A 55440-nucleotide genomic window follows, 5' to 3' on the forward strand; every position below is an offset into this window, starting at 1 on the left:
TTATTGGTCAGGACAATTCGTATATTGCCAAAAATGCGAATATCAAACTAACAACATTGACACACCCTCAAGAACAAATGGGACACGATGCAGCTGATTGGGTCATCAAGAAATTGCAAGGAAAGAAAGACTTACCAAACGAAACCTACTATCAGCCTGTGTTAATTGAAGGTGAAACCGTAAAAGAGTTAGATGTACAATAATCTTGGTGTGATCAAGGAAAACCCAGTCCATGTGCACTAAAGGCGTGAACGCGGACTGGGTTGTTTTACTCTGTTATTAATTAAGCAGCAGAGAATTTTCATGTATTTGACGCTTACTCCAAAAAGAAAGCGAAAATCTCACCGATACGGGAACCTGTGTAAAGTTTATCTGGCATGCTCTTTTTCTGCAGCATTCTTCGTTGTCTTGCAGAATGGCTCTATTCTTGATAGGCATGTGGTGATATCCCTAGAATTGGGCGCAGGTCGATTTCACTCCCGTTCATGTTTGCTGATCCATACATCCGTTACTTCCCCTGCCTCATCTTCGTCGATGATGAAAGAACCGTTGCTGTACCGGTCATGAAGCTTGATATCTTTGACAAGCATCTCCTCTGTGATGCCTTTTTCGGTTTGAAGCGTGATTTGAGCATGATATGAGCATGCGAGCAGCCCGGTGATGCGGTGAGGTTTTTTCTTCAATTCCCTCAGCATGAGAACCCCTCGTTTCGCCCGTGACGTTTTTTCAAATTCGGTGCGGTTCATCCGCTTAATAGATCCGCGCTGGGTCACGAGCACAAGCACATCCGATTCTTCTAAAACCTGCCCGCTGGCGACAAAGTCGCCGTCTTTCAAATTGACGCCTTTGACACCGGCCGCCCTTGCGCCGACGACGCTGACCTCATCTTCTGAGAACCACAGACCGTAGCCGGAATGTGTCGCGATAAACAAATCTTTCGTTCCGTCCGTTACATGAACATCAACCACTTCATCGTCGCCTTTTAAGTTAAGAGCGACCAATGCTTTTGAATAGCGCTGTGCTTTATACTGCATCAGCTGAGTTCTTTTCGCCATTCCGTTTTTCGTAAAGAACAGCAGGTATTCAGATTCGGTAAACTCTCTGACAGGGATCGCCTTGACGATGGATTCATCGCTGTCGATCGATATGATATTCGTGATGTGCTGACCCAAGTCTTTCCATCTGATATCAGGAAGCTGGTGAACCGGACAATACACATAGCTTCCTTTATTTGTAAATAAGAGCAGTACGTCTGTCGTATTCATTTCCAGCTGACAGAGCAGACGGTCGGTATCTTTCATGCCGAAGTCCTGGCCGTTTGATGCAGCAAAAGACCGCTGGCTCGTTCGTTTAATATAACCGTCTTTCGTCACGGTCACATAAACGTCTTCAGAAGCCACCATCACTTCAAGATTGATTTTGATTTCTTCAATTTTCTCCTCGATGACAGAGCGCCTTTGACCGGCATAGGTTTTTTTCACCTTTTTCAAGCTGTCTTTGATCACTTTCAAGAGTTTCTTGTCATTGGAAAGGATCTCTTCCAGCTCTTTGATCTTCTGGTCGAGTTCTTTTGCTTCTTCCTGGAGAGCCGTAATATCTGTGTTTGTCAGCCTGTACAGCTGCAATGAAACGATCGCTTCAGCCTGCGGCTCTGTAAATGCGAACTTTTCGATCAGATTGTTTTTGGCATCGCGCTTGTCATTGGAGGAGCGGATCGTCGCAATGACTTCATCCAAAATGGACAGTGCTTTCATCAACCCTTCTACGATATGATGCCTTTCCTTCGCTTTTTTCAGCTCATACTGAGAACGGTTGGTGATGACTTCTTTTTGGTGGCCGATATAAGCGTCCAAAATTGATGTGAGATTCATCAACATCGGTCTTCTGTTATGAATAGCCACCATGTTAAAGTTGTACGGAATCTGCAAATCCGAGTTTTTGTACAAGAAATTTAAAATACCTTGTGCATCCGCTTCTTTTTTCAGCTCAATCACGATTCTGAGTCCTGTCCGGTCGGTCTCGTCACGGACTTCGGAAATCCCTTCGACCTTCCGTTCAATCCTAAATTCGTCCATTTTTTTCACTAAATTCGCTTTGTTGACTTCAAACGGAATTTCAGTAATGACAATTTGCTGGCGGCCGCCTCTGATGGTTTCGATCTCGGCTTTGCCCCTGATGATGATTTTACCTTTTCCGGTTTCATAGGCTTTTTTTATGCCTTCTTTACCCTGAATGATTCCTCCGGTCGGAAAGTCCGGTCCTTTTACGAGCTCCATGAGGTCATCCACACTGCAGTTCGGCGAGTCAATCCGCCTTATCACGGCATCGATCACTTCCCCGAGATGATGCGGCGGAATGTCAGTAGCATACCCGGCGGAAATCCCTGTCGATCCGTTGACAAGCAGGTTCGGAAACATCGCCGGAAGGACGACGGGCTCCTTGCTTGTATCATCAAAGTTTGGCACAAACTCGACCGTTTCTTTGTCAATATCTCGCAAAAGCTCTGAAGCGATCGCTGCGAGCCTTGCTTCTGTATAACGCATCGCAGCCGGCGGATCACCGTCGATGCTTCCGTTGTTACCGTGCATTTCAACCAGCACGTTGCGAACCTTCCAGTCCTGGCTCATCCGCACCATCGCTTCGTAGACCGAACTGTCTCCATGAGGATGATAGTTCCCGATTACATTACCGACCGTTTTTGCGGCCTTGCGGAAATTCTTATCGTGCGTGTTCCCTTCCGCATGCATGGCGTATAGGATTCTTCTTTGAACAGGCTTCAGGCCGTCCCTGGCGTCAGGGAGCGCCCGATCCTGAATAATGTATTTGCTGTATCGGCCGAAACGGTCGCCGATCACGTCTTCCAATGGTAAATCATGATAAATCTCTGGCTGTGCCATTTATTTAAACCTCCTCAGCGACCGATAAATTCTCGTTTTCTAAAATGTTGCTTTCTTCATCAAGTCCGAAAGCGACGTTTTTCTCAATCCATTTTCTTCTCGGCTCAACTTTGTCGCCCATCAATGTCGTCACGCGCCTTTCCACACGGGCTGCGTCATCGATTTTAACCCTGACAAGCGTTCTTGATTCGGGGTTCATTGTCGTTTCCCAAAGCTGGTCAGCGTTCATTTCGCCGAGACCTTTATAGCGCTGAATCGTATATCCTCTTCCGACTTTTTTGAGGACGTCGTCCATTTCTTCATCAGACCAAGCATATTCAATGATTTCTTTTTTGCCAGACCCTTTGCTGACTTTATAGAGCGGCGGCAGCGCGATAAACACTTTTCCGTGCTCGATCAGCGGCTTCATATAGCGGTAGAAAAAAGTCAGGAGCAGCACTTGGATATGAGCGCCGTCTGTATCCGCATCTGTCATGATGATGACTTTGTCGTAATTGATGTCCTCAATGTCAAAATCAGCGCCGACCCCTCCGCCGATCGCATGAATAATCGTATTGATCTCTTCATTTTTAAAAATATCGGCCAGCTTCGCTTTTTCCGTATTGATAACCTTTCCGCGGAGCGGCAAGACAGCCTGGAATTTCCGGTCTCTTCCCTGCTTTGCTGATCCTCCGGCTGAGTCACCCTCCACGAGGTACAATTCGTTTTTGGACGGATTCCTTGATTGTGCAGGCGTCAGCTTGCCGGAGAGCGTCGCTTCGGATTTCTTTCTTTTCTTTCCGCTTCTTGCCTCTTCTCTTGCTTTTCTCGCAGCTTCTCTTGCCTGAGAGGCTTTAATCGCTTTTTTGACGAGCAATGTTGCCGTTTCCCTGTTTTCTTCAAGGAAATATGCGAGCTGCTCGGAGACGATCGCATCAACGGCTGACCTTGCTTCACTCGTGCCGAGCTTTCCTTTTGTCTGTCCTTCAAATTGAAGAAGCTCTTCTGGAATCCGGACGGAAACGATGGCTGACAGGCCTTCCCGGATGTCCGTTCCTTCAAGGTTTTTGTCCTTTTCTTTTAAAAGGGCCACCTTTCTCGCATATTCGTTGAATGCTCTTGTCATCGCCGTTTTCGCACCGGACTCGTGGGTTCCTCCGTCCTTTGTTCTGACATTATTGACGAATGACAGGATGTTTTCGGAATAGCCGTCATTAAATTGAAACGCGAAGTCCACCTCGATGCCGTTGTGCTCCCCTTCAAATGAGACCACTTCAGAAAGCGCGTCTTTCTCCTCATTTAAATAAGCGACAAAAGCTTCGATTCCGTTTTCGTATAAAAACGTTTCTTTTGTTTGATCGCGTTCATCGATCAATTCGATTTTTAATCCTTTTAACAAAAAGGCTGATTCTCTCAGACGCTCTGAAAGCGTTTCAAAGTTAAAAGTCGTTGTGCTGAACATCGTAGGATCAGGCTTGAAATGAATCAGGGTGCCGGTCTTTTTGGTCGTTCCGATTTTATCAAGGGATGTCACCGGTTTGCCGCCGTTTTCAAAACGCTGCCTGTAAACATTTCCGTCCCGCTCAATTGTGACTGTCAGCCACTCGGACAGGGCGTTTACAACGGATGCACCGACGCCGTGCAGCCCCCCGCTCGTTTTATAGCCGCCTTGGCCGAACTTTCCTCCGGCATGCAGCACTGTCAAAATAATTTCGGGAGTCGGTTTGCCGAGCTTATGCATTCCTGTTGGCATTCCCCGGCCTCTGTCTTGCACCGATATGCTGTTATCTTTATGTATCTTTACTATAATGTGATTCCCATGACCCGCGAGGACTTCATCGACGGAATTATCGACGATTTCATATACGAGATGGTGCAGGCCCCGGCTGTCTGTCGAACCGATGTACATACCGGGGCGTTTTCTGACCGCTTCCAGGCCTTCGAGCACCTGTATGGAATCATCATTATAGTCAAATTGCTGTTTCTTAACCAAATGCATAAACCCCTTTCAAAAATCAAACATTGCTTATAAAGAATAATACACACTCTGTCATGTAAAGCAAAGTATTATCCGATTCTTTTCCAAGCGCTTCAAGCATTGTCGGGAACATGTTAAAATGAAAGCCGCTTTTTTGCACAGCCGTCATTTTACACGATTCGTCCCCTGGAGGACAAGGCTTTTCCTGCCGGAAATTGGAAAATCATTCTTTAAAAAACTGTCCAAGACTTATTGTAGCCGTTTTTCACAGCAATTCGCAAACATATTCTCGCATAAAAAAGACAAAAACCCTTGAAAAAACAAGGATTTTTGTCTTTTTTATGCCGATTTTGTTAACGCGTGCGCCACTTTTATACACAAATCCATAATCACCGTATAGCCTTTTTCGCTCAGAAGCCGATAAGCCTCTTCGTTGACAAGCCCCTGCTGCGCCCAAAACACATCTGCGTCTATCTCCAGGAATTCCTTTGCGACATCGGGCAGATGTTCGGATCTTCTGAACACATTGACGATATCAACATGTCCTTCAATGTCTTTTAATGATGCCACAGCCTTGACGCCCAGCGCTTCATCTATGGCCGGATTGACAGGGATGATGTCATATCCCGCGTCCTGCATCGCTTTTGATACCATGTGCGATGTTCTTTCAGGATTGTCGGACAGGCCGACTACCGCGATTCGTTTGCTGTTTTCAAGAATGCTTTTGATTTTCTGTTTAGAAGGGTTTTCCATGGCGATCACTCCTTTTACGTTCAGTTTACACGAAACCAAAGGCGATAATCAAAATTTTCATATGATTAGGGCGCATTATCTTGTATGATATATACGGTACTTCTAAAGAAAAGCCGTCATGAAAGGCGCCTCTCATGTTAAAATAAAGAGAAGGGATCATCTAAAAAGGAGAAATGAAATGTTAATTGCTTTATTATTTGTTTTAGCCTATCTACTCGGCAGCATTCCGTCCGGCTTAATTGTCGGAAAGGCTGCCAAAGGAATCGACATCAGGGAACACGGCAGCGGCAATCTTGGCGCCACCAATGCATTCCGGACACTTGGGGTGAAAGCCGGCTCCATCGTGGTGGCTGCGGATATTTTGAAAGGGACGCTCGCCGCCTTTCTGCCCGCCATCCTCCACATCGGCGTACACCCTTTGTTGGCCGGTGTAGCCGCAGTCATCGGGCATATGTTCCCTGTGTTCGCAAAATTTAAAGGCGGAAAAGCTGTCGCTACTTCCGGAGGCGTATTGCTTTGCTATCAGCCTTTTCTGTTTCTCACAATGATTGCGGTGTTCTTTCTGTTTTTGTATATCACAAAATATGTATCGCTTTCTTCCATTTTAACCGGCTTGTATACAACGGTTTACAGCCTGTTTACGAAAGATCTTTTATTGGTGGCAGTCGTCGCCTTTCTAACGGCGTTTGTCGTATACAGACACAGGACGAACATTAAACGCATTATTGATAAAACCGAGCCTAAAATCAAGTGGATGTCCGGCAAAAAATGAGCCTGTCCGAAAAACATTATATTTTCATGATCGGACAAAATCGTTATATACTATAAATAGATTCAGCATGCTTTGAAACAAATGATGAAGGAGTGCTTGCCCGTGAATTTGAAAATTAATGAAGAGGCGCTTAAATGGTATAAGGACGAGCTTGATTTAAAAGAAGGAGATCAGGTTCGCTTCTTTGTCCGCTACGGAGGCTGCAGCAATGTTCAAAAAGGCTTCTCCCTTGGGGTTTCAAAAGATGAGCCGCAGCAAATCGGTGTGAGCGCGGAAAAAGACGGCATTACGTTTTTCGTTGAAGAAAGCGATGTTTGGTATTTCGACGGCCATGATCTGCTTGTCACCTATAACGAATCTTCGGAAGAGCCTGTTTTTGAATATCAGTAAAAAAGAGCATTTTATAAAGCTTGCAGAGAAACTCTTGTTTTTCTGCAAGCTTTTTATTTTTCATCTGAATTAAAGTACCGAAAAAAGCCTTCCAACACATGGACCGGCTCGCCTGAGTGTGCGGCACATGCACACCGTGCGCTGCGTACACCTCCCGAACAAATGAGTAAGGTACAGATTCTGTATATCTAAAATGCAGTTCGTCTAAAATAATGCGGCAAGGACTTTCCCATTCTTCAAGATTTTTTCACACTCTTCTATTATACAGAGTCATTGACATCGAGGTGTTTGGACATGTTTTACGGTGTGATAACCTTTATTTTGCTAGCTGTTTTTCTGATCTTTTATTTAACGGACCGAAGAAGGATCATCAACGGTTTTTTATTCAATCTATTTTTTTGTTCATTTCTTGTTCTATCCTACTATCTGGCATACGTTGTCGGAATCGGATTTTTCAGACTGTTTGTCATTGTACCGCTGCTGATCTTTTTCTTTATCCTAACGTTTGGTCTATTTGCTTTAATGATCGGGTTATTTCTGAATGCGAGAATTCTTATCAAAAGAGAAGGACGACGATTGTCTAATTGTTTGACTTTAATTTCCGGGTTAGGCATTATCATATTTTTCCTATTGTCAGTGATTGACCCCGCTCGTTTTTTATCGCCAAATGTTCAGCCATTGTTTGCGGGATCATCGCTTATTACGGTCTATTTCTTTTTTCATTTAACAAATTTCTTAACAGCTTATTTTCTATATCAATTTAACAGACCGAAGCTTAATCAGGATTACATCATCGTTCTCGGGAGTGGATTAATTAACGATACAGTACCGCCGCTTTTAGCAAGCAGGATCAATAAGGCTGTCGATTTTTATTGGAAACAGACAGCTGTTGCTTCTCCGCCGAAAATCATCTTCTCCGGCGGGCAAGGACCTGATGAAAATCTTTCTGAAGCTGAAGCGATGCAAAGATATGCTTTAAAAAAAGGGATACCTGAAGAGCACACTTTGAAAGAAGACCGTTCTGTCAATACATATCAAAATATGCTTTTCTCCAAACAACTGATGGACTCATTAACAGACGGCAAATATAACAGCATCTTCACAACAAACAATTTCCATCTGTTCCGTGCCAGCCTATATGCAAAACGAGCAGGCTTGAAAAGCGATGGCATCGGTTCAAAGACCGCTTTTTATTATTGGCCGAACGCCATGATCCGTGAATATATCGCTGTGGTTGTGATGAATCGTAAACGGCATAGCATTGTCGTAGGAACGATATTGGGTTTTTCTATACTTTTGACCGCAATTCATTTTTTCATTGATTAAAACGTCAAACTTGCGTCTTGAGATGTTGGTTTGTCGGGATGGCACCAACAAGAATGCGATTGATGGAAGTCTCGATGGATTATAATGGGTATTTCCGACGGACATCTTCACCAGAAAGATGTCTTTTTGCTTGGAAAATATAATTTCACTACTCCGATGATTCAAATAGAATGGAAAACGATTTTCCCCTATTTCGCAAAAACCTCCCCTTCTTTAATCTGCAACAAGCCGCAACTGAAAAGTGATGGTCTCAAATGCTAAAGCCTCAATTGACCCTTATCAGATAGACCTTTTTTCTCAATGCTTCTCTCTGCTTCAAGTAGCTGTTTTTTTGGTGCGCTTGAACTTTAAATGCTTACAAAAGTGAAAGGAATATGTAAGATAAATCAATAGTTTCGTTTGGAGGTTTTATATATGATGGGTTCGAGGTGATAAATTATGAAATGGTTTTTAGGGATTTTAACGGCAGGACTGATAATTTTGGCCGGGGGCTACTTTTTATATTCCGGATATTATTCAACGGAAGATTATTACGTCAAAATTACAACAGATCCAAAAGTCGTGAAAGAAAAAGCAAGTGATGGATACACATATATAAATTATAACTATGATGTTACAGGTTATGATAAAGATGGAAAACCCAAAAACCTAAAACTCTCTTCTCAGGAAAAAATGCAGAAAGGTCAGTATTATATTATTCATTGGGAAGACAGAAGAGAAATCATATCCAGCAAAGAAAAAGCAAGCGAGAAGCAAATAGATCAGGACATCATGCACAAATTAAACAATCAAAGTCAATGAGACGCTTACTCTGCTCCCTAAAACTTCTTGTTTTAGGGACTTTTTCACGAAAAATAAAATGACTGCGGCCTTATCAAGGCATGAAAAACACTAAGGTACGACATCATTGAAACTAAAGATATCGTTCCGACTTTTTCTCCTTCAATGTTTGCTCATCAGGATGAAACAAGCAAGGACAATGCTTGCTTGTTTCAAGGGTGTCCGGGTATCTCTAAAACACCGGATTATTCGAGCCTGAAACGCTTGATATGGCTTGAGAGCTTTTCTTGTTTTAAAATCTCGATCTGCTTCTCTCCCAATAAATCAAAGTGAGGAAATTTGCTTCTTTTATGGATCCACTCTTTTTTCAGTCCGTACTGTTTGCCCCACTCTGCAAGCTTATCAATGTTGCCGCATCCGGCTTTTGTCACGGTATTGACATCCGGATACCTGTCATCGAGCCAGTAATGCGTGAGGAACGCAACTTCGCCGTTTAAAACGGCGCGCTTCCATTCGTTCAGCTCGTTTCTTTTAATACCGAATGCCATTACTTTTTGGCCTCTTCATAAGCTTCATGCCACTTTGGATAAAGCTTACGGAACTGAACCGGTTTGAAGCTGTCCCCGTCAACGCAAATATGGGACGATGTGGCCTTCACAGCGGTTTCACCAGCGGAATTGAAGATTTCATACCCATATACCGTTTTAAAGCCGTTATATTCTTCAATCCAGGTATGTACCGTCGCGGTTTCACCGTAGCGAAGAGGTTTGACGTAGCGGACATTGATATCCACGACAGGCGACAGGATCCCGTCTTTCTCCATTTCGGCGTAAGAGAAGCCGAGTTCTTTAATTAAAGCCGTCCGTCCAACCTCCATCCAAATCAAATAATTGGCGTGATAGACGACGCCCATTTGGTCTGTTTCGGCATAGCGGACTTCTATTTCTTTTTTTGAGACGTACAAATTCCTCTACTCCCTTTTCACAATATATATAATCCAATCTTAGCATATAGAATGGGCAAAAACACGACAGACGGCTTCATGCAAAAAAACCAGGTCGCCCTGGTTTATTGATGATATCCGTTTTCGCGGTCTTCCGCCTCGTCATGGATTTCATTGCGCATCGCCTCAATGCTCTCATTTCGGCGTTGATTTTTTTCGCGGATCTGCTCCTGTTCCGCCTGGTTGGCAAAAGACAGCTGCTCCTCAGACTCCTCGATATTTTCGATTGTGTTCTGCACCATGTCTTGAAGCTTCTCCACGTTGTCTGATCTGTCATCCGGATGATGTTTTTGGTGTGTCATGCGGGTCTCTGCCTCCTTTTCTTCTTTACTCGCCCTTTGTCTGCATAATGATCGGCGTTTCTCCTGATTTATCATGCATCTTTTTTCCTTTGTTGCGCTTATATTCTACCGGTTTTGTCCCAAGATGGCTCGGGGCAAATTTAGACTGTTTGTCATGTTCCCTCGGCATGTCTATCCCTCCTTTTCAGCATTAGGATTCTCAAAAAGGAGCGTAAACATGAATCGATTTTTAAAAAGTCACTTCAGCTTAAATTTCTCTTCAAGCTTATCTTCCAGCCGATCAAGAAACTCCTGGTTGGTCATGAGCTCCTTTTTGTTTTCCAAGACAAGTTCTTCAAATGTCCGCCTTTTCGTTTTTTTCATGTTGAATCACCTCCAGCTTGTTTTCATTTTCACCATTTTTTGGGCGATATAAGCAAAAAAGCCGGGATTTTTTATAATCCCAGCTTTTCTTCCATATTCTTTTTCGACATCGTCCCAAGGACGATATCTTGAATCATTCCGTTTTCATCAATAATAAATGTTGTCGGATACGAAAAAATCTCGTATTTCGCATTGATGCCCGTTCGATCTAAGACGATAGGGAAATGTAAACCGTGCCTTTCGGCAAACGTTTTGACCGACTCTTCGTTTTTCTCGGAAGAGGTAAAGTTGACGGCCAAAACGGCAATGTCCTGATTTTCGTTTTGGAGTTCTTCCATTGCAGGCATTTCTATTTCACACGGTTTACACCAGGTGGCCCAAAAATTTAACAGCACTTTTTTTCCTTTAAAGTCTGATAAAGATACATCGTTTCCATCCTTTAAAGACGGAAGCGTAAAATCAGGCGCCTTGTCTCCTTTCGCAATGCCGATTTCGGCTTCCTTTTGCCCTGTGAAGTTCCATACCGCAAGACCGGCCAAAACGAAAAGAAACGCGGCAGCCAGCAATTTTTTCATCATCGGCATCCTCCAATTCAGGATCACGCTGAAAAAAGAAGAGAAAGCTAAAGGCTTTCTCTCCTCATTCAATTACTGTTTCATTTTATTGCGGAGCACCATTTGCAGGATTCCGCCGTGACGGTAATAATCGATTTCTACTTCGCTGTCAAAGCGTACAACAGCTTCAAACGACTTGACTGTGCCGTCTTCGGCAATCGCTTTGACTTGAACGAGATCCCGCGGGCGAACCGTCTCACTCACGTCAACTTCAATCGTTTCTTTCCCGGTCAAACCTAGCGTTTCAGCGTTTTCTCCCTCTTTAAATTGAAGCGGAAGAACGCCCATCAGCACAAGGTTGCTTCTGTGAATTCTTTCAAAGCTTTCTGCAATGACGGTTTTGATGCCGAGCAGATTTGTTCCTTTTGCCGCCCAGTCGCGGGAAGAACCCATTCCGTAGTCTTTTCCGGCAATGACGACCAGACCTGTGCCGTCTTCTTTATACTTCATGCAGGCATCGTAGATGGACATTACTTCTCCGGTCGGCCAATACGTTGTATAACCGCCTTCTGTACCCGGAGCGATCTGGTTTTTGATTCTGATGTTGGCGAATGTTCCCCTCATCATGACTTCATGGTTTCCGCGTCTTGAACCATATGAGTTGAAGTCTCTAGGAGAAACGCCTTTTTCCTGCAGATATTTTCCGGCTGGCGTGTCTTTGCCGATCGCTCCCGCAGGAGAAATATGGTCTGTCGTGACAGAATCTCCGAATTTGCCGACAATGCGCAAGCCTTTAAGCGGTTCAACCGTACCAGGCTCAACTGACATGTTTTCAAAGAACGGCGGGTTTTGAATGTAAGTGGATTCTTCATCCCATTTATACAGGGCTTCATCCGTTGTTTCAATCGCATTCCAGCGTTCATTGTCATCAAACACGCGCTCATATTCTTTTCTGAACAACTCAGGAGTAACGGTTTGCTTCACGACGGAGTTGATTTCGTCCATCGTCGGCCAAATATCGTTGAAGTATACGTTTTGACCGTCTTTTCCGACGCCGATCGGTTCGTTTTTCAGGTCAATATCTACCGTGCCCGCCAATGCATAGGCTACGACAAGCGGCGGAGACGCCAGGTAGTTTCCTTTGACAAGCGGATGAATCCGGCCTTCAAAGTTACGGTTTCCGGAAAGGACAGACGTAATCAGCAGGTCATTTTCGGCAACCGCTTTTTCGATTTCAGGCGCAAGCGGTCCGGAGTTCCCGATACATGTCGTACAGCCGTATCCGACGATGTTAAATCCAAGCTCGCGCATATATGGAAGCAGGCCTGAATTGACTAAGTAGCCTGTTACGACTTTTGAACCCGGAGCCAGGGATGTTTTCACATAGTTCGGTACTTTCAATCCCAGTTCAACCGCTTTTTTAGCGACAAGGCCCGCACCGATTAAGACATAAGGGTTTGATGTATTTGTGCAGCTGGTGATCGCCGCAATCGCAATCGCACCCGTTTTCATGACGGCTTCTTCGCCGTTTTCAAGCTTAAATTTGATTTCTTTGTCAGCCTCACTCGCGTTTAAACCGAATCCCTGGTTCCCTGCAGGGCTTGCCAAATGCTTGTGGAATGTCTCTTTCATGTCAGTCAGCGGAATGAGATCCTGAGGACGCTTCGGACCTGAAAGATTCGCTTCAACTTTTGACAAGTCAATTTCAACGATATCGGTAAATACGGGATCTTCCTGATCAGGCGTGTAGAACAATCCGTTTTGACGGCAATATTCTTTCACCACATTGATATGTTCTTCATCACGGCCTGTTAAACGCATGTATTCCAATGCTTCCTCATCAACAGGGAAGAAACCGCAAGTCGCGCCGTATTCAGGAGCCATATTTGCGATTGTCGCACGGTCTGCAAGCGGAAGTTCTGCAACACCCGGTCCGAAGAATTCGACGAACTTTCCGACCACGCCTTTTTCACGCAGCACCTGTGTTACTTTAAGCGCCAAGTCCGTCGCCGTCGTGCCGTTCGGCAGCTTTCCGACAAGCTTCGCTCCGATTACTTCAGGTACAGGGAAATATGAAGGCTGGCCGAGCATGCCCGCTTCAGCTTCAATTCCGCCGACGCCCCAGCCGAGAACGCCGATTCCGTTGATCATCGTTGTATGGGAGTCAGTACCGACAAGCGTGTCAGGATAAGCGACAATCTCGCCGTCTTCTTCCACAGCATGGACAACGTTTGCCAAATACTCAAGGTTCACCTGGTGAACAATACCTGTAGCAGGGGGAACAGCCTGATAGTTATTAAACGCTTTCTTAGCCCAGCTTAAAAATTTGTAACGCTCTGCATTTCGTTGGAATTCAAGGTCCATATTAATTGTCAATGCATCTTCCGTACCCGCTTTGTCAACTTGTACGGAGTGGTCGATGACAAGGTCTACCGGTATTTCAGGATTGATTTTATCCGGATCTCCGCCGACTGAAGCCATCGCTTTTCTTAATGAAGCAAGGTCTACAACGGCTGGAACGCCGGTAAAGTCCTGCAAAATAACGCGGGATGGTTTGAAAGGAACGTCAATATCCTTTAATTCGGCAGTGCCCCATTTTGCCAAGTTTTCAACGTGTTCCTTTGTAATGACTCTCCCGTCTACTTGACGAAGAACGGATTCGAGCAAAACTTTAATGGAATAAGGCAGTTTTGATACGTTTCCGATTCCTTGATCCTCTAATGCTTTTAAAGAATAATAGCTGTACGTTTTGCCTTGTACTGTAAACGTTTTTCTTGATTGAAAAGCGTCTTTTTTTGCGACTTGTTGCTGATTCGCCATTTCTCCAAAATCCCCCTTTAAAGATCAAGATCATACGCCAGAAAAATCGGCATATTTCACCACAATTTTCTCACAATTTAATCTTAAAACAATTTTAAACATAAGTAAATATCAATGTTTTTATTAAATTCAATAAGAATGCCTTATATAAGGAAAAAAGTTTATTTTACTGGAAATACATTTTTTTATACAATACACCCGCTAAGGCTATACTACAGTCTGAGGTGATCGAAATTGGCCAAACGAAAAGCAAATCATGTCATCAATGGAATGAACAATGCTAAACGCCAAGGAAACGGCGCGGGATATATTGAAGATGACCAGCATATTCTCACTGAGGCGGAACGCCAAAACAACAAAAAACGGAAGACCAATCAATAAATCCTAAAAATCCTTCATGAATGGCTTAGGAGGTTAAGACATTGACAAATAAAAACGACGGCAAAGATATGCGCAAAAACGCACCGAAAGGAGCTCAGCCTGGTCAGCCAGAGCCTTTGAGCGGAAGCAAAAAAGTTAAAAACCGGAACCATACGAGACAAAAACATAATTCCAGTCACGATATGTAACATTTTCCGCGTCTTTCACGGCGCGGTTTTTTACTTTACCTCTCTGGCGATGCAACCCCCTTCGAATCGCCTCCTTCACATGAATTCACAGCTGTGGATAATCTAACGGTAAGGCTAGGTATGGAGGAATGATCAAATGACAAATACAAAACGTTTCGATTCCGCAGATTTTGATAAAGAATGGATGAAACAGTTTGTTGACGACCCTTTTCTCCTCTATGATGAGACTTTTCCGATCGACCTTTATGAAACGAGCACTGAATATATAATCGAAGCAGATTTAAGCCGCTTGAATGCCCGGCACCTTGACATGACGTTTTCCTGCTACGATTTCAAGCTTGCGGTTAAAACCGATGAACAGCATTACGAAAAATCGCTGATGCTTCCTTTCTTTTTGAATGACAAACAGATCGAAGCGGAATGCGAGAACAGTATTCTTGCAGTTAAAATCAATAAGGAAGCAAGCCAAGATGAAGTTTCGCTTTCATTTCATATTCCTTTTATATCATACATGCACAACAAGCAGAACCCGGACAGCGCGTAAAACACTTTGCCATCCGGGTTTTTTCCGTTCGTTCGTCAAATATCCGCTAGCAATTCTCTATGGCCGATTAGGGAATTGCTATACAATAGATTATGTTCTAGCACCTCTTTTGATCAGGCCGGTGTCCCATTTTATATTATTTTTTCTATGTTCTTCTAAAACGCCTTCATGTAAAATAGGTTATAGACAAAGGAGTGATGAGAGATGCTGGAAGGATGGTTTTTATGGCTGATGCTCGCTTGGATCGTCATCATGATCGTCCTCTTGTCAATCGGCGGTTTTTTCATGTTTCGCAAATTTTTAAAAAGGCTGCCTAAAGAAGATGGGAAATCTGAGCTGGACTGGCAGGATTATTATATTGAACAGACAAGGCATTTGTGGAATGAAGAAGAAAAAGAACTGCTTGAAGAATTAGTTTCTCCCGTACCCGAACTGTTTCGCGATGTAGCAAAAGCGAAAATCGCCGGAAAGATCGGAGAACTCGCATTAAAGGAAAAAGCAGGCGCAATCGACCGGGATTTAATCGTCAGAGGCTATATTATGGCCACACCGAAAAAAGACCATAAGTTCCTCGTAAAGCGTTTAAAAGAAAAGAACATTGATCACTCTTCCTATCAAGAGCTTTTTAAATAAACAAAACCTTTCCTGAAAGAAGGAAAGGTTTTGTTTTAATTGACCTGTATGTGATTTGACGCTTCAATCTGGCTTGAAAGCTTTCTGAACGATAAAAACATGGCAATCCGCCAAGGAACGATCATCCCGAAAGCCAGAATCCAAAACATTCCGCTCAGTGCGCCGTAATCGATCGTTGTGCTTAATATGCTCTTCATCGCGATCCGGATGACGAGCAGCGCAATTAAAATAAACACAAACGATTTGGAGCGTTTAATATAGATTTTATCATCGCGGATTTCAAATTTTGAGGTTTTAATTAAGAAAATAGAAAAGATCATGCCCACTGTGAGAGCTTCCAAAAATTCGGCACCGGTCACGTGGAACATCGGAAATAAAAACATGAGAGCACCGGTGCTCATAAAAATCGGAGGCAGTATAATTTTTTTGGCCGTAGCCGGTTTTTCAGATGACTTGATTCTGACAGCCATGACAATGACGGCCATCACGACGGCAAGTATAGATGAAACGACGATCATCATACATATCATCCCTTTTTCTAAAGCTAATTTCTCTACTTGTTACTATACTCCAAAACGAAGAAAAAAACCATGTTCAGGTTTTTCAGGTGCAAGGATTTCCCAGCACGTGGCGAATCGCTTCGACGACTTTCGTCTCCTCGAAAGGCTTGACGATAAAGTCCTTGGCTCCGGCTTCGATCGCTTCAACAACGATTCGCTTTTGCCGCATGGCCGTACACATGATCACTTTCACCTTCGGGTTCAGCTGGATCATGTCCTTTAAAGCTTCAATCCCGTTTTTCACAGGCATTGTAATATCCATGATAACCAAGTCCGGCTGCAGCTCTTGATAAAGCAAAACAGCTTCTTCCCCGTTCCCGGCTTCACCCGCGACTTGCAAGTCTTCTGTTTCAAGTATTTCTCTGATTTTATCTCTCATAAATTTTGCATCATCAACAATTAAAACCCTTGTCATACTCCCCTCCAACATCATTATTCAATTTTGCTGTGAATAAGTCCTATTATAACAAAAAACCAAGGCGGTCCTTAGCCAGGTATCTAAAAGCCTCTGAAATCGCCGAACAGGCCTGACAGTACGATAATGATTTTCGTCATCCAGTCAAAGAACAGCAGGATTCCGACTGCAATCATTGCAATTCCGCCGATCTTCATGATGATGAGCTGATGCTTCCGAAGCCATTTCATCTTTGTCATGAAAAAAGACAGGAGCAGAAACGGCAGGCTGAATCCGAGCGCATAAAGCACCATATAAGGCACGGCCGACATCGGGTTCGTTCCGGCGAGTGTGATGACCGCTGCAAGAATCGGACCGGTGCAGGGCGTCCAGCCGGCGGCAAATGCCATTCCGATTCCGACAGAACCGAGCAGGCCGCCGGGCCTGTTTTTAAAATGGAGGCGCCTTTCTTTCATTAAAAATTCAGGCTTAAAAACCCCCAGTGTGACAAATCCAAAAAAGATGATGAATACCGCGCCAAGCTGCCTGATGAGCTGATGATAATCCTTAAAAAAGGACCCGACAAGCGATGTGCTGTAGCCGAGAGCCACAAAGATCATCGAAAAGCCAATCAGGAAAAAGATCGTATGTATCAGGCTCCTTTTTTGAAACATAAGTCTGTCAGAATGGATTTCACTCATGCTGACACCTGTAATATATGATAAAAAAGCGGGATACAGCGGCAGGCAGCATGGCGAAATAAACGATAGAAACCCTGCACCGAAAGCGAGAATATAGTTGATATCAGCCATCTCTTTCTCCCTTCTATTTTTTGGAATACTATGAAAGAAAATCATTTGATATGACAATTACATTTCAATTTCCTAACATATCACAAAAAAGGATGTTGGTTTCACGAATTTCTTTATATAATCAATTTTGACAATTTACCCTTATCACCTTCAGAATTGAAAAGGAACCTATATATGGATATAATAACATTTAGTAGGCAACAAAAAGATGATTTTTACAGAAGAAAGGATAAATTCCTGTGATGAAAGAAAATCTGCTTCATGAAATTGAGGAAAAAAGAAAAGAGCTGCTAAAAATCGTCATGACAAACGGCATGACTTCACATATCACCATTCAGCACAGCCAGCAGCTGGATATCCTTCTTTTGGAATACCAAAAACTATCTCTCGGACATACACAATAATCATAGATCAAAATAAAAAACCCGGAAGCGGGTTTTTTATTTTATAACCATGTTCCTTCTATGTCATAATCGCATTCGTATTATTTCGTTTGATTTTCCATGGCTTTCATCATTTGATTAATTTTCTTCTGGGATGGTTTCATACCCATCTGCATCATCATCATGCGCAGCATTTGTTCATTAATTGGCGGATTTTTTTTCAAATAGTTCATCATATATTTACGAGCAATAAAAAATCCGAGTGCAACACCTGCGAGCAATGCTAAAACGCCCACTAGGATGACAACCCATAAATCCATTTAATTTCCTCCTTCATGTTGTCTCGTATAAAGTGTACTAAACCAAACGCTATTATACAACATTTACAGTCCAAATTCTTTTTTTTATACAAAATTTCTTTCTTTCACAGGGTTCAGCCAGCCGTAACGTTTCATATTAAAATCCATCGCAAGGAAACATGGACTTACTTTCCGCAAAACCTCAAAGAATACCGTTTCGGCATCGAATGGACCCTTCGCCAAAATCTCAATATGTCGGTCTTTGATAATAAAAGAAGCGCTTCCTTTTGGAACAATCAATCTGTATACATAGTCAACTTGTGTATAGTCTTCCCGGCAGAGGTTCATTTTCATTCTTTTGTGTATATGGGCTGCGGGAATCGGTTTTGTAATGAACTCGATCTGCTTGGCGGCTAATTGAGACTTTTGATCGGGGCTCGTCCAATGATAATCGTAAAACAGCTTGAACATGACAGACTCTCTTCCAAAATAATGGCTGGCAAATTCCTCTTCTATCAAATACGTATAATAATGGCGTTCCATCACTGTCTCATCCCCCTGTATCGAAGAATATATGCTTTCTATTATACAAAAGGGGGTTAGAAATAATTGTCTGATGATGATAAAAGAAGCGACTAATTTTGTCGAAATGAAAAAAAGAGAATGATCCGCAGATCATTCTCTTTCATATGCCCGATTAGCGATTTAACAGTTTTTTCACCCGGTCAACTACATTCGCAGGCGTAAAACCGTATTCTTTCATGATCGTTTCGCCGGGAGCTGAAGCACCGAAATGGTCGATTCCGAGAATGTCCCCGTCAGTGCCGGTATATCTCTCCCATCCGAGCGGTGATCCCATTTCAATTGCGAGACGCTTTGTCACATCAGTTGGAAGAACAGCGTTTTTATATTCGGCCGGCTGCTTGTCGAAACGATCCCAAGACGGAACGCTGACAACGGATACGTCAATGCCTTCTTTTTTCAGCTCGCTTTGTGCGTCAAGCGCAAGGCCAACTTCAGATCCGCTCGCAAGCAAGATCGCTTCCGGTTTTTCGTTTTGGCTTTTCGAAACGACATATCCACCTTTTTCAACGCCTTCATAAGCTGCTTCAGGAGACTGATCAATTGTCGGCAAGTTTTGACGTGTCAACACAAGCGCAGTCGGCTGACTTTTTGATTGAAGCGCCAGTTTCCAGGCTGCTGCTGTTTCATTTCCGTCTGCAGGTCTGATGACGGACAAGTTCGGCAGCGCACGAAGTGATGCCAGCTGTTCAATCGGCTCATGAGTCGGTCCGTCTTCTCCGACGGCAATGCTGTCATGTGTAAATACATATGTGACAGGAAGCCCCATTAATGCCGCAAGACGGATCGCAGGTCTCAGATAGTCGGAGAAAACGAAGAACGTTCCGCCGAATACGCGAAGGCCACCGTGGAGAGCCATTCCGTTCAAAGCTGCTCCCATCGCAAATTCACGTACACCGAACCAGATATTTCTGCCGGCGTAATCTCTCGCTGAAAAATCTCCGCCGTTTTTGATTGTCGTTTTGTTGGAGCCGGCCAAGTCAGCGGATCCGCCAAAGAAGAACGGCACTTGTTGTGCGATTCCGTTTAATACTTCACCTGAGGATGCACGCGAAGCAAGGCTGCTTCCTTTCTCATACGCAGGTACTTTCTGATCCCAACCTTCAGGAAGCTCGCCCTTCATTGCAAGTTCAAGCTCTTCGGCAAGTTCCGGGTGGGCTTTCTTGTATGCGGAGAACAGCTCGTTCCATTCCGCCTCTTTTTTCTTGCCCGCTTCTTTCACTGTTTCGTTAAAGTGTTCGTACACTTCAGAAGGGACATGAAAATCTTCTTCGTATGTCCACTCATACGCTTCCTTCGTTAATTTCGCCTCTTCTGAGCCAAGCGGAGCACCGTGAACGCCGGATGTTCCCGCGCGGTTTGGAGAGCCGAAACCGATCGTTGTTTTCACTTCAATTAATGTCGGCTGCTTTTCATTTTGTTTCGCTTTCTCGACGGCCGCCGTAATCTCGGCAATGTTATTGCCGTCTTCAACATAAAGCACTTCCCAATTCATCGCTTCAAAACGCTGCTTCACATTTTCAGAGAATGAGCGGTTTAATTCACCGTCAAGCGAAATGTCATTTGAATCATAAAGCACGATGAGACGGCCGAGTTTCAAATGTCCCGCAAGCGAAGCCGCTTCCGATGAAATTCCCTCCATCAAGTCTCCGTCACCGCAAATGCTGTATGTATAATGATCAACGACGCGATAGTCGTCACGGTTGTAAGTTTCCGCAAGGTGACGTTCAGCAAGCGCCATTCCGACAGCCATTCCGATTCCTTGGCCAAGCGGGCCTGTCGTCGCATCTACACCCGGAGTATGTCCGAATTCCGGATGTCCAGGCGTTTTGCTTCCCCATTGGCGGAAATTCTTGAGGTCTTCAATTGAAACGTCATATCCGCTTAAGTGAAGCATGCTGTACAGAAGCATTGATCCGTGTCCGGCGGACAGCACAAAACGGTCCCTGTTAAACCAATTCGGATTTTCAGGGCTGACATTCATCATTTTTGTCCAAAGCGCATAAGCCATCGGAGCAGTCCCCATCGGCATGCCGGGGTGACCGGATTTAGCTTTTTCAATCGCGTCTATGGAGAGTGTTCGTATTGTTGCGACAGATTTTAATTCAATCGTTTTCATTATGATCCCCTTCCTGTATGGACTCTACTTTCTTATCATAAATCTACCCATCGGTTTTCACAACCATTTCAGCTCAAAAGCAGTGAAAAATGACGAATCTTTGCCTTCATTTTAAATTGTAGTATATACAAAAAGGGAATACGATATCGGCGTATTCCCCAAATTAATGCAATCGGCGGTTTCTTTTTTCCTGTTTGAGCTTTTCAGGCGTCACATCATTACCTTCAGGATCAACAATCGTCACAGTTTTCAACGTGTTTTTCATAGACGCGCGGACGCCTTGAAGATATTCCTGGCGAAGCTTCTGCTGTTCTGCTTTTTCTTCGTCTGTTAAAGATCCGCTCTTTGCTTTTTTGGCAAGCTCGTTAATTCTGGCTATTTTTTCATTAGAAATCATAAGATACTCCTTTGATTCGGTATATATCCATCATACTACTAAATCCGCTTTCGTTTGACAACAGATTAGTCTGCAAGGCCGTCCTTATACTCCTGGTAGCGGCGGTGAACGGTTGCTTTTGAAATGCTGTATCCGAACCCTCTCAACACGGCTGCAATCTCCGCAAACGTCAGCTTGTTCTCCCTGAGCCTGACGATTTCTGAAAGAGGCGCTTCGATCCGCTCTCTCCCGCCGCCTTCATTGCGGTGTTTCAGATTCCTCTCCGGGCGGTAGCCGTTTTCGACCGCCTTCTTCATTCCCCGCTTAATTTTCAGGTTATGTATTTTCCGCTGGTATTCTTCGACAATGCCAACAATCTCCAAAACCATCGAATCCGCTTCGGAAAGCTCAAGTTTTCCCCGGTGAGCCAGCGTGTAGATTTGAACGCCTTCTTTATATAAACAGTGAAGAAGGGCAATTTTGGCATTCCCTCTTCCAAGTCGCGTATCATCCTGTATTAAAACTGCGTCAATGTCTGATGTTTTGATTTCCTCGAGCAGATCGAAGACGCCGTCGCGGTCCATCTCATATCCGCTCGCCTGTTCGGAAATGACGTTCACGACGTTCATCCCGTGCTCGGCGGCAAGCGACTGGAGCTCTTCAGCCTGCCGTTTTAATGAGGTTTCCTGCTGCTCCTTCGCAGTGCTTACCCTGGTGTAAATAATCGCATTCATGGAAATCCCCTCAATCATTTATTCTACAACTGCAAGCTGATATTGATCGGAGTGCTGTTTGGCTACCGGCAGGACCAAAACATCGCCCGGTTTAATAACGGAGGTCGGCAGATTGTTTTTATCGGCGACCCATTCGATGAATTTTTGTTTGTCAGCGGGTTTTCCGCCTTTGATCCGGTCGGCCAGCTCCCACAATGTATCGCCTTCCTGCACTTCTATTTTAACATATTGCTTTCTTTCTTCGATTTTACCGGCAAAAGACACAAACAGAATACAGCAGCTGATCACAGCAGTAAACAGACTGACAAAAATCAATGATTCTCTTTTCATATCCATCACCCCAGAATGTTTGTTCGGTTTTATGATTTCAGTATACATACGAACAAATGTTTCTGTCAATCGTTTTTTTTCGAACCTATGTTTGTACTCAAAGGAAAAACATGCTATAATCTAGCTAAAATCGACGTTTTGAGGTGCAAAAAATGACGAAGCTATCAAAAAGACAACTTGATATTTTGCGTTTCATTAAAGAAGAAGTGAAACGCAAAGGCTATCCGCCTTCCGTCAGGGAGATCGGAGAAGCGGTCGGCCTGGCGTCAAGTTCAACGGTACACGGCCACTTGGCAAGGCTTGAAACGAAGGGATTGATCAGAAGGGATCCGACGAAGCCGAGAGCGATCGAAATTCTCGATACAGAGGAAGAAATTCACATTCCGAAAAACCAGGTTGTCAATGTCCCGGTCATCGGAAAGGTGACGGCCGGTACGCCGATTACCGCAGTCGAAAACATTGAGGAATACTTTCCGCTTCCAGACCGCCTGGCGCCGCCGGATGAGCATGTCTTTATGCTGGAGATCATGGGCGAAAGCATGATCGATGCCGGAATTCTTGATCAGGATTATGTGATAGTCAAACAGCAGAACACCGCAAACAACGGAGATATCGTCGTTGCGATGACCGAAGACGACGAAGCGACTGTTAAGCGGTTTTTCAAGGAAGAAACCCATATCCGCCTTCAGCCGGAAAACCCGACGATGGAACCGATCATCCTCCAGAATGTGACGATTCTCGGAAAAGTCATTGGCGTATTCCGCACGGTTCATTAAAAAACGGACTCATCAGCAAAACCGCCGGTCGGCGGTTTTTTTTCGCACGAAAAAACAGGCCCACATCCAGACGGAATGAAGGATGCGAGCCTGAAACAGAGGGATTGATCATATGCTTACATTACCATTATCCCCCAAACGAGTTTTCTTGTCAACAAAAATGTTTCCTTGAGGAAACATTTTTCATTGTCTCCCTTTTATCGAACGATAAACAAAATTCTCGTCCCGTCAGCGTAATCGCTCAGCCTGTTCCCGACCCAGGAGCCGGCTCCGCGGTTATCCGATGAGCTGACATATCTGACCGACGCTCCTTTTCCTCCTTCTTCACACATGGCCATCGGCCATTCGTCACGGTCAAAGCCCGGCTTAGTCGGAATCCCTTTTAATGATTCCTGACGGCGCTTATCCGCTCCAGATCTTTCAATTGTGCAGACATCTGAATGGCCCGCTTTGATCGCATCGCTTATATGAGCACCGGTTTCAGGATAGCGCGATGCCGGAAAATACAATACGTCATCATACCTTGCAACGCCTTCGGCATGCTGAGAAGAATATGCAGCCCCTCCCGAAAGCCCAAGCAGCACCAATGCGGAAAACAGCAGATGAACCGCCCATTTTTTGATCATGACAAAAACAACCTCCTCTTGTATATGCTGGTGTCACTAACAGATTAAGAGAGAATTGTTTTTGCTTTTCGGGCTCTTTGTGAAAAAGACGTTTAGATTGTGTAAATAAACGTAAGTTAAATGCTCGGGGCATACCCGTGAAAAACTGCATGTACTTTTTGCGTCCACTCTAAACGGTATACACGGGAGCCGTCAGGAAACATGCGGCTGCCGGATATGCAAATTTTTTCATCGTTGTATTTTTTAAAAATGATTCATTCACACAACAAAAAAACAGGCGGAAAATCCGCCTGTTTATACGGCAACTTCAAATGTCAGCTTGTCGCCGTGCTTATAGTCAATTAATTTAAAATCATCGATTGTAAAGTCATAAAAGTTTTTGATGTCCGGGTTGATCCACAGCTTCGGCGCTTCATATTGCTCGCGTTTCATCTGAATGTTTAAATTATCGATGTGACGGGTATAGATGTGACAGTCGCCGATATTGAAGATGTATTCGCCCAGCTCATAACCGAGGACTTGGGCGATCATGCGCTGCAAGACGTTATATTGGAACACATTGAACGGGTTGCCAAGCGCCATGTCATTGCTTCTCGCTCTTACTTCCAAAGAGAGCTTTCCTTCTTTCACATACCATTGCGTCTCATAGACGCAGGGCGTCAAGGCCATGCCGTCCAAGTCATCGGGATTCCACAGCATGGTCAAATGCCTGCGTGAAGACGGATTATGCTTTAACTGATGGAGCAAATAATCCACTTGATCGGCTTTCTGCCCGTTAACCGTTCTATTTTTCTTCGCTAATTGATAGCCGTAGGCTGCTCCGATTGTGCCGTCTTCAAGCCGCCATTGATCCCAAATATGAACCCCCATATCGTTCAAAACTTGAACATCATTGGATTTCAGCTGCCAGATCCAAAGCAGCTCTTTGATGGCCGTTTTCCACGCCACCTTCTTCGTCGTCAAAATCGGCACTTCCGAATTGTCAAACCGCATTTTTTCGCTCATGATGCTCAGCGTATGAGCCGGCGTTCCGTCTGAATCCCACTTCGTCCGGACCTGATATTCTTCATCGGAGATCCCTGATTCAATAATTTTTTGAATGATTGCATTGTATTGCTGGTCATAATGGCTCATCTTATCCTCTCCTCTTTCCACATGATATGTATAAAATGAGTTTTTTTCAAGATTTAAGATCATGCGCGGGTTTGATAAATCTCCAACGCTTTCTTGATAACATTTTTATCGTATCCGGTGACATCATGGATTTTCTCAGTCCAGCCTTCAATTGTGTCCGGCTTCGCTTCTCTGTATAATCCTTTGCTCGTGCTAAGATATATGTCCCAGCCGCTGAATTCCCAATGCGCGATTTCATGTTGAAACGGAATTCTGCATTCCAGTAATGGCGCAGGCTTCAATGCCGCTTGCGAGCATTCAGCTGCCTCCCAAAAAACGGACATGTCAACAGGCTCTGTAGAGTAGACTTGAGTTGACACCTTTCCGTTCGGCCGATGGTAAAGGACCTTAACTCCGCCGGTTGTCGGCTTGACTTGAATTTGTGCTGCCGGGAAAAAACCGTCCAGCTTTTCACTGGTATAATCTTCACATTCGCAGTCGATCAGAATCGGCTGCAGCCATTGATCTCCCAGATCACATAAAAAGCGCCGTCCTCTTTCATCAAGCGCGATGACTGCGGCATGCGCGCGTTCTGTTTTGAACGAACGGCCGATCGGAAAAGCTTCCACTCCGTCTTTTGTAAACTCGTCCAGCAGCCAAATCGAAAGGTCAAAGCAATTGCCGGCAATGCCGTACTCTTGGTGGTGTTCCTTCATCATTGAGACGTTCCGCTGTTTCTGATCTCCTCCCTGATGATAAAACCATGCCTTTGTCAGCGTTTCCATCGGAAAAGCGTCGAATCTTCTCCACGTACGGAGAATGGCATCCGGAGCAAACATCATCTTCCCCCCTGTCCAGAAGCGATTGTTAACACTATTATATACGGGCGACCGAGACGAAAAAAATCCCTTAGCAAGGGATTTTTTCGTTTTATTTTCCTTTCTCATCAGTCGGAATCTGGATCAGGGAATTCGATCCTGTCGCTTTAGGCATTTTTCCGTCCCATTTTTGGATCCATTGATACTTGATCATTTCATCTGACATCGATTTTTTAATAATTTCATTATACTCGGCAATACCTTGAGCTTCGATCTTTTTCTTTTTCGCTTCCGCTTCGGCGATCTTCAGCTCTGTCTGCGTTCTTTCCAGTTCCTGCGAAGACTTCACGCGCGCGTCAATCGCTTCCTGGGTCGCTTTATCAGGCTTTGGCACACCGAGTGTTAAATCGTCAATGACAAAGCCGAGCCCCTTCATATCATCTGCAAATGTTTTTTGGATTTCTGCGGCGGCATCAGATGATTTTTGTCCGTATGTATCAATGACGGAGTATTTGGAAATCGACTTTCTTGCAGCGTCCCACAGCCTTGTTTTCAAGTAGCTGTTTTCGATTGATTCAATATCGACCGCTCCGAATTTATTAAACAATTCTACGACTTTATCAGGCTGAACGACATAGTTGTAGGCGATGTCCATTGAGATGTTTTTGCCGTCAGAAGTAGCCACTTGAATATCCTGATTGTTTACAGTCTGCATCCGCACCGGATATCTTGTGACTTTGTCAAACAGTCCGACTAAATGCCAGCCTTGATCAAGCGTTTCCGATTTCACCCCGCCATTCGGAGAATAAACGACGCCGACATATCCGTTCGGAATTTTCTCGATGAACAAGGAAGCTGTGAATCCTCCGATAATTAAAGCAACAGCGACAATGATTCCGCCGAGCAGCGTTTTGTTTTTATTCTTCTTTGGTTGTTTTTCATTCATCTTTGTCATCCTCCAGCGTTTTCTTTATTTTGCTCGCCCCGCTTCCGACTTTTTTAAAAAGCGGGCTTAACATAAGCCATACGCCAAACCCTATAATGGATAGCAATATGATCGAACCAATCATGACTTTCACTTTTGTTTCACCCCTTTTGCATTTGTTGATTGATCGTATGACTAAATAAAATCATTTCACTTATGTTTACGTTCATATGAACTTAAAGTTTCATTTTTTTAAAATGTAATAGAAAAAATTTTATCATTGCAATTGCGAAATCAATGGCATCGTTAAAGGATATGTCGGATATCTTACTCTTTATGCCGCGTATATCATGGCGTGTTCGCAGTCAAATGAAGACGAAGCGGCATGCCGAACCAACTATCAGCTGGGCACATACTAAAAAAAGAGCCAAATGATTGGCTCTTTTAAAAATATTAAATTTCAATTATTGTTGATTGCCCTTTTTAACCCATTCAGCTACTGTCACTGTGCGTTTAGCTTGATGTTTCACTGCAGCTTCCACGTCTTCAATCATCTTCCCGTTTTGATCGACTGTAACACTCGTTCCATATGGATTTCCGCCAGCCCCGAAGAGGACAGGATCAGTGTATCCCGGAGAAGCAATAATAGCTCCCCAGTGCATCATTGAAGTATATAAGGACAAAATTGTTGCTTCTTGACCACCATGTGGATTTTGAGCGGAGGACATTGCGCTTACAACCTTATTTACTGTCTTTCCGTTTGCCCAAAGTCCGCCTTGTGTATCAAGAAACTGTTTCATTTGGGATGCCATATTGCCAAAGCGTGTTGGTGTACTGAATATAATAGCATCTGCCCACTCTATATCTTCTGAGGATACGACTGGAATGTCCTTTGTTGCATCAACAGTGGATTTCCACACTTCATTTCCCTCAATGGCTGATTGCGGAGCCAATTCTTGTACTTTTAAAACTTTGACCTCAGCACCTGCTTCTTCCGCACCTTCTGCAGCCCATTTGGCTAATTGATAGTTTGTTCCGCCCATACTATAAAAAACTACAGCTAATTTTACATTTGACATATGATCCAGCTCCTTTGATTTTCTAAATAGTTTGTCTAAAAATCCCATGTTTTAACACCTGCTTTTTTGTTTTCTTTTCGGCAAACCTTTTAAGAACCACCCCCTTGAAGTGTTTCGCTGCCATTATTATTCCTTGCTAGAATAAACTTAAAACATTTCAATTTAATGAATCTCAATTTCGAGATATTATGGATGGTTATATTACTTCGGTCTTTTTCTGGTGAAGATTTCGCCAATCTTTGCGTAATCATGCCCGGCTAAACGACTGATGGCGCCGAGGCCTCTTGGATCGATTTTTCCATTTTCATAGATGTCGCTTTCGATATGATATTGAACGACTCTGCCTATCATGAAATCGCATCCGTCAGAGTGCTTATCTCCCAACTCTAATGAGTACTCCAGAACACATTCCATACGCACTTTTGCTTCTTTCACGCCCGGCACCGAGACTTTCACACTTTCGACGGGGGTTAACTCCGCTAACTGAACTTCACTTTGACTTGGTGGTAGGCTGGCGGCCGTTAAATTGATTTTTTCAACGTTTTGTTCATCAACGATATGGACCACAAATTCTTTGCTGTTCAAAATGTTTCTCGCTGTATCCTTTTGGCTCCCTGCAAAACGTTGAATAGAAAGGGAGATCATCGGAGGATTTGAAGATACAATATTAAAGTAGCTAAAAGGAGCTCCGTTTAAGACGCCCTCCTCTGATAAACTTGTAACAAATGCAACCGGTCTCGGTATAATACTCCCGATTAAAAACTTGTAGTTCTCTCTTTCTGTTTTTGTATTGGGATCAATGGACAGCATCGAATCACTTCCTTACAAAAATTAATCCAGCGCCTTCACTGTTACAGGAATTAATCTTCTTTCTAACTGCTCTCTGTAGTGTTCATACTGGGCCGGCAGCATTAACTGTTCTCCCATTGTTTCATACGATTCATCATGGGCGAATCCTGGTGGATCTGTTGCAATTTCAAATAAGATTTCCCCGTGTTCTCTGAAATAAATCGCGTTAAAATAATTTCTGTCTTGCACAGGTGTAACACGGTATCCGTTTTCCGCAACATATTTTTGCCATTCCAATTGATCATTGTCATCAATGGCTCTCCAGGCAATATGGTGAACTGTACCCGTCCCCATTTGTCCGCTTCCTATAGTTGTTAGCTTCAAATCAATTATATTTCCTATGTCACCAGCAGAACGAAAACGTACAAAATCTCCTTCTTCTCCGACTTTTTCAAGTCCCATGACCTTTTCTAATAATTCAGCCGTTTTTTCGGGTTGTTTGGATAACAGTGTTGCTCCGCCAAATCCTTTGATTGCATTGTCCGGTGTTATTTCCCCTACTTTCCAGCTGTTCTTTTCCCCTTGTTCTCTTTCGACAATTTCCAGATGAAGACCATGAGGATCATCGAACTCCAAGTATTCCTCTCCAAAACGGTTCATTTTTGTATAAGGCACATTGAATTTTGCTAATCTGTTTTCCCAAAAAGCCATTGCGCCTTTAGGAACGACGTAAGAAGTCACTCCCACTTGACCATCTCCAATGACTCCTCGACGGGCACCTGCCCAAGGAAAGAATGTAATAATCGTTCCCGGTTTCCCGCCTTCATTGCCAAAATAGAGGTGGTATGTTCCCGGATCATCAAAATTAACGGTTTTTTTCACTAAACGTAAACCAAGAACGCCAGCGTAAAAATCCACGTTCTCTTGCGGATGGCCGACAATCGCTGTAATGTGATGGATTCCGCTTGTTTTCTTTTTCATTCCACTTCACTCCTCTTTCATGAAACATAGCTTTATGATGAGAAATACGTTACAAATTCATTTACAGGTTTTCTAAATCCCCGTGGTTTTTCTGCTTTTTATTTTTTCCTTCTTTAAAAGATCAAAATCAATGGACAAGCATCCCTGCCTTTTTCTTTATAGGACTCCGGGCAGTTTTCAACCTCCGTAGATTTCTGTTGCTTGATGAAAAGCCTTTTTGTCACCCAAAACGATGATGACTGCCGATGAGCCCAGGATCTTGTTATGTCATGAAGCTCCTGTTCAGAAATAGAATACCCAGTTCAATATTTATTTCTCATTATCATGAATTCATATATTTCGAATTCGAGATATTGTCATAAAAAAATTTACATGCTTTGGGCATGGAAGCCAAGTTTTTTTAACTTTTCAATTAGAACTTCTTTTTCTTTTATGTCTAAGCCGCCGAAAATGCCTTTCATAGCTGTTTTATGTTTTGGAAAAAGATTGTTCATCAGTGCAGTTCCTTCATTCGTTAAAGCAGCGTATGTTATACGGCGATCTTTAGGACAAGGCCTTCTCTCTATTAACTTTTTCTTCTCCAACTTATCTACAACATAGGTAATGCTGCTGCTTGCGATTAATACTTTTTCGCCTATTTTTTGGATCGGCTGATCGCCTTTACTATAGACTAATTCTAGAACAGCAAACTCAGTTGGGTTTAGTCCTAAACATTTAATATCCTCTTCCACACGCTTTTTAATCGATTGCAGTGCACGAGACAACACAATAAATGCCTTTAAAGACAACTCCTCTTCGTATCTCTCCATATCTTGACTGCCCATGGTATTCATCCTTTTTGATTATCTCGAATTCGAGATAATTGTATAATAACAATATGCTTGTGTCAACTTTTTAAAATTGTTTTCATTGATTTGCGGCGTACCATTGACAAAGAGGATTCGGATCTAACACAAAAAACCGCCGACTCAAGGTCGGCAGCGCCGGCTGTTTCAGAAGTCTTGTCATACATGAAATAGTTTGTCTTTTATCTGGAGATGCAGCTTCGGATTCAGCAAGAAAATAATGGACTGAAGCTGTTCCTGTTTATTAATCGAGGGATCCGCGTGGTGTTGATGGTTGTATCCGTTAAAGATTGCAATCAGCGTGGTGGCCATCACCTTCGGATTGAGCTGTTTTTGAACGATGCCTTCTTCCTGAAGCTGCTCGATCAGTTCGACAAAAAACTCTCTCCACTGCTCATACAGAAGGGCTACTTTTCTTTGAATCTCAGGATATCTATGACTATTTGCCATAAATTCCAAAAACAAAGCTGTCGAATGCTCTTTATTTGATGTTTGAATCAAGTGTTCAATCCCTGCGAGCAATCCCCTCAGCGTCTTTTTTCGAAAACAATTCATGCTGGTTTGAAAGCGATCTTCCATTTGCTCATTCATAATATGGAGAAACAGCATCTCCTTTGACTTGAAATACAAATAAAACGTAGCTTTAGAAAATCCGGCTTCTTTCATAATTTCATCTACAGAGGTTGCCGAATATCCATTTTGGGCGAACAGATGATATCCGGCTTCTACGATCTTTTGAACCGTATTCTGTGTCTTCTTTTTCATTAAGCTGTCCTGTCCTCTCTACTTCTCTAATTAAGTTAACCATCTATGTATTGAGATATACTGGGAACGTCAAGGACTCGTTATGTTAAAGAAAATTGGAAAAAGACGCTTAAAATCTTTTGCTCAAACATACACTTGCAGCCTAAGCGGACGTTCTTTCATCAAGCATAGCAGTGACATATAAACACCGCCAAGTGACATTAGCCCGGTAAGTCAACAAGGTCAATCGCCCTAACAGGCCGGTAGCCGTATGTTCCTTTCCTTGCAAAATTCCCAACATTCATTCTAGCATTTACTGCTAAAAACTTCATATATATTGTAATTTATTTAATTGGATTTTTCTGTTTTTTAAAAGCCTCTATGAAATACCCGGGGTCCGCATCCACTTCATAAGCAAATACCCCCTGGTTCGTATGGAGGTAAAGCAAACCGGCCTCGGAAAAAGGTCTGTATGATACATCGTGGACGTGCTCAAGGCGATACTGGCGGCTTGCAGTTAAAATTTTATCGTTGTACAGGTACATTTGATTATGCTTTTTTGTATAGGTTTGCCGGTTAAAATCAATCGTCCGTTCTGTTTTGTAGTAGCTGACAGCCGCGATGGCCTGATGGCACCCGTCTTTCATTTGAAACCTCCATTTGCTATTCGTTGATTAATTTGGACATGACATATTCATCAACATATTGTCCTTTTACTTTCAAAGCGTGCTTTTTAGTGCCTTCAATGATAAAACCCATTTTTTTGTATAAACGCACGGCGGCTGTATGATGGGTCATGACAGTCAGCTCATTTTCTTCACAGGCCCATTTTTCCAATGCCTGAAACAGCTTTACTCCAATACCTTGTCCAATATATGTTTGGCGTATGCCGATGATGATATGGGCACGGTGGCGTGTTCTCTGAACCTGTCCTCTGACTGCTGCAACATATCCGACTAAGCTTCCGTCATCAGCCGCACAAACAAAAACTTCACACACGCCGGATTGGATCTGTTTGATTTGACGTTGTGCCTGAAGCTTTCGTTCACCCGGTTCAAACAGCATGAATTCAGATTCTTCATCGATCGTTTCACAAAGCTTCAGATAGTTTTCTGCATCTAAAGCTGTTAATTTTCTGACATGCAAGAAAGGCCCTCCAAACAGTTTTTAGATTATCTATATATTCTGAATTATAATCGCATGAAAAAGGCTGTGCAAACCGCAGGTGCCAAGATCGATTCGCGGCTTCATCAAAAAAAATAGCAAAACCGCCGGCATTACTTTTCAAGCAGCCTCGGTTTCGCAGGGTCGCACGCAGGTTTTTGCGTATTTGTCGATTCGGCGATTTTCATTAAATAATAGCATTCTTCCCTCATCATGTGGTCTGCCATCAGCGCGGAGAACGTACCGAGCATCTGATCTGTAAGCTCCAGCTCCTCCACTTCTTTCAAAAAGGTACGAAACAGCTCAATCTCAAGCTTCACGTCTTTATTCATCCTTCTGAGAGCGGGAAAAGATTCAACATTCGCTCTGAGATACCCCGTCAATTCAACGGATTTAATATAGAACTGTTCAAAGTGTTTGACAAACTCCCTGCTCTTCTCTTTCAACCGTTTTTCCACCGCATCCAGGTCATCGGCAATTGCTCCAGCATGTCCGGCGGCATCCATCAGCCACAGCATATGGTGGTGCAACTCGTGGAAAACAGGCGGCACTTCCCGTTTTTTTAAGTATTTTAGCACAAGCAAGTACTCCTCCAGTTCATTTACCATATGGTTGATAAAAGTCGGAGGAAGGTGAATTTTAATATCGCCTGTCAGGTGCCTTTTAATGATGGAGAGTTTAAATTTCCTGAATTGAAGGGCATATTCTTCAGCTTCAAGCGTTAATGAATACAAATCAGGCGAAGCATTCACTTTTTTCAGCAAAACATCAAACGTCTGCTTGAACTGCTTCGCCTTTTGAATATCTTCTTTTTCCCTTTCAGCAAAGAATCCAAAATAAAACGCGCATGATCACCCAAAACCTGAAGCCAAAATTTATGTTCAAAAACGGCCGTCTCCTTATAAGTTTTCAAGCTTGCGCCTCCCTTTAAATACCATTCTTCACTATGGCTATTCGCTGCAAGCCCGAAATATGATCATGCAAATAGAAGCTGATCAATAAAGATTCGGAGGCAGTATGTCATCCCGGGGATGTTGAATAACCGATGGCGGCGTATCATGAATATATGCAGGCGCAGGTTTTAGCACCGGTTTTTTCGCAAGGGGCTGAGGATGTTCAACATACTGAAAAACGCCTTCCCCATCCATGCTCGGTCCCTTCGCCCATCTGCCTGTAGCGCTCTCGTTGCCTCTTGAAAAATTAAATAATACATGGGAGACTTCCCTTTTTTCCAGATGGCGCGGAAACGTGCTTGGGACGACGACATTTTCTTTCGCTTCCAGTTCTTTAATGGCCGCAAGCCACTGGTTTTGATGCATCGTATCCCTTGCAATCAGCCAGGACAGCATATCTTTGACACCGCGGTCCGTCGTCTCTTCATAAAGGCGGACAGCCTGCAGGCGTCCCTGTGATTCCGCGTTTAAATTTGCTCGAAAGTCGGCAAGCAAATTTCCGCTTGCAATAATATAATCGGCAGTCCAGCGGTTTCCCACACTGTCGGCCGGCATCGCCCCTAATCCTGATACGATGGCATGCTGCGGATTCATCCCTCCGAGAATGGCACCGAGCACCGGATCTTTTGCAGCTTTTTCAAGATCGCCGACCGGCGCACCGTCCAAAAGCCTTGCAATCATCGTCGCCAGCATCTCGATATGGGCGAGCTCTTCAGCTCCTGTATCCATCAGCAGATCTTTGTACTTGCCGTTTCCTCTGACACTCCAGCCTTGAAAAAGATATTGCAGAGCTACTGATATTTCCCCGAACTGTCCTCCCAGTATTTCCTGCAGCTTTTTCGCAAATAATGGATCGGGTTTTTCAGGCTTTGCATGATACTGCAGTTCTTTAATATGAAAAAACATAAGATCGCTCCTCTCCTGAGCTACCTTATGAACGATAAGAACAATAGGTGTTTGTCTATCCCTTTTAAATGAGTTTCTATGAACCGCTAAGAAGGTCTTCAATCCACATATCAACTTGCCGCTCAGACATTCCTCCGACATACATCCGCTCTGGTCTTCCTTCCCGATTAATGAATATACTTGTAGGCAAATAATAAATTTCCCAAGAACGGTAAGCTTCAGCCGATTGATCCAAAGCGACCGGAAAAGTTAAGCCATGGCGGTCGACAAAGCTCTTTACCGCACCTTTCGATTCACGCACATTGACAGCGATGATTTCAAAACCGTCTCCTTTAAAACGGTCATAAGCTTTTTGCATGACCGGCATCTCCTCTTTGCACGGTGTACAAAAAGTCCCCCAAAAGTTGACAACCACCGCCTTTCCCCGTAATTTTTTCAGTTCGATGTCACCGCCCTCTAAAGTCGATAATTTAAAATGTAATGCCTGCTGATGAAGGGCAGTGCCTGCCTGTTCATTCCGGCCTCCGGCAATATGCTGATAAAGAGCAAAACCAGCCGCACAACATAGGAGCAAGAGGATGGCGCCTCTCAATAAAAGCAGCGTTTGTTTTTTCATTTTTTTCTCCCGATATGTTAGCCCTAATATGAAAAAAGGACTCTCCTCTGCTGGGCTTTCTTTATGATGAGTAGTCCGGCATTTCATGCTCAAAGCCGTAAAAGCCTGTAATTCCAACATCTCCGCAGCCTGACACTTTTGTGATATCCAGGAAATGATTGCGGTGCGGCGTCCCGCTCACTTTATCTGCAGCACTTAAATGAAGATGATTTCCAGTAAATTCTTTCTCGCTTAAAGTGATCGCATGACCTGTTAACGTGATTCTCTGCAGCTTGATGTTGAGTGTACAGCCTTCTGCATTAAAAATCGTAAACTTATAATACAGCCATGTCGGGTAGTAATTTACATTGGTGCTGTCCGCCATAAAAAATCCCACTTGATCTTCAGTCATTGTCATGGTCGTCTTTTTCTCATCTTTTGTAACCGCGGCATCAGCAGGCTGAATATGAAAACTGCAGGCCATCATGATTGAAAACAACATCAAAAATAAATTTTTTTTCATTGGCGCCCCTCCCTTTTTCCATATTATAAACTTTATTGAATAAAAAGGATATTGAAATTTAATCTCCCGTGTCAAGATGAGTGTGCCGAACGATCCCTTACAAAAGTGTAATGTTCATGTCACGTTATTCGATTTTTTTATCAGACAATGAGTCTTAGAATGATAAATGAGGTGAAATTGTGAAAAAGCATATCGTATGGATCAGCCTGATGATCATATTTACCGCATTATTAAGTGGATGTAACTTAAACCGTGTGGGAACAGACGAATATTATGTTCACATTACCGGAAACGGGAAGGAAGACACGTCGAAGTTTGACGACGGCGAGGAATACTCCGTCTTCAAATATGAACTGGCCGGTTTTGATGAGGACGGTCAAGAAAAAACAATGGAATTCACAGCTGATAAAAACCTTCGTACAGGCGCGTTTTTACGGCTTTTCTATTCTGAAAATAAAGGCGTGAAATCGTGGGAAGAGGTTGAAAAAGACGATATTCCCGACAAAGCCAAAGATCGATTAGGTGTGAAAAATTAAAAAACATGCGGGAGATGGCGGCGCCATCTCTTTTGTTTATCCTTGCATGCCTTCCTTTTTGCTTTTTTTAAGTGATAAAAATTCATCCTGAAAAATGCACATTCTAATAGCGTTACGATAATAGCCGTCAACGAAAAATTCATCCTGCAGCTCGCTCTCGATTGTGAACCCTGCCTTTTTATACAAGTGAATCGCTTTTGCATTATCTTCGTCGACGATCAAATACAATTTGTGCAAATTCAAAACGGAAAACGCGTAGTTCATCGCCAAATACGTTGCGCTTGACGAATACCCGTTCCCTTGATGCTCGGGATCAATGATGATTTGAAACTCCGCCCGTCTGTGAATATAATCAATTTCGACCAGCTCAACCAATCCGATCATCTCAGTCTCTTTCTCTATGATAAAGCGCCGTTCGCTTTGGTCATGAATGTGTTTGTCAAACAAATCCTGCAGCTCAACAAAAGTCTCATACGGTTCTTCAAACCAATACGACATAATCTTCGCATCGTTGTTAAGACGGTGGACAAACGGAAGGTCTTCTCTTTCGAGCGGACGCAATTTAAGCTGATTGAACATATCAGCAACCTCCAATATAAATTAAAATTTAAGATGATGTAAGGCGCAGGCCGATCACCCCGATTATAATAAAGCCAAGTGAGATGAGCTGCGGAGCGCGAATCCGCTCCTTAAACCAAAATAAGCTGACTGCCGTAATGCCGATGCTGCCGATCCCGGTCCAAACGGCATAGGCAACACCGGCTGAAAGTGCCTGCATGGCTTTCGAAAGGCAGAAAAAAGACAAAGCAAACCCCAATACCATGACAATAATCGGCCATTTTTTTCTTGTGCCGTCTACATATTTCATAGCGATGGCGGCAATGACCTCTTCGATTCCAGAAATAACCAAAAATAACCACGGCATGATCAATCACCCCCTGACTGGGTATTGTTCTCTTTTGTAAACATTTTCATGCCAATAATGCCTCCCAACAGCACGATCAAAAAAAATATTTGCCCTCCTGAAAAGGGTTCGCCCATAAAAACACCCGTCACATATGTGCCGGCCGTTCCGATTCCGACAAATACGGTATAAGCCGACGCCATCGGAATGTTCCTGTAAGATCGTATCAGCATGAGAAAACTTGCCGCGATCAGTACAAAGATCATCAGCCAATCGGCGAAGGAATCCGCATGTTTAAGACCTGAGGCCCAAACCACTTCCAAAAAACCCGCAATAATGACGAGGAGCCAACTCAATGATAACACCCTTCCTGTTGTGAATGAACGTCAGTCATTTTTAGGCCGATAAAAAATGAACAGCTGCAGCCGGTCATTTTTCACTTGGTTCCTATGCTTCTCTTTAGAAAAGTAAATATTTCTTTTTTGAACACACTGAGCTCTTCGTCTTTTTCCGCCCCGATGTAATAACGTTCCGCTGTGTTTTCGACAAAGTTGATAATCGTTCTGGCCGTCCAGCGCACATTGATGTCCGGAATGACCTCGTTTTTCTCAACTGCTTTTTCAATAAGTCCTTCAAGCCAGGAATAATAAGGCTGATAGATCGCCTCCCATTTTTCCATCGAATGGTCAAAGGCAAGACCTGAGTAGCAAAGAACGATAATATCCTGATGAAGTTCCGTCATGTTGAACGTCTCATCAATCATGATGTCCAAGGCGGTCCAGAAAGACATGGTTCCGTCGACCTTGCTCTTAATATGGTCCAAAGAATGTGTCAGAAGATTTTCCGCGATCGCTGGAATCAGCGCATTTTTAGATGAGAAATAAAGATAAAAAGTGCCCTGCGCAGTGCCTGCTTTTTTCACGATATCTGAAATCGACGCCTTATCCAGCCCCTTTTCAGAAATGACTTCAATGGCCGCCTGCAAAATCTTTTCATATTTCCCGGACGTTTGCTTTGGCATGTTGCAGACCTCCCTAAAAATGAATGACTATCATTCATTTTAGTGGAGCGGCTTTTCATTGTCAACCGGGCGGCGCAGGACTTATTTCCTTAAAATTTCTTTAAAATCCTAAGCATAAGCTGTCTTTGGATATGAATCCCTTTTATACTTTACACATATACCGAAAACAGATGGAGTTGATATTGTTGAAACCGCTGATCAAGCTGGCATGCGGAGCTGCCTCTCTTATCGCAGCCGTCCTCGCAATATGTTTTGCAGTGAAACGGAGCAAAGACAAACAATAGGAATTAGGAAAAGTTCTCAGCAAAGCTTTTCTTTTGCTAAAAGTTTTTTTGTTGATCTCCCTGTTCATTTTAAAGAGAAATGCAATGCATAGTGATCATGAAATCGAATAATCGATTAGACCTCCTACAGCTTTCTATGAATCTTTTTGGACTATTATGCTATATGAAAATATGCACAAAAAATATAACACTTGGAAAATCAATATGATATAATCATTACTCTAATGAGTAAATAAAGAGCTTTTTTAAATATATAAACGACGAAGGGGCTATAGAATGGAACTTACGATCACCAGAGCACTAAGCGAACTCAAAATGTTGGATAAAAGAATCAAGCGGGCCGTAAATGAGAGTACATTCGGAGGCTTGATGATCGGAAAGAAACTGCCGAACGGATTTCGGACAGCCGAAGACTTGGAAACTAGGGCGAAAGCCGATTATCAATCAATTGAAGCCTTAATCAAAAGGCGAAATGCCATTAAGTCTGCCATTGTTGTATCCAACGCGACGACCAAAATCGAAGTGGCCGGAGTCAAGATGACTGTGGCTGAAGCCATCGAAAGAAAAACCTCCATCAGCTACGACATTCAGCTTTTGGATAAGCTGAAAGAAGTGTACGCTGATTTAGTCGACGAGGCCGAGAGCGTCAATCAAAAAGTAACAGAAAGACTAGACAAACATCTGGAGACTCTTTTCGGAAAAGACGGCAAAGTAAAAGCGGCTGAAAACCAGGAAATCGTCAAATCTTTCCTCGCTGAAAATGAAGCAAAAATCATCGATCCGCTGAACCTAAAAGAGAAGATCGATTCCTTGTCAAAAAAGATCGAGGACTTTGAAATGGAAGTTGACTTTGCATTGTCCGAGAGCAATACACTCACCAAAATCAAAATCGATTAACGGCCGATTGTTAGCCAACCGAAAACCGATAAAACTAAACACCTTCCGAGGGAAAGGTGACTCCCTCCTTTTATTTCATCTGCACAGCCAAAGAGACGCTGTGCCAACATTGAGATAAAAGCTCAAAGCTCAACGTTCAACGTTTACAGCTTAAGTATCAAAGCTCTTAACAGTTCAAAGCTTACGCCTTAAAGTTAAAAGATCGATAAAATCTGGGAGAAACGGCTGCTTGAGCATTTGTTTACCGGCTCAGTCGGTTGCCGCCCAGCAGGTTGGCTAACAATGGATATCAATAACAAAAAAACGTCTATATAGACGTTTTTTTAGTGGATTCGCAAATCAAAGGATGCGCTCAATCTTTCTGTTTGTCCTTTTCTATATGCACCCAAAGATAATAAATCACCCCGCCTGCTAAAATAAACACAATCCCCAAGTGCCCTTGCTCTGAGGGAACAAAAAATTGAAATAAAAACGCTAAAATTAAAGCCGGTACCATAATCATGAAGTATTTCTTTTTATCCAACATGTAAAACACCCTTACATTGATTTTAGCTAACGATACGATATAAGTGCTGTTTGGTTTCAATTTTTAAAGATTCCGCTCTGATTTATGACATATATGAATCTAGAATTATGACGAAAACCTCAAAGGTCTTTTTCTTTTTGCAAAATATAATGGCCGCGGGCAGGTTTTTTAATATCTGGGCGATGTTTCATTAAGCTCTTCATAAATGTTGTCATGTTTTTAATCGGAAAGCCGGTTTCTTTCTCGATTTCAGTTTTGAGCTTAATGCCTTTCAAGCCCTCTTCATAGCGGCTTAAAATGTTTAAGGCAGCCTCACGCTGTATGGTTGTTTTTGATTGGAAAATAGTATGAGATGGAGTTTTGATGGGCGGATGTTTGTCAGCGGCAATCTGGGATTGTTTTAATTCCTCTGCTGCAGCGCTTGCCAAGTCGATTAATGAAGATTTTTTGTTAATTGCGGGATCACTCTCCCGATCCAATTCACGCAGCTTCGAATAAATGTCTTGTCGTTCTTTCCGCAATTCCCGCATCACCTGAATCTCCGCATCACCTAGCTGTTCAAGTCTCAAACGCAACGCTTCTCTTTCGTCGAACATATCTCCCACATCCTAAAATTAAGATTCCATTATAGTTTATAGGACTTTTTTAACTTTAACAATTTATTTAAAAATAAATTCAAGAAAAGTTCTTTTTATCGTTAAAACATATATGGAATATAAAGGATGATTACGTTATTGATGTTCTTGTATCAATCGGCATATCCTTCGTCCGTCTCCTCCAAATCATATGATCATATCCTTTCCCCCAATAATCCTTCAGCATATAGTCAGGCTCGCCGAATTTCTTCTTCCATATTTTCTGTGCACCGGGATAACCGCTGTCCAAACAAAATTCCTTCACTCCCCGATTCAGAAAGGTCAAAAACATAACGTTGAACAGCAAAGACCCGATTCCGCGTCTTTGATAATCCGGGTGGACAAATACCGTCCCTACCTCATATAAATCCTTTAAAGCCCCATCCGTACAAATATCGATCAATTCGCTGGCAGGGCCATATTCGATTGTACCGATGATTTTATTCAGACGTTGATCTGAAGCGATAAAAAAGTGCCGGCTCTTCCCTTTGCTGTCTAAGTCTGCTTTCAAGTATTGCCTCTTACTTTCAATTTCACTTTCTTGATCATCAAGCAGATCGGATATCCCCTCTTTAGCAAAAGTATCCTCGACCACGATTCTCAAAAACTGATTCAGCTCTTCAACGTCGTCAATTTGCGGCCTTCTGATCTCAATTTCATTCATTTTAAATCACTTCCTTATTCAGTGATTGTCGTTTCATTTATACCACGGAATCTTGGTTAATTTCATTATTTCTGCGTCCTCTTCATCTCCGGTTTTCCACTCCACATTGACTGATAACGCATGCCCGATGACATCCTCTTCAGGCATAAAATCAAAAGTCGCGATATGATCTTCCATATGGCCTCCGTCATCCATTTCCTCTCCGGTATACTCAGAAAGATCGTATTCTCCTCTATCATCATACTTTTTGCCGTCTATGTATAAGGTGATTGTTTTCACAATCGTTCTTTTCGCATCTTCTTTCGCGCCATCCCAATACAAATTCAAAAAATAATTAGGCCCGATTGACGTTTTATCTGATTTCTCAATCGAAGCATGCCACAGACCGCTTTCCCCCTCTCCTTCATACACCACTTTCTTTCCGAAGATCATTGCACTGACATATCCCCCGCCAATTAAAAGCAGAAATGCGCTGCTGATCATCAGCAGCCGTTTGAGTCCATTTTTGTTTTTCATCATTTCCCCCGCTTTCATCACAATAGTAGTGATGACGGTGAAAAAAGTTACGCAAAAAAGGCGCCATAAACGGCACCTTTTTAAAATCATATTTCCCCGGAGTATTCAGCGCTTTTGACCAATAAATTGAATGACATGAGACAGGCCGTTGTGCCAAGCCCCTTCATGACGAACGACTTCTCCCATAAAAAAGTGGACAATACGCCAATCTGAAAAGGTTTGTAAAAATTCTTCCGGTGTATATAAAAGCTCCGGATCCTGCGGCCCGCCGCTTTTGTAAGGAATTTGGTGCGTCGAATACACTTCCGTCACGAAAAATCCCCCGGGCTTCACGGCTTCTTTTACTCCAAGAAGTGTTTTTCGGCGCAGCTCTTCTGGAAAATGTCCAAAAATACATACAATCTCGTCCCACTGCCCTTGATTCCAAGACGCTTCATTTAAGTCAACAAGCTCCGTCTTCACCGATACATGACGGGTTTCAGCAAGCTTTTTCGTTTTCTCCAACCCTGACTCGGCATAATCCCATGACGTGACGTTCATCCCTTGTTCTGCTAAAAAAACCGCATTGCGCCCCTCGCCTTCTGCAATGGCTAAAGCATCACCCGACAATTGAAGTTTTTTCTGCGAATCTGCCAAAAACGCATTCGGTTCCGTTCCATACACATAGTTCTCATCTTGAAAGCGCTCGTGCCAAAAGTTCATCGTTTTTGTTCTCCTTTTTTTAGAAGCTTTCATATCAATGATATACCCGTTTCTTTTAGATGATGCATCTCATTTTCGCTTCGCAGTCAAACTCGATACTCTCCTTCGAATTAACCCTTATCATTTGTTCGCAAATGAACAATAATCATGATGACGCCTAAAATGAGAAGCAAAACAGGATAAAACAATACAGATGATTGAAAATAAACCGAAGCTTCACTATTGCCATCTGCATCCATTATATAATGAGGAAAAGCAACAGATAACACCTGTAAGAAAAACAGCGTTAATAGACCCAGCAAAATTGAAACAAATCCGGAAACAAAGTACATAAAAAAACCTCCTATTCGCACATTTTGAAAATTGCCAGCTTTTTAATAAATTAAAGAAATTATCCCTCATGAAGCTGCTTTAATTTTTTTCGGATGAAAGAAATCGTATCTAATGCCAGCTTTTTACGACAAAGAACAATTCCGGCATGGCCACAATTGTAGAGATGTCTTTCGGGTTTCCCCCAGCTCTCCCATAACTTATCGGCATCCTCTAAGTGAACATATTGGTCATGAACGGCGGAAATCAGCAAAATGTGATCTTTGTTAACTTTCGGCACAGCCTGACTGGGATCTGTAATTTCCCAATATGTTTGTAAATCTTCATATGTCACACCGTACTGTTCCAATTCTTCTCTTATGAATTTACCCGGGATGGTATTCCATATCGCATAAGAAAGACGATTGGCATAAAATATCGATACCACGATGTCGATTTCAGTCTCAAGGGCAGCCAGTAAATTTGTCATCCACCCGCCTAAACTGACGCCCACTATAATAACAGGGCCGGTTTTATTTGCTTTGATCCAGTGAATGAGTGCCCGTAAATCCACGACAGCTTGTCTTGTTGATTCAACTGTACGATTCAAATTCGCACTTATCATCAATTCACCGCTGTAAAGCGAATGTTCCGGCTCTCTTTCAAAATGATACGGAAGAGAATAGTAGTACATGTTCCATTCATCATACGATCATGAAATATCTTTTTTATTCTGTCGTATGAATCCATTCGCCAGCCGTGTACAAAAATAACATTAGGTTGATCTATATCATTCTTATTTAAAAAAACCTCGCCTTTTAAACTATCATTGACAGGGTCCCCGGATGGAATGATAGATTCATAGCTGAAATGTCCAGCCAAATAGTTTTTTCTCGCTTCATGAAGAGTAAAGGAGACATCAGCCGCTTTTGCTTGATAGAATTCGTCCCTGTCAATCGAATCCAATGAAAAAGCGGAAAAGTGTTTTTTTTTACTTCTTTTCCTGTGCAAATCATATAACGCTAAACGATCGATCATCTTTGCCAAAAACACTTTTTGTCCTCCTGATTGGTATAAGTAATGGTGCTTTTTTGATTGAAGGCAGTTCCGCCAAGTCCTTTCACACAGACCATTGGCCATTTAATCGGCTGAGCCTGATGAATCCACGAAGCTGCCTTGACAAAAGGGGCTGTTCACAACACCAAATATCAAAGGTAATTATGATTGCTGCGGTTTATCGGGTAGAACTTGCTTTATTTTCACCAAGAGAACTGTATTCAAACAAGAATGCTGTTATAGTTGTTCTAAAAATGCTAATAGTTCTGAATCATTAATTTCAAAAATTATAAATTGAATATAATCTATTTTGTTCGTATCAGGGAAAAGAAAATGATTTATCGTAAATTTCGTGGCGGATTTCCCCAACATACCGGCAATACGCAGGGCGATGTCTACATTTTCAAAGTCAATATCAAAGGATGCAAACTCTTGAATCTCTTGATTCACATAGTAATTCTTTACTTTTGTCTCCATTGGGTTTGATGGGTTTGACGCGCAATTAAGAAATTTCCTTAGTTTTTCCGGATCGAAATTCATCAATAGTCCCCTTTAAAGTATAGTGGATGCAACTTTTATGTAGAGTAAGGCCTTTGCTTACGGTCCTTACCGATATGCCATACAAACTGTTAGGATTAAAGCAAATGGATACAAAACCGATGCTAATCTCTGCTTCTTTTCATCAATATGAATGAAGTTTTTACGAGATAAAAATTTGCGAATCTCGGGTAATAATATCAAAATAACTTGGGACAAGAAAGACAGCTTTTGCATCAGGGTAAGTGGACTAAACGTAAACCCGACTCCCGCATTCCCTCCTATCGTTGTCCATTACATATAAAAATTAAGGAAAGGGATGACGAAGCAAAATATAAGTCTATATTGATTAATATAACAATCGTATTTTTCAGCATTAATGCCTTTAGAAGAAAATCTAAATCCGTAGATGAAAAGAAAAAGTGTCCCCATGCTTAATATCGGCTGCTTGATAAAATACGCCAATACAAAAGCTATTAAAAACATAATTTACTCCCTTGCAACCATTGTTAATCATCACCATTATACAACAAAGGAAAGAATTTCTGGACGAAATGATGAATTCAGCAAAACCTGCACGAGATCATATCAAATCATCTTTCCATTTTTAAATTCTAGGACAATCTTTTCTCATCATCTCCCTGTAATCTTTCTCCATACCGAAAGTAAGTTACTTTTCTCAGCTGCAGTAAAGTCGGTGTTTAATTTGAATTCAAACTTTTCATTCATGTGTCTCGGTATGACATGAAAATGCAGGTGCTTAATATCTTGCTGAGCAAAGTGACCGTTGTCTGAGAGTATCGTGTAATCATCACAAATACCTGAATGAATTAATATTTGAGGTACTTTAATTAAAGAATCCATTATTTCATTAGATAGATGGGGATCGTTAATATGATCGAGTCTTTCAATATGCTTATTTGGTATGATTATTGTATGGCCACATGTAACAGGATTTATATCAAGAAATGCTGTTACATCGTCATTTTTATAAACCTCATAACTTGAAATTTTTTGACTAACGATTTCACAAAATATACATTTGTCCATTTCACTACCCACACTTTGTTAAGTGTCCCTCTCTTTCTGAAGTTTTTTCGGATGCCCAAACTCACAACTCGTTAAGATCCTTTATAAACTAGAGATATTTGAAAAATGATCTAGCTATGTTTAATCCGAAATTCGAAATGATTACCTTCCTTTATTAATCCAAAGAATATTTTCCCTGCATGTTAAAATAGAGAAAGAAACCGAACTTTATTAATCGGTCTCTTTAATATTGATTTCTTTTTCTTATAAACATTCCCAAAATACACCCGACAATTGCCGCTGCAACATTGAGTATAAGTTTATTCTCCAGGGATAAATTTTTGGAAGAATACTCAATATAAAAAGTCACTAAAAATACAGCAATACCCGCGAAAACCGGCGGCAAAAATCTAATAACAATCTCCCCTTCTGATAATTTTTCATTGCTTCGAATTCTTTCATTTAATCTAATCATTTGTCGGCAGCTTAGCGTGCTACCTTATTTTATATACAGATAATAACATATCAACCTATATATAGATACAGTTCGATTGATACATGAGTTATTTCCTTAAGACAGCGTTTGGAGTTGCGATTGAAAATCAGAAATTCTTATTGCCCAGTAATGATCGATATAGTTAAAGATCTGCGGTTTTTTTAACTTCATTAATATCACTATAATTTTAAGGAGTCAGTTGGATGTTTATAAAATATAATGAATATGATTTATTAGAACTTTTTGAGAGTGAGCCAGCCAGTATAGCTGATGATCCAGAGGCCGGCGAATTTATTTATACTTATAAAGATAATCAAAACTTCAAGTTAATTTTGATGCTGGATGTTTATCAACTAACTTGCAGCCTGGATATAACCTATAAAGATTTCGCGGTATTTACAGGTGTTTTTCAAAACGTAACTAGCATTAAGAAAGTTGAAAATTTCATGGTTGTAAGTATTGGAGAAGAAGAGAGAATAAAAGTAAAATTCACTAAGCAAGTTGGAGTAGAATTACTTTAAGCTTTTAAGTTGTGTTGAAAAATAACTTTCTTGGCGGGATAAGATTGCATTTATCGAGTGCTGTTATTTATCTTCGTCTTTCTTTAGACTCTCCTTTGTAAAAGAACTTATAAAAACGTCTTTAACTTAATAAAACGATATCTCCTCATAGTCAATATCATTGATGAGCTGTCCAATCGTTGCAATGCGCTCATCTTCTAATTGTTTAATAAATTTCATATAATATGTTTCCCACTCGCTCTTTGCTTCAGAGCAGTCAGCAACAATGTCAATGAAATTGAGGATTCCCCCTCTTAATTCTTCATAAAATACAATTTTCGCAAAAATGGCCAATTCAAAATTCCCAAACGTAGCAAAAAGTGCGTTATATTCGTCGTTAAACAGACATCCCGAATTTAGCAAATCCAAATAATCATGCAGTGAAACAAAATGATCGCGGATCAGCGATATTTTTTCTGCTGTGTTTTTTCTTTCCATGATGCAATCCACCAATTTCCGCATTTCAATATCACTCATGCGATCATTTTCATTTAACATTAACGCTATTGGTTTTTCTCTCTCTTCAATTTCTCTGATGATCAACATTTTGAAGCCATCAATTTCCGCAGCGTTATTTACCCTTTGAATACATTCATTGCGATACAAATTGATATAATCAGTAATCGTTTGATCTGTCTTTAAATCCCGCTGTAACCGATCAAATGCTTCGTTAATCAAGTTTGCCCTTTTATCAGCATGGCAATCACTTAACAACCGACTCAACCTGTCATATTGAACTTCAGAAATTCTGACTTGATTGGCTTCGCCCCCGGATAGCAGTGAAAAAACAGCATTGTTTATCATTAACTCAAAAATATTAAAAAGTTCTATGCGATAATTAAAGCGGCATATTCTCCCGAAGTTTGTCAAGATATACATTAGATCTTGATGGTTAAAAAAGTGACAGAATCTCGTTTCTATCAGCAGTCGCTCTAAATACTGTTTAATATAAAAAACACCTTGCAGTTCCATGTTGTCAATAGCTAAAGGATAGTCAATGCTCGCCATCGTATTTTGAGCTTCAAAAATAATATTATAATGATTCATAAATACAGGTAACGATTCGTCAATGGTTAAATTATAAGCATCAACAGGCACATCTAACTTTAATTTTTTTACGTCTTGATACAATTGTTTAGCTTCTTCAAAATAACAGTGAAGTAATTCGACACCTTTGGTATATATTTTTTTTATACTATCAGAACGTAAATGTACTATAACCTCTTCAGGTTTCTCAAAATGGAGAGCATAAGCATCTATTGCATACATGAGGGAAACCATAATCCCTTCCGCCGTTTCTGTAGTAACCGACGTACTTTCCCCTTTGGTATACTGGCCTATCAATCGTTGCAGGATTTGCATAATCTCTACCTGTATCTTGTAAGCTTTTTCGCTGGTAATAACTCCAACCCTTTGGCCTTCTTTTAGAAGCGACAACATAAATTGGCTTTGCTTTAACTTTGATTTATCAATCGTAAAATTTGAAACCAAATCATAGCGATTTAAAGTATTTTCTTTTCCCATGTTATTCATCACCTTTATATAAAGACTCACTTCTCATCGTATTTCTTCTGAAACTCTCCGCGAGTTCCTCCATTTTACTTCTTAATAACTCTAAAGACCCCGCAGAAGGTCCGTTAAAACACTCCATCATCTGATGAATCAGTTTCATGTCACCTATCTTATCTTCTGTTTCATTTCTGAGATAATAAAAAATCTCCTGAAGCTCGATTAACGTTTCGACATCATGATCCTCATCCATATAGGGTGAAGCAGCAAACACCTCAATTAATTCCTTTAGTACTTCAATCCCCAGCTCTATACGTCCATGATCATGAAGCACTTTATTTCTATAAACGATTAATGTTTTGATATCGCTGGGTGTTAAGATCAAGCCATGCTCTTTTGTTTTTTCATTTAATTCAAGCAGTTCCATCATAGGTTTTGATTGAGGGGATAATTGAATGGAATTCAAAAAACGAGATAAGTTCATAACCTCTCTTCCTTTCAAAAGCATCTTTTTTTAAAAAAACATTGACTTTTTATATCTTGTGTGCTATGATAAAATTAGGTGTTTTTTATAACAATAATTAATTTATTCTATTTACTTACATATGTCAATAGTTGTTTTTCAGCAGCATTGTTTCTTTCCCTCTTAAATCAGCTTTTTATTCCTCAAGACCAATTTAATTTCCCTTCAACTCAACAGATTTCGTTCAAAATTTTTATCTGCTTATACTTCATTCTATTAATTGTTGTGTAATTTAACTTTTCTATTTTTTGTCTTAGACCCGTAAATACCATCAGTGACGGTCCCGCCGCTTTCTGACCGTATTGCCGTCAATACCTTGCTCTCTTAGGGCTAAAGAACAGCCAACGTTTCCTGAACCTGACGTACAGCCGCTCCTTTCATTTCATGCGTTTGTCACTTTAAAGATGCCGACCAACAGTGTGTTGGATGATTTCTTTCCATTTGTACTAACTTTTTTCAAACTAAAAAGGCTGCAGCTTGCAACCTCATTTTGTTAACCTTTTTGTTTCAATGCCTCTTTCTGTTCTGGATATGATAGGTTTTCATTTCATTTTCGACAACAAAAGAAATAAAGACATTTCAATAAGGAACTCATACTAGAGAGTAAGTGAATGCCAGTGTTCATAGTGAGAACTCCGAAGGAACTATAATGTCCGAGTTGAAAACAAACGGTTTTGTTCTTCAGTCAAAGAATGAAATAAAGATGCTTATTTCATCGACATCTCAATCCTAAATGTGGTAAAATCGATGACAATGTTAACCATGAAAAGGAGGATTATGTGTATATGAGTATTATTATTTTGGCATCCATACTTTTATGGAGTGCATTAATCTATGAATTAAGTAAATCTCCAAAAAAGCAAAACAACCGAAAAATTGTATCTTTGATATCTTTGGGCTCTTTATCAACCTTAGTTATTACTATTTCGCTTTTTCAAAACCTCCCGTTTTAAAAAAATTGTTTATAACTAAATCGATCGTATATGTCGTCGGTGTGGTATTGTTATAAAAAAAATCCTTCTTGCAAGAAGGGTTTTTTATTCATTATTCTCTTCTTTATTATCCAATTCTGGAAAATCCTCAATCATTGATCGAATATCTTCAACAAATTCTTTCTCTGTATATTGACCACCCGCGTGTTTTAGATTATCCAGTTTTCCGCAAATAACCTTAAGGGTTCCCTTTGCGTGCTCTTCTTTAAGGCCGTTTACTTTGTTTATCATCTTATCCAACTCAAACATTTAATAGTTTCCCCTTCGCTTATTGTTCCCCTAAATATAACATATTCATTCCAATCAGTATTTGGTCACTTTTGCCGCGTCATTCCAAGCTGACCACACTTTTCGCCTAACACACGTGGTTTTACTCTTGGAATTCAGGTACAGACATGAAATATATTAAGAAAAGCAGCTGATGTTTACTCCCAATATCAGTAAGAAACTTGACCAAGATAGAATCGAAGATTACGAAGGTTATGTCTCATCGATTATGGAGTTAGATTGAAACTTCAAATTTTTTTGGTCATATTTTGGTCACCCAATCTTTTGACCAAAATTCAACCCCCCCCTGGCACCACTGGTGCCAGGGGGGGTTCCTAGATTAATACTGAGACATATACTGCTCGCGCTCCCAAGGATGGACTTGTGTGCGGAACATATCCCATTCGATTTCTTTTGCTTCGACGAAGTGTTCGAATAGATGGTCGCCGAGGGCTTTGACCATGACTTCGTTTGATTTGAATTCTTCGAGAGCGTCTGCGAGTGTCGCAGGAAGGTCGACGATTCCGTTTTCGAGGCGCTCTTCTTTTGTCATCACATAGATGTTGCGGTCGATCGGAGCCGGTGCTTCGAGCTTGTTTTTGATGCCGTCAAGTCCTGCTACAAACTGTATACTCAAGTCTATAGTTATCACGAAAAAATTCCTCTTTTGACAGGTGAAGATGTTACAAACGTCTCCTTTTCTATTATAAACATTTTTGGTAAAATCAAGTTGTTGGTTAAAGAATTCAAAATGTGGGAGTGACCAGCAATGCTTTTGTTTTTTGGTAAGTTTATCTTGTTCTATTTGTTCGGTACAATTGCATTCGCCCTCTTCAAAGTAATGTACTACAGTATCAGCAAAAAATTGATTACAAAAACGGCTGATGGTACAAAATTGAATTGGGCTTTAAATGTATTTGTTAAAAACGGTAAGAAATTAGATAGTAACGATTACTTCGTAATGGGTGTTTTTGCGGGTTTTTGTACGATTTATTTATAAAAGGCTCCTGGAATATTTCCAGGAGCTTTTCTTACTTCGTAGGATATCCATTATTTTTACAGAAGTCTTTAATCTTCTTATGTTTCTTTGAAAACTTTTTGCATGCTTGTTTGATCCCATGTGTATAAACATCTTTTAAAAACTGTTGTGCCACTCCCGCTAATCCAAGTGCTGTCAAAAGTGCGATTAATTCTTGCAATGAAATGTAAACAACCCAAGGTAACGCAGGCACAAACATAGGCTTGATTTGATTATCGCCTTTTACCGCAACCTGTTTCCCTTCCTCTAAAAATTTCACTTGTTCTGTTGGCAAGTTTTCATAAAACATCGCCATATTTGTTACCTGATCTACAGCAAAACCAATTTGGATTGCTTTTTGACGGTCTACAGAATATGTAAAATTCTCATTGGTTTTCAATGCTTCTTCTACAAACTTTTTCGATTTTTCCATGTCTTTTTCATCAACATTTTGCACGACATTGCTAACTTCTTGATGATTGATCAAACTTTCTGTTGCATTTTTTGCTTGTACGGTAGCCGCTGGCGTAGTCAATACTACTGTGGTTAGAAGTGCAAATGCTGAAAGAACCATTAACACCCTAGCCTTCATACTTTTCATACCAAAAACAACCTCCTATAGTTTATATTTACAAGTAATATATTAACATATAAACCAACTATTTGGAACCGCTGTTTTTAAGAATTTTACAAACTTTTAATTTTCTATCTGATAAAAGGTTAGTATAAGAAGGCCCTCAAGATAGAAGACCTTGTCTTCACTTCAATAATGATTCGAGTTTTGCCTTCGTTTTTGGCCCGTAAATACCGTCAACAGACAGCCCATGCATCAGCTAGAACCGTTTGACCGCGTTCGCTGTCTTCGGTCCGTAATAACCATCTATGCCGTTGTTTTTTGCTCCTTTGTCTGGATAGAAATAAAGTGATGCCAGCGCCTCTTGAATCTGCCGGACGGCCGTCCCTTTCATCAGTGGTCTTTTCACCTTATAGATGCCAGACGGCAGCGGGTAGGATGATTTTTTGCCGTTTGAGGAAGGCTTTTTCTTTTTCGCTTCAATAGCTACGAGCGCTTTTTCTGTAGCCGGTCCGTAAATTCCATCCAACGCGATACCCGCCTTCTTTTGCAGAGCTTTAACAGCTTGCACAGATTCATCCCCTTAAGACCCATCGGCCCCGTATTTCGGCAGAAAGAAGCCAGCGGCATTCAAGCGTTTCTGCAGCGACTTGACCTTGGAACCGGACGACCCTTTTTTCCAGAATGGTCCCTGTGGATTTGCTTGACTGGCTCGTAGATGATGTTGTCTTTGACACAGTTTTATTCCCAAACAGAGCATTAACTTTTTTCCTGAATGCCGCCAGATGGCTTGAATCGCTTACCGACGGAGCCGGACAGGATCGACATGGATTCAATGAATAGATATAAGAGTATATCTCCACGATAATGGAGTAATTTTTTTATTGATTTTTTGTGGGTGATTTGTGGGTGATTAATGTTCCCTCTTAAAATATTAGAAACACCCACAAAAACAAAAAACCCCCTGACACCACCGGTGCCAAGGGGATTCCTAAATTAATACTGAGACATATACTGTTCGCGCTCCCAAGGGTGGACTTGTGTGCGGAACATATCCCATTCGATTTCTTTTGCTTCGACGAAGTGTTCGAATAGATGGTCGCCGAGGGCTTTGACCATGACTTCGTTTGATTTGAATTCTTCGAGAGCGTCTGCGAGTGTCGCAGGAAGGTCGACGATTCCGTTTTCGAGGCGCTCTTCTTTTGTCATGACATAGATGTTGCGGTCGATCGGAGCCGGTGCTTCAAGCTTGTTTTTGATGCCGTCAAGTCCTGCTGCAAGAAGTACGCTCAAAGCAAGGTACGGGTTCGCAGAAGGGTCTACGCTTCTGACTTCTACGCGCGTGCTGATGCCGCGGGAAGCCGGGATACGGATCAATGGGCTTCTGTTTTGCGCGCTCCATGCCACATAGCAAGGTGCTTCATAGCCTGGAACTAGGCGCTTGTAAGAGTTGACAGTCGGGTTTGTCACAGCTGTGAAGCTTGTTGCGTGCTTGACGATGCCGGCGATGAATTGCTTTGCCGTTTCACTCAGCTGAAGGTCAGTGTCTTTGTCAAAGAAAGCGTTGGCGCCGTTTCGGAAGAGTGATAGATTGCAGTGCATGCCTGATCCGTTTACGCCGAACAACGGTTTTGGCATGAATGTTGCGTGCAGGCCATGTTTGCGCGCGATTGTTTTAACGACGAGCTTGAACGTTTGGATATCATCGCAAGCGCGGATGGCTCCAGCGTATTTGAAGTCGATCTCGTGCTGTCCAGGTGCAACTTCGTGGTGAGACGCTTCGATTTCAAAACCCATTTCTTCGAGCTCAAGTACGATGTCGCGGCGGCAGTTTTCGCCAAGGTCAGTCGGCGCAAGGTCGAAGTATCCGCCTTTGTCGTTCAGTTCAAGGGTAGGCTCGCCTTTTTCGTCAAGCTTGAACAGGAAGAATTCCGGCTCCGGTCCAAGATTGAAATCTGAGAAGCCCATGTCTTCCATTTCTTTCAAAATGCGCTTCAAGTTGTTGCGCGGATCGCCTTGAAACGGCGTGCCGTCCGGATTATAAATATCGCAGATGAAGCGGGCTACTTTACCTTTTTCGGCGGTCCACGGGAAAATCACAAATGTATCTAAATCAGGGTACAAGTACATATCGGATTCTTCAATGCGGACGAATCCTTCGATTGAAGAGCCGTCGAACATAACCTTATTATCAAGTGCTTTTTCCAGCTGGCTCACAGGAATTTCAACGTTTTTAATCGTTCCAAGAATGTCTGTAAACTGAAGGCGAATATATTTTACATTCTCCTCATTTACTAGTTTAACAATATCGTCTCTTGTATACTTTGCCATTCGTAAAACTCCTCCTCTAAAAGGTAAATGTATATAGCAATGCAGTTGCTAACAAATTAATGAAAAAACCTGGACATGTCTCCCTGGCGGAATGTCGTCCCTCTTTGGAAACGGCCTGCTTGGATAAGCTCGTTTTTCAGCAGTTTTCTCAGTTCTTCATCCGACAAGTTGTGTTTCTCTGCTTTTTTCGGCTTGTCTTGTTTGTCTTCTTTTTGTTCGTTTTCTGTTTTGGCGAAAATTTGTTTGATCCCCGCCATGTTTACACCTTGTTCGATCAAATCTTTAATTTCGAGCAGCTTATCTACATCATGGAATGAAAATAAACGTCTGTTCCCTTCACTTCTTGCAGGAAATACCAGTCCATTTTCCTCATAATACCGAATTTGTCTTGCAGACAGTTCGGTCAGTTGCATGACGATACCTATCGGAAATAAGGGCATTGAGCGGCGAATTTTATCACTCATCTCAATTTCCTCCTTTTCTTATATAAATTTATTATATGTTATGTTATATAATGTGTCAACACGATGTAAGGATTCTTTACATGAAAATATTCTTTATTTTCTTTACATTAACCCCTGCTTCATGAGCGCATCCCCAGCACTGCATATCGCATTCTTCACATGGGAATAGGTTAATCCGCCTTGGACATATGCCACATAAGGCGGTCTTATAGGGCCATCCGCTGATAGTTCAATGCTTGCTCCCTGTACAAAAGTGCCGGCCGCCATAATGACATCGTCTTCATAGCCCGGCATATAGCTCGGATATGGTGTCACATGGGCGTTGACAGGAGAAGCGTACTGAATGGCCTGACAAAACGCGATCATCTGCTCCGGGTTGGAAAATTCGACAGACTGGATCAAATCGGTCCGCTTGCTGTCCCACGAAGGATTCGTCCTAAAGCCGAGTTTTTCAAGAAAACGGGCTGTGAACACGGCTCCTTTTAATGCCTGGGAGACGACATGCGGCGCAAGGAAAAAGCCCTGGTACATCTCCTGAAGGGTGTACAACGACGCACCGGCTTCACTGCCGATTCCAGGTGATGTCATTCTGTAGGAGCAGGCTTTCACCCATTTTTCCTTGCCGGCGATATAGCCGCCCGTTTTGGCGAGGCCGCCTCCCGGGTTTTTAATCAGCGAGCCTGCCATCAGATCCGCTCCAACATGGCACGGCTCACGCTCTTCTACAAATTCGCCGTAACAGTTGTCGACGAAAACGATGATGTTCTCGTTTATTTCTTTAACAAAGCGAATCATCTTCTCAATCTCATCAATTGTAAAAGACGGACGGTCTGCGTATCCTTTTGAGCGCTGGATTCCGACGACCTTTGTCTGCGGTGTGACGGACTCTGCCACGCGGTCAAAATCAACGGCTCCTTCTTCAGTCAGCTCGACATGGCTGTATCCGATCTGGAAATCTTTCAAAGACCCCGAGTTTTCCTCACCTCTGACGCCGACAATCTCTTCGAGGGTATCGTACGGTTTGCCTGTGATGTAAAGAAGTTCATCTCCCGGACGGAGAACGCCGAATAAAGCAATTGATATCGCATGGGTTCCCGAGATGATCTGCGGTCTGACAAGGGCCGCTTCACCGCCGAAGACGTCGGCATAGACTTTTTCCAGCGTATCGCGGCCGATGTCATCGTAGCCGTAGCCAGTCGATGGTGTGAAATGCGTATCCGATACTTTGTGCTTTCTGTAGCTTTCAAGCACCCTCCACTCATTTCGTTCACTGATTTCATCAATTGTTTTATGGATTTGAGCGATATCGGTTTCAGCCTCTACCGCCGTTTTCTTTAGTAGATCTCCGTGTTTTAATGTCTCAAACATGTTCTGCAGTGTCCTTTCCTACATATACTTCTTCAGCTCTCCCAAAATGTTTTGGTCAGGGAGAATATATCCTTCCACGTCATATGCTTCGCGATCTTCGTCAAAAATGGTGCTGTTCGTCATTGTCTCAGACTTGATTCTCGACAACAGCCTTCCTTCTGAAGCAGGAATCCTTACATCATACGGAACGAGCAGTTCCTTTTTCAGATAGTCTTCAACCGCCTGCTTAAACAGCGGCAAGTCTCCGTCTATTTTGGCGCTCGTCATGATATGCCCTCTCCCTGAAGAAGGGATGAAATCCGGCCGCTTCCGGTCTCTTTTATTATAGACGGTTAAAACGGGAATATCGTCGGCTTCAAGTTCTTCAAGAAGGCGCTTGACCGTCGCTTCGTGGCCCTCGTAGTCTTCGTGTGAAGAATCGATCATATGAAGAATCAGATCGGCTTCTTTTACTTCTTCGAGCGTCGATCTGAAAGCCGCGATCAAAGTCGTCGGCAGATCCTGAATAAACCCGACCGTATCTGAGAGCAGCACGCTGTATCCGCTCGGCAGCGTCATTTTGCGGGTCATCGGGTCAAGTGTGGCAAACAGCAGGTTTTCTTCATAGCTGTCGGCGTCTGTAAGCCTGTTAAA

At 42.2% G+C, this 55440-nt stretch carries 69 protein-coding genes and 4 pseudogenes (2 of these 73 running past the window's edge); 14 read left to right on the plus strand and 59 right to left on the minus strand.

From position 1 onward, the window contains the following. On the plus strand, positions 1–203 hold the final stretch of the coding sequence (locus KI350_RS12675; RefSeq protein ID WP_079289404.1) for a GntR family transcriptional regulator. The gene continues 889 nt to the left of window position 1, outside the view; the window shows 203 of its 1092 coding nt (coding positions 890–1092); the start codon falls outside the window, past its left edge; its stop codon occupies positions 201–203. Positions 204–473: 270 nt separating this feature from the next. On the opposite strand, the gene parC is transcribed toward KI350_RS12675, so the two are convergent. The 3 genes from parC to KI350_RS12690 all read right to left on the minus strand — a co-directional run bounded on the left by parC (position 474) and on the right by KI350_RS12690 (position 5607). Further along, positions 474–2897 carry a DNA topoisomerase IV subunit A gene (parC, locus tag KI350_RS12680; protein WP_020451615.1) on the minus strand — a complete coding sequence of 808 codons (2424 nt, stop codon included), beginning with the start codon at positions 2895–2897 and terminating at the stop codon, positions 474–476. A 4-nt stretch (positions 2898–2901) separates the two neighbouring features. Next, entirely contained in the window at positions 2902–4869 is a 1968-nt protein-coding gene (gene parE, locus KI350_RS12685) for a DNA topoisomerase IV subunit B (protein WP_020451614.1), read from the minus strand. 324 nt (positions 4870–5193) lie between these two features. Then, positions 5194–5607 (minus strand): CoA-binding protein, encoded by a 414-nt coding sequence (locus tag KI350_RS12690; protein WP_059231084.1) that lies wholly within the window; start codon positions 5605–5607, stop codon positions 5194–5196. 178 nt (positions 5608–5785) lie between these two features. Between KI350_RS12690 and plsY the strand changes: the two genes are divergently transcribed. The 4 genes from plsY to KI350_RS12710 all read left to right on the plus strand — a co-directional run bounded on the left by plsY (position 5786) and on the right by KI350_RS12710 (position 8896). Continuing rightward, positions 5786–6379 (plus strand): glycerol-3-phosphate 1-O-acyltransferase PlsY, encoded by a 594-nt coding sequence (gene plsY / locus KI350_RS12695; RefSeq protein ID WP_059231082.1) that lies wholly within the window; start codon positions 5786–5788, stop codon positions 6377–6379. Positions 6380–6481: 102 nt separating this feature from the next. Next, positions 6482–6769, plus strand: coding sequence for a HesB/YadR/YfhF family protein (locus tag KI350_RS12700; protein WP_020451611.1), 288 nt, complete (start codon positions 6482–6484; stop codon positions 6767–6769). A 294-nt stretch (positions 6770–7063) separates the two neighbouring features. Then, positions 7064–8095 carry a YdcF family protein gene (locus KI350_RS12705; protein ID WP_059231081.1) on the plus strand — a complete coding sequence of 344 codons (1032 nt, stop codon included), beginning with the start codon at positions 7064–7066 and terminating at the stop codon, positions 8093–8095. 438 nt (positions 8096–8533) lie between these two features. Further along, positions 8534–8896, plus strand: coding sequence for a YxeA family protein (locus KI350_RS12710; RefSeq protein WP_212930495.1), 363 nt, complete (start codon positions 8534–8536; stop codon positions 8894–8896). Positions 8897–9120: 224 nt separating this feature from the next. On the opposite strand, the gene KI350_RS12715 is transcribed toward KI350_RS12710, so the two are convergent. The 7 genes from KI350_RS12715 to acnA form a co-directional block, all read right to left on the minus strand. Then, a complete protein-coding gene (locus KI350_RS12715) occupies positions 9121–9423 on the minus strand; it encodes a hypothetical protein (RefSeq protein WP_020451608.1) in 303 nt (100 codons plus the stop codon). After that, complete coding sequence (locus KI350_RS12720; protein WP_020451607.1) at positions 9423–9839, minus strand: YbgC/FadM family acyl-CoA thioesterase; 417 nt, start codon at positions 9837–9839, stop codon at positions 9423–9425. The genes KI350_RS12715 and KI350_RS12720 overlap by 1 nt, the downstream gene beginning before the upstream one ends. Positions 9840–9943: 104 nt before the next feature. Beyond that, positions 9944–10180, minus strand: coding sequence for a small acid-soluble spore protein Tlp (gene tlp, locus KI350_RS12725; RefSeq protein WP_023857589.1), 237 nt, complete (start codon positions 10178–10180; stop codon positions 9944–9946). A 25-nt stretch (positions 10181–10205) separates the two neighbouring features. Beyond that, positions 10206–10349, minus strand: coding sequence for an acid-soluble spore protein N (locus KI350_RS12730; RefSeq protein ID WP_003182261.1), 144 nt, complete (start codon positions 10347–10349; stop codon positions 10206–10208). Between the two features lie 68 nt (positions 10350–10417). Then, entirely contained in the window at positions 10418–10543 is a 126-nt protein-coding gene (locus tag KI350_RS12735) for an FbpB family small basic protein (RefSeq protein WP_023857590.1), read from the minus strand. Between the two features lie 71 nt (positions 10544–10614). Further along, positions 10615–11121 carry a redoxin domain-containing protein gene (locus KI350_RS12740; RefSeq protein WP_020451605.1) on the minus strand — a complete coding sequence of 169 codons (507 nt, stop codon included), beginning with the start codon at positions 11119–11121 and terminating at the stop codon, positions 10615–10617. A 69-nt stretch (positions 11122–11190) separates the two neighbouring features. After that, on the minus strand, positions 11191–13917 hold the full coding sequence (gene acnA, locus KI350_RS12745; protein ID WP_023857591.1) for an aconitate hydratase AcnA: 2727 nt from the start codon (positions 13915–13917) through the stop codon (positions 11191–11193). A 234-nt stretch (positions 13918–14151) separates the two neighbouring features. On the opposite strand from acnA, the gene sspO reads away from it, so the two are divergent. The 4 genes from sspO (at position 14152) to KI350_RS12765 (ending at position 15663) form a co-directional block, all read left to right on the plus strand. Continuing rightward, positions 14152–14298, plus strand: a complete 147-nt coding sequence (sspO, locus tag KI350_RS12750) for a small acid-soluble spore protein O (protein ID WP_020451603.1) — start codon at positions 14152–14154, stop codon at positions 14296–14298. A gap of 41 nt (positions 14299–14339) precedes the next feature. Continuing rightward, positions 14340–14486 carry a small acid-soluble spore protein P gene (locus KI350_RS12755; RefSeq protein WP_003182250.1) on the plus strand — a complete coding sequence of 49 codons (147 nt, stop codon included), beginning with the start codon at positions 14340–14342 and terminating at the stop codon, positions 14484–14486. Between the two features lie 136 nt (positions 14487–14622). Further along, on the plus strand, positions 14623–15030 hold the full coding sequence (locus KI350_RS12760; protein ID WP_145685460.1) for an Hsp20/alpha crystallin family protein: 408 nt from the start codon (positions 14623–14625) through the stop codon (positions 15028–15030). 204 nt (positions 15031–15234) lie between these two features. After that, a complete protein-coding gene (locus tag KI350_RS12765; protein ID WP_020451601.1) occupies positions 15235–15663 on the plus strand; it encodes a DUF2621 family protein in 429 nt (142 codons plus the stop codon). A 35-nt stretch (positions 15664–15698) separates the two neighbouring features. On the opposite strand, the gene KI350_RS12770 is transcribed toward KI350_RS12765, so the two are convergent. The 3 genes from KI350_RS12770 to KI350_RS12780 all read right to left on the minus strand — a co-directional run bounded on the left by KI350_RS12770 (position 15699) and on the right by KI350_RS12780 (position 17429). After that, positions 15699–16193, minus strand: a complete 495-nt coding sequence (locus tag KI350_RS12770; protein ID WP_020451600.1) for a CcdC family protein — start codon at positions 16191–16193, stop codon at positions 15699–15701. 73 nt (positions 16194–16266) lie between these two features. After that, positions 16267–16638, minus strand: coding sequence for a response regulator (locus KI350_RS12775; protein WP_025809950.1), 372 nt, complete (start codon positions 16636–16638; stop codon positions 16267–16269). A gap of 83 nt (positions 16639–16721) precedes the next feature. Next, positions 16722–17429 (minus strand): cytochrome c biogenesis protein CcdA, encoded by a 708-nt coding sequence (locus tag KI350_RS12780; protein WP_020451598.1) that lies wholly within the window; start codon positions 17427–17429, stop codon positions 16722–16724. Positions 17430–17671: 242 nt separating this feature from the next. Here KI350_RS12780 and KI350_RS12785 point away from each other — a divergent pair, with 242 nt between their 5' ends. Next, positions 17672–17833, plus strand: a complete 162-nt coding sequence (locus KI350_RS12785) for an aspartyl-phosphate phosphatase Spo0E family protein (RefSeq protein WP_020451597.1) — start codon at positions 17672–17674, stop codon at positions 17831–17833. Between the two features lie 80 nt (positions 17834–17913). Here the strand turns inward: KI350_RS12785 and KI350_RS12790 are convergent, their stop codons facing one another. From KI350_RS12790 to yneA, 6 genes are all read right to left on the minus strand, one after another. Continuing rightward, positions 17914–18132, minus strand: coding sequence for a YneF family protein (locus tag KI350_RS12790; RefSeq protein WP_003182236.1), 219 nt, complete (start codon positions 18130–18132; stop codon positions 17914–17916). 84 nt (positions 18133–18216) lie between these two features. Continuing rightward, entirely contained in the window at positions 18217–18654 is a 438-nt protein-coding gene (gene sirA / locus KI350_RS12795) for a sporulation inhibitor of replication protein SirA (RefSeq protein ID WP_003182234.1), read from the minus strand. A 154-nt stretch (positions 18655–18808) separates the two neighbouring features. After that, positions 18809–20812, minus strand: a complete 2004-nt coding sequence (gene tkt, locus KI350_RS12800; RefSeq protein ID WP_079289398.1) for a transketolase — start codon at positions 20810–20812, stop codon at positions 18809–18811. 163 nt (positions 20813–20975) lie between these two features. Next, the gene (locus tag KI350_RS12805) at positions 20976–21209 is read right to left on the minus strand and encodes a DUF896 domain-containing protein (protein WP_020451594.1); all 234 of its coding nucleotides are present in this window, start codon (positions 21207–21209) and stop codon (positions 20976–20978) included. Positions 21210–21274: 65 nt separating this feature from the next. Next, positions 21275–21922 carry a YneB family resolvase-like protein gene (locus KI350_RS12810; protein ID WP_020451593.1) on the minus strand — a complete coding sequence of 216 codons (648 nt, stop codon included), beginning with the start codon at positions 21920–21922 and terminating at the stop codon, positions 21275–21277. A gap of 18 nt (positions 21923–21940) precedes the next feature. Then, entirely contained in the window at positions 21941–22252 is a 312-nt protein-coding gene (yneA, locus tag KI350_RS12815; protein ID WP_020451592.1) for a cell division suppressor protein YneA, read from the minus strand. Between the two features lie 152 nt (positions 22253–22404). On the opposite strand from yneA, the gene lexA reads away from it, so the two are divergent. Next, positions 22405–23028, plus strand: coding sequence for a transcriptional repressor LexA (gene lexA / locus KI350_RS12820; protein ID WP_020451591.1), 624 nt, complete (start codon positions 22405–22407; stop codon positions 23026–23028). 197 nt (positions 23029–23225) lie between these two features. Here the strand turns inward: lexA and KI350_RS12825 are convergent, their stop codons facing one another. The 17 genes and pseudogenes from KI350_RS12825 to KI350_RS12900 form a co-directional block, all read right to left on the minus strand. After that, positions 23226–23654 carry a NucA/NucB deoxyribonuclease domain-containing protein gene (locus KI350_RS12825; RefSeq protein ID WP_145685458.1) on the minus strand — a complete coding sequence of 143 codons (429 nt, stop codon included), beginning with the start codon at positions 23652–23654 and terminating at the stop codon, positions 23226–23228. A 294-nt stretch (positions 23655–23948) separates the two neighbouring features. Continuing rightward, entirely contained in the window at positions 23949–24788 is an 840-nt protein-coding gene (locus KI350_RS12830; protein ID WP_026579651.1) for a thymidylate synthase, read from the minus strand. Positions 24789–24847: 59 nt separating this feature from the next. Beyond that, positions 24848–25609, minus strand: coding sequence for a hypothetical protein (locus KI350_RS12835; RefSeq protein WP_025809940.1), 762 nt, complete (start codon positions 25607–25609; stop codon positions 24848–24850). An 88-nt stretch (positions 25610–25697) separates the two neighbouring features. Beyond that, a complete protein-coding gene (locus KI350_RS12840; RefSeq protein ID WP_020451587.1) occupies positions 25698–26531 on the minus strand; it encodes a prohibitin family protein in 834 nt (277 codons plus the stop codon). Then, positions 26524–26664 carry a hypothetical protein gene (locus tag KI350_RS12845; RefSeq protein ID WP_023857597.1) on the minus strand — a complete coding sequence of 47 codons (141 nt, stop codon included), beginning with the start codon at positions 26662–26664 and terminating at the stop codon, positions 26524–26526. The genes KI350_RS12840 and KI350_RS12845 overlap by 8 nt, the downstream gene beginning before the upstream one ends. A gap of 310 nt (positions 26665–26974) precedes the next feature. Next, a complete protein-coding gene (gene wrbA / locus KI350_RS12850; RefSeq protein ID WP_026579653.1) occupies positions 26975–27589 on the minus strand; it encodes an NAD(P)H:quinone oxidoreductase in 615 nt (204 codons plus the stop codon). 201 nt (positions 27590–27790) lie between these two features. Further along, entirely contained in the window at positions 27791–28399 is a 609-nt protein-coding gene (locus tag KI350_RS12855; RefSeq protein ID WP_023857599.1) for a flavin reductase family protein, read from the minus strand. Between the two features lie 21 nt (positions 28400–28420). Beyond that, complete coding sequence (locus KI350_RS12860) at positions 28421–29359, minus strand: ring-cleaving dioxygenase (RefSeq protein ID WP_025809935.1); 939 nt, start codon at positions 29357–29359, stop codon at positions 28421–28423. A 368-nt stretch (positions 29360–29727) separates the two neighbouring features. Then, a complete protein-coding gene (locus tag KI350_RS12865; RefSeq protein ID WP_075754554.1) occupies positions 29728–30183 on the minus strand; it encodes a MarR family winged helix-turn-helix transcriptional regulator in 456 nt (151 codons plus the stop codon). A 180-nt stretch (positions 30184–30363) separates the two neighbouring features. After that, a complete protein-coding gene (locus tag KI350_RS12870; RefSeq protein WP_020451582.1) occupies positions 30364–30969 on the minus strand; it encodes a TetR/AcrR family transcriptional regulator in 606 nt (201 codons plus the stop codon). Between the two features lie 323 nt (positions 30970–31292). Then, positions 31293–31595: a hypothetical protein gene (locus KI350_RS12875; protein WP_020451581.1), complete on the minus strand. Its 303-nt coding sequence runs from the start codon at positions 31593–31595 to the stop codon at positions 31293–31295. Between the two features lie 16 nt (positions 31596–31611). Continuing rightward, positions 31612–32094, minus strand: coding sequence for a GNAT family N-acetyltransferase (locus tag KI350_RS12880; protein ID WP_025809932.1), 483 nt, complete (start codon positions 32092–32094; stop codon positions 31612–31614). A gap of 131 nt (positions 32095–32225) precedes the next feature. Then, complete coding sequence (locus tag KI350_RS23395; protein ID WP_374706243.1) at positions 32226–32720, minus strand: DUF2935 domain-containing protein; 495 nt, start codon at positions 32718–32720, stop codon at positions 32226–32228. 24 nt (positions 32721–32744) lie between these two features. Next, positions 32745–33025, minus strand: a pseudogene (locus tag KI350_RS23400) (DUF2935 domain-containing protein); the annotation flags it as partial. An 82-nt stretch (positions 33026–33107) separates the two neighbouring features. Further along, positions 33108–33971, minus strand: coding sequence for a manganese catalase (locus KI350_RS12890; RefSeq protein ID WP_023857602.1), 864 nt, complete (start codon positions 33969–33971; stop codon positions 33108–33110). Positions 33972–34047: 76 nt separating this feature from the next. After that, positions 34048–34587, minus strand: coding sequence for a thiol-disulfide oxidoreductase ResA (gene resA, locus KI350_RS12895; RefSeq protein WP_105980974.1), 540 nt, complete (start codon positions 34585–34587; stop codon positions 34048–34050). A gap of 61 nt (positions 34588–34648) precedes the next feature. Next, positions 34649–35089, minus strand: a complete 441-nt coding sequence (locus tag KI350_RS12900) for a hypothetical protein (protein WP_039072735.1) — start codon at positions 35087–35089, stop codon at positions 34649–34651. 209 nt (positions 35090–35298) lie between these two features. Here KI350_RS12900 and KI350_RS12905 point away from each other — a divergent pair, with 209 nt between their 5' ends. Continuing rightward, on the plus strand, positions 35299–35625 hold the full coding sequence (locus tag KI350_RS12905) for a YxeA family protein (protein WP_217626321.1): 327 nt from the start codon (positions 35299–35301) through the stop codon (positions 35623–35625). A gap of 36 nt (positions 35626–35661) precedes the next feature. Here the strand turns inward: KI350_RS12905 and speG are convergent, their stop codons facing one another. From speG to KI350_RS12925, 4 genes are all read right to left on the minus strand, one after another. Further along, entirely contained in the window at positions 35662–36204 is a 543-nt protein-coding gene (gene speG, locus KI350_RS12910; RefSeq protein WP_020451574.1) for a spermidine N1-acetyltransferase, read from the minus strand. Positions 36205–36232: 28 nt separating this feature from the next. Further along, a complete protein-coding gene (locus KI350_RS12915; protein WP_020451573.1) occupies positions 36233–36550 on the minus strand; it encodes a DMT family transporter in 318 nt (105 codons plus the stop codon). 2 nt (positions 36551–36552) lie between these two features. Further along, a complete protein-coding gene (locus tag KI350_RS12920; RefSeq protein ID WP_020451572.1) occupies positions 36553–36885 on the minus strand; it encodes a DMT family transporter in 333 nt (110 codons plus the stop codon). Positions 36886–36965: 80 nt separating this feature from the next. Next, on the minus strand, positions 36966–37550 hold the full coding sequence (locus KI350_RS12925) for a TetR/AcrR family transcriptional regulator (RefSeq protein ID WP_020451571.1): 585 nt from the start codon (positions 37548–37550) through the stop codon (positions 36966–36968). Between the two features lie 560 nt (positions 37551–38110). Between KI350_RS12925 and KI350_RS12930 the strand changes: the two genes are divergently transcribed. Then, complete coding sequence (locus KI350_RS12930; protein WP_020451570.1) at positions 38111–38731, plus strand: hypothetical protein; 621 nt, start codon at positions 38111–38113, stop codon at positions 38729–38731. Positions 38732–39083: 352 nt separating this feature from the next. Here KI350_RS12930 and KI350_RS12935 read toward each other — a convergent pair whose 3' ends face one another. The 9 genes and pseudogenes from KI350_RS12935 to KI350_RS12975 form a co-directional block, all read right to left on the minus strand. Beyond that, complete coding sequence (locus KI350_RS12935; protein WP_165389276.1) at positions 39084–39257, minus strand: hypothetical protein; 174 nt, start codon at positions 39255–39257, stop codon at positions 39084–39086. A 119-nt stretch (positions 39258–39376) separates the two neighbouring features. After that, the gene (locus KI350_RS12940) at positions 39377–39853 is read right to left on the minus strand and encodes a Rok-like winged helix domain-containing protein (protein ID WP_026579660.1); all 477 of its coding nucleotides are present in this window, start codon (positions 39851–39853) and stop codon (positions 39377–39379) included. 130 nt (positions 39854–39983) lie between these two features. Then, on the minus strand, positions 39984–40556 hold the full coding sequence (locus KI350_RS12945; protein ID WP_145685455.1) for a GNAT family N-acetyltransferase: 573 nt from the start codon (positions 40554–40556) through the stop codon (positions 39984–39986). A 33-nt stretch (positions 40557–40589) separates the two neighbouring features. Further along, complete coding sequence (locus KI350_RS12950; protein ID WP_145685454.1) at positions 40590–41072, minus strand: DUF4944 domain-containing protein; 483 nt, start codon at positions 41070–41072, stop codon at positions 40590–40592. A 105-nt stretch (positions 41073–41177) separates the two neighbouring features. After that, a complete protein-coding gene (locus KI350_RS12955) occupies positions 41178–41774 on the minus strand; it encodes an SAM-dependent methyltransferase (RefSeq protein WP_145685451.1) in 597 nt (198 codons plus the stop codon). Between the two features lie 110 nt (positions 41775–41884). Further along, a complete protein-coding gene (locus KI350_RS12960; protein WP_026579662.1) occupies positions 41885–42106 on the minus strand; it encodes a hypothetical protein in 222 nt (73 codons plus the stop codon). Positions 42107–42165: 59 nt separating this feature from the next. Continuing rightward, positions 42166–43136 (minus strand): annotated as a pseudogene (locus KI350_RS12965) (alpha/beta hydrolase family protein). Positions 43137–43376: 240 nt separating this feature from the next. Further along, entirely contained in the window at positions 43377–43679 is a 303-nt protein-coding gene (locus KI350_RS12970) for a hypothetical protein (RefSeq protein WP_039072733.1), read from the minus strand. Between the two features lie 630 nt (positions 43680–44309). Beyond that, the gene (locus KI350_RS12975) at positions 44310–44738 is read right to left on the minus strand and encodes an HIT domain-containing protein (RefSeq protein WP_026579666.1); all 429 of its coding nucleotides are present in this window, start codon (positions 44736–44738) and stop codon (positions 44310–44312) included. A 666-nt stretch (positions 44739–45404) separates the two neighbouring features. Here KI350_RS12975 and KI350_RS12980 point away from each other — a divergent pair. After that, entirely contained in the window at positions 45405–45722 is a 318-nt protein-coding gene (locus KI350_RS12980) for a hypothetical protein (protein WP_026579667.1), read from the plus strand. Between the two features lie 126 nt (positions 45723–45848). On the opposite strand, the gene KI350_RS12985 is transcribed toward KI350_RS12980, so the two are convergent. The 10 genes and pseudogenes from KI350_RS12985 to hflX form a co-directional block, all read right to left on the minus strand. Beyond that, on the minus strand, positions 45849–47285 hold the full coding sequence (locus tag KI350_RS12985; protein WP_145685449.1) for a DUF6179 domain-containing protein: 1437 nt from the start codon (positions 47283–47285) through the stop codon (positions 45849–45851). A 1-nt stretch (position 47286) separates the two neighbouring features. Beyond that, complete coding sequence (locus KI350_RS12990) at positions 47287–47754, minus strand: DUF6323 family protein (RefSeq protein WP_020451555.1); 468 nt, start codon at positions 47752–47754, stop codon at positions 47287–47289. Positions 47755–48830: 1076 nt separating this feature from the next. Beyond that, positions 48831–49034, minus strand: a complete 204-nt coding sequence (locus KI350_RS12995; protein ID WP_023857616.1) for a hypothetical protein — start codon at positions 49032–49034, stop codon at positions 48831–48833. A gap of 358 nt (positions 49035–49392) precedes the next feature. After that, positions 49393–49689: pseudogene (locus KI350_RS13000) on the minus strand (type I glutamate--ammonia ligase); the annotation flags it as partial. Positions 49690–50083: 394 nt separating this feature from the next. Next, positions 50084–50671 carry a hypothetical protein gene (locus tag KI350_RS13005; RefSeq protein WP_026579670.1) on the minus strand — a complete coding sequence of 196 codons (588 nt, stop codon included), beginning with the start codon at positions 50669–50671 and terminating at the stop codon, positions 50084–50086. Positions 50672–50828: 157 nt separating this feature from the next. Next, positions 50829–51188 (minus strand): annotated as a pseudogene (locus tag KI350_RS13010) (peptidoglycan-binding domain-containing protein); the annotation flags it as partial. A 452-nt stretch (positions 51189–51640) separates the two neighbouring features. Continuing rightward, positions 51641–52975: a type I glutamate--ammonia ligase gene (glnA, locus tag KI350_RS13015; protein WP_020451550.1), complete on the minus strand. Its 1335-nt coding sequence runs from the start codon at positions 52973–52975 to the stop codon at positions 51641–51643. Positions 52976–53031: 56 nt separating this feature from the next. Continuing rightward, the gene (locus tag KI350_RS13020; protein ID WP_003182143.1) at positions 53032–53439 is read right to left on the minus strand and encodes a MerR family transcriptional regulator; all 408 of its coding nucleotides are present in this window, start codon (positions 53437–53439) and stop codon (positions 53032–53034) included. 102 nt (positions 53440–53541) lie between these two features. After that, on the minus strand, positions 53542–54807 hold the full coding sequence (locus KI350_RS13025) for a methionine gamma-lyase family protein (protein ID WP_143261091.1): 1266 nt from the start codon (positions 54805–54807) through the stop codon (positions 53542–53544). Positions 54808–54825: 18 nt separating this feature from the next. Next, positions 54826–55440: the end of a GTPase HflX gene (hflX, locus tag KI350_RS13030; RefSeq protein ID WP_101560873.1), read on the minus strand. It continues 648 nt past the right edge of the window; 615 of the gene's 1263 nt are visible here — the last part of the coding sequence; the start codon falls outside the window, past its right edge — the gene reads right to left on this strand; the stop codon is at positions 54826–54828.

Origin of the sequence: Bacillus sp. J41TS8 (genome assembly GCF_018333035.1) — a bacterium.
Lineage (GTDB): Bacteria > Bacillota > Bacilli > Bacillales > Bacillaceae > Bacillus > Bacillus paralicheniformis.

Bases quoted from the DNA above. Each gene is read 5' to 3' on its own strand.
- parC (WP_020451615.1), bottom strand. From the start codon at position 2,897: ATGGCACAGCCAGAGATTTATCATGATTTACCATTGGAAGACGTGATC.
- KI350_RS12690 (WP_059231084.1), bottom strand. From the start codon at position 5,607: ATGGAAAACCCTTCTAAACAGAAAATCAAAAGCATTCTTGAAAACAGC.
- plsY (WP_059231082.1), top strand. From the start codon at position 5,786: ATGTTAATTGCTTTATTATTTGTTTTAGCCTATCTACTCGGCAGCATT.
- KI350_RS12705 (WP_059231081.1), top strand. From the start codon at position 7,064: ATGTTTTACGGTGTGATAACCTTTATTTTGCTAGCTGTTTTTCTGATC.
- KI350_RS12710 (WP_212930495.1), top strand. From the start codon at position 8,534: ATGAAATGGTTTTTAGGGATTTTAACGGCAGGACTGATAATTTTGGCC.
- KI350_RS12715 (WP_020451608.1), bottom strand. From the start codon at position 9,423: ATGGCATTCGGTATTAAAAGAAACGAGCTGAACGAATGGAAGCGCGCC.
- tlp (WP_023857589.1), bottom strand. From the start codon at position 10,180: ATGACACACCAAAAACATCATCCGGATGACAGATCAGACAACGTGGAG.
- KI350_RS12730 (WP_003182261.1), bottom strand. From the start codon at position 10,349: ATGCCGAGGGAACATGACAAACAGTCTAAATTTGCCCCGAGCCATCTT.
- KI350_RS12735 (WP_023857590.1), bottom strand. From the start codon at position 10,543: ATGAAAAAAACGAAAAGGCGGACATTTGAAGAACTTGTCTTGGAAAAC.
- KI350_RS12740 (WP_020451605.1), bottom strand. From the start codon at position 11,121: ATGATGAAAAAATTGCTGGCTGCCGCGTTTCTTTTCGTTTTGGCCGGT.
- acnA (WP_023857591.1), bottom strand. From the start codon at position 13,917: ATGGCGAATCAGCAACAAGTCGCAAAAAAAGACGCTTTTCAATCAAGA.
- KI350_RS12760 (WP_145685460.1), top strand. From the start codon at position 14,623: ATGACAAATACAAAACGTTTCGATTCCGCAGATTTTGATAAAGAATGG.
- KI350_RS12765 (WP_020451601.1), top strand. From the start codon at position 15,235: ATGCTGGAAGGATGGTTTTTATGGCTGATGCTCGCTTGGATCGTCATC.
- KI350_RS12770 (WP_020451600.1), bottom strand. From the start codon at position 16,193: ATGATATGTATGATGATCGTCGTTTCATCTATACTTGCCGTCGTGATG.
- KI350_RS12775 (WP_025809950.1), bottom strand. From the start codon at position 16,638: ATGACAAGGGTTTTAATTGTTGATGATGCAAAATTTATGAGAGATAAA.
- KI350_RS12780 (WP_020451598.1), bottom strand. From the start codon at position 17,429: ATGGCTGATATCAACTATATTCTCGCTTTCGGTGCAGGGTTTCTATCG.
- KI350_RS12785 (WP_020451597.1), top strand. From the start codon at position 17,672: ATGAAAGAAAATCTGCTTCATGAAATTGAGGAAAAAAGAAAAGAGCTG.
- KI350_RS12790 (WP_003182236.1), bottom strand. From the start codon at position 18,132: ATGGATTTATGGGTTGTCATCCTAGTGGGCGTTTTAGCATTGCTCGCA.
- sirA (WP_003182234.1), bottom strand. From the start codon at position 18,654: ATGGAACGCCATTATTATACGTATTTGATAGAAGAGGAATTTGCCAGC.
- tkt (WP_079289398.1), bottom strand. From the start codon at position 20,812: ATGAAAACGATTGAATTAAAATCTGTCGCAACAATACGAACACTCTCC.
- KI350_RS12805 (WP_020451594.1), bottom strand. From the start codon at position 21,209: ATGATTTCTAATGAAAAAATAGCCAGAATTAACGAGCTTGCCAAAAAA.
- KI350_RS12810 (WP_020451593.1), bottom strand. From the start codon at position 21,922: ATGAATGCGATTATTTACACCAGGGTAAGCACTGCGAAGGAGCAGCAG.
- yneA (WP_020451592.1), bottom strand. From the start codon at position 22,252: ATGAAAAGAGAATCATTGATTTTTGTCAGTCTGTTTACTGCTGTGATC.
- lexA (WP_020451591.1), top strand. From the start codon at position 22,405: ATGACGAAGCTATCAAAAAGACAACTTGATATTTTGCGTTTCATTAAA.
- KI350_RS12825 (WP_145685458.1), bottom strand. From the start codon at position 23,654: ATGATCAAAAAATGGGCGGTTCATCTGCTGTTTTCCGCATTGGTGCTG.
- KI350_RS12830 (WP_026579651.1), bottom strand. From the start codon at position 24,788: ATGAGCCATTATGACCAGCAATACAATGCAATCATTCAAAAAATTATT.
- KI350_RS12835 (WP_025809940.1), bottom strand. From the start codon at position 25,609: ATGATGTTTGCTCCGGATGCCATTCTCCGTACGTGGAGAAGATTCGAC.
- KI350_RS12840 (WP_020451587.1), bottom strand. From the start codon at position 26,531: ATGAATGAAAAACAACCAAAGAAGAATAAAAACAAAACGCTGCTCGGC.
- wrbA (WP_026579653.1), bottom strand. From the start codon at position 27,589: ATGTCAAATGTAAAATTAGCTGTAGTTTTTTATAGTATGGGCGGAACA.
- KI350_RS12855 (WP_023857599.1), bottom strand. From the start codon at position 28,399: ATGCTGTCCATTGATCCCAATACAAAAACAGAAAGAGAGAACTACAAG.
- KI350_RS12860 (WP_025809935.1), bottom strand. From the start codon at position 29,359: ATGAAAAAGAAAACAAGCGGAATCCATCACATTACAGCGATTGTCGGC.
- KI350_RS12865 (WP_075754554.1), bottom strand. From the start codon at position 30,183: ATGGGCAGTCAAGATATGGAGAGATACGAAGAGGAGTTGTCTTTAAAG.
- KI350_RS12870 (WP_020451582.1), bottom strand. From the start codon at position 30,969: ATGAAAAAGAAGACACAGAATACGGTTCAAAAGATCGTAGAAGCCGGA.
- KI350_RS12875 (WP_020451581.1), bottom strand. From the start codon at position 31,595: ATGAAAGACGGGTGCCATCAGGCCATCGCGGCTGTCAGCTACTACAAA.
- KI350_RS23395 (WP_374706243.1), bottom strand. From the start codon at position 32,720: ATGGTAAATGAACTGGAGGAGTACTTGCTTGTGCTAAAATACTTAAAA.
- KI350_RS12890 (WP_023857602.1), bottom strand. From the start codon at position 33,971: ATGTTTTTTCATATTAAAGAACTGCAGTATCATGCAAAGCCTGAAAAA.
- resA (WP_105980974.1), bottom strand. From the start codon at position 34,587: ATGAAAAAACAAACGCTGCTTTTATTGAGAGGCGCCATCCTCTTGCTC.
- KI350_RS12900 (WP_039072735.1), bottom strand. From the start codon at position 35,089: ATGAAAAAAAATTTATTTTTGATGTTGTTTTCAATCATGATGGCCTGC.
- KI350_RS12905 (WP_217626321.1), top strand. From the start codon at position 35,299: ATGATCATATTTACCGCATTATTAAGTGGATGTAACTTAAACCGTGTG.
- speG (WP_020451574.1), bottom strand. From the start codon at position 36,204: ATGTTCAATCAGCTTAAATTGCGTCCGCTCGAAAGAGAAGACCTTCCG.
- KI350_RS12915 (WP_020451573.1), bottom strand. From the start codon at position 36,550: ATGCCGTGGTTATTTTTGGTTATTTCTGGAATCGAAGAGGTCATTGCC.
- KI350_RS12925 (WP_020451571.1), bottom strand. From the start codon at position 37,550: ATGCCAAAGCAAACGTCCGGGAAATATGAAAAGATTTTGCAGGCGGCC.
- KI350_RS12930 (WP_020451570.1), top strand. From the start codon at position 38,111: ATGGAACTTACGATCACCAGAGCACTAAGCGAACTCAAAATGTTGGAT.
- KI350_RS12935 (WP_165389276.1), bottom strand. From the start codon at position 39,257: ATGTTGGATAAAAAGAAATACTTCATGATTATGGTACCGGCTTTAATT.
- KI350_RS12940 (WP_026579660.1), bottom strand. From the start codon at position 39,853: ATGTTCGACGAAAGAGAAGCGTTGCGTTTGAGACTTGAACAGCTAGGT.
- KI350_RS12945 (WP_145685455.1), bottom strand. From the start codon at position 40,556: ATGAATGAAATTGAGATCAGAAGGCCGCAAATTGACGACGTTGAAGAG.
- KI350_RS12950 (WP_145685454.1), bottom strand. From the start codon at position 41,072: ATGAAAAACAAAAATGGACTCAAACGGCTGCTGATGATCAGCAGCGCA.
- KI350_RS12955 (WP_145685451.1), bottom strand. From the start codon at position 41,774: ATGAACTTTTGGCACGAGCGCTTTCAAGATGAGAACTATGTGTATGGA.
- KI350_RS12960 (WP_026579662.1), bottom strand. From the start codon at position 42,106: ATGTACTTTGTTTCCGGATTTGTTTCAATTTTGCTGGGTCTATTAACG.
- KI350_RS12970 (WP_039072733.1), bottom strand. From the start codon at position 43,679: ATGAATTTCGATCCGGAAAAACTAAGGAAATTTCTTAATTGCGCGTCA.
- KI350_RS12980 (WP_026579667.1), top strand. From the start codon at position 45,405: ATGTTTATAAAATATAATGAATATGATTTATTAGAACTTTTTGAGAGT.
- KI350_RS12985 (WP_145685449.1), bottom strand. From the start codon at position 47,285: ATGGGAAAAGAAAATACTTTAAATCGCTATGATTTGGTTTCAAATTTT.
- KI350_RS12990 (WP_020451555.1), bottom strand. From the start codon at position 47,754: ATGAACTTATCTCGTTTTTTGAATTCCATTCAATTATCCCCTCAATCA.
- KI350_RS12995 (WP_023857616.1), bottom strand. From the start codon at position 49,034: ATGTTTGAGTTGGATAAGATGATAAACAAAGTAAACGGCCTTAAAGAA.
- KI350_RS13005 (WP_026579670.1), bottom strand. From the start codon at position 50,671: ATGAAAAGTATGAAGGCTAGGGTGTTAATGGTTCTTTCAGCATTTGCA.
- glnA (WP_020451550.1), bottom strand. From the start codon at position 52,975: ATGGCAAAGTATACAAGAGACGATATTGTTAAACTAGTAAATGAGGAG.
- KI350_RS13020 (WP_003182143.1), bottom strand. From the start codon at position 53,439: ATGAGTGATAAAATTCGCCGCTCAATGCCCTTATTTCCGATAGGTATC.
- KI350_RS13025 (WP_143261091.1), bottom strand. From the start codon at position 54,807: ATGTTTGAGACATTAAAACACGGAGATCTACTAAAGAAAACGGCGGTA.